This is a genomic window from Streptomyces sp. NBC_00663, from assembly GCF_036226885.1.
GTDB lineage: Bacteria > Actinomycetota > Actinomycetes > Streptomycetales > Streptomycetaceae > Streptomyces.
In genome coordinates, this window is the sequence record NZ_CP109027.1 from 8161468 (window position 1) to 8218128 (window position 56661).

Here is a 56661-nt window from a genome sequence, read left to right on the forward strand (position 1 = left end):
ACGAGGCCGACTGCACGGCCATCGCGCTGCGCTGCTGGCGGCTGCCCGAGCGCGAGTACCAGTACTTCGCCGTCGACTATCTGCGCCGCCACGCGCGCGTGCTCTCGTCCGGCTTCCTGCCGGTGACCCGGCACCTGGTCTCCACCGTGCCCTGGTGGGACACCGTGGACCTGCTGGCCGCGCACGTCGTCGGCACCCTCGTCGCGGCCGACCCGGCGCTCAGGGCGGACATGGACGCCTGGATCGTGGACGACGACCTGTGGATCGCCCGCACCGCGCTGCTCCACCAGCTCCGCTTCAAGGAACGCACCGACACCAACCGCCTCTTCACCTACTGCCTGCACCAGTCCGGACACCCCGAATTCTTCATCCGCAAGGCGATCGGCTGGGCGCTGCGCGAGTACGCCAAGACCGACCCGGAGGCCGTACGGAGCTTCCTCGCGCGCGAGGAGGGCCGCTTCGCGCCGCTGTCGGTGCGGGAGGCGCTGAAGAACATCGGGGCGTGAACCTCCCCGCCCTGAAAAATCGTTCGACGTCGGGCAAACCGTCGGCAATGATCGGCACCATGTTCCGGCACGCCTTCGTCCTCGCAGCATCCGCAGTCGCGGATGCGCCGAAGGCTGCCGTCGAGATCTTCCTGGCCGCCGTCGACGGCGCCCGAAGCTGACCCTCTCCGGATCGTCCGGCGGACCCCGCAGGGGGAGGGTCGGCGAGTCCCCGGGGTCCCCACTCTCACCACGAAGAGGCTTCGAGGAATCGCCATGCCCAAGACGGCATACGTGCGCACCAAACCGCATCTCAACATCGGCACCATGGGTCATGTCGACCATGGCAAGACCACCCTGACCGCCGCCATCACCAAGGTCCTCGCCGACCGCGGCGCCGGCACCTTCGTCCCGTTCGACCGCATCGACCGGGCCCCGGAGGAGGCGGCGCGCGGCATCACCATCAACATCGCGCACGTCGAGTACGAGACCGACACCCGGCACTACGCGCACGTGGACATGCCGGGCCACGCCGACTACGTCAAGAACATGGTCACCGGGGCCGCGCAGCTCGACGGGGCGATCCTCGTCGTCTCCGCGCTCGACGGGATCATGCCGCAGACCGCCGAACACGTGCTGCTCGCCCGGCAGGTGGGCGTCGACCACATCGTCGTCGCCCTCAACAAGGCCGACGCGGGCGACGAGGAGCTCATCGACCTCGTCGAGCTGGAGGTCCGCGACCTGCTCACCTCGCAGGGCTACGGCGGGGACGCGGTCCCCGTCGTACGGGTCTCCGGGCTCAAGGCGCTGGAGGGCGACCCGCGGTGGACGGCGTCCATCGAGGCGCTGCTCGACGCGGTGGACACGTATGTGCCCATGCCGGAGCGGTACGTGGACGCGCCGTTCCTGCTGCCCGTGGAGAACGTGCTCACCATCACCGGCCGCGGGACGGTGGTCACCGGTGCCGTCGAGCGGGGGACGGTGAAGGTGGGCGACCGGGTCGAAGTGCTCGGGGCCTCCGTGGACACCGTGGTCACCGGCCTGGAGACCTTCGGCAAGCCCATGGAGGAGGCACAGGCCGGGGACAACGTGGCGCTGCTGCTGCGGGGCGTGCCACGGGACGCGGTGCGGCGGGGGCATGTGGTCGCGGCGCCGGGGTCCGTCGAGCCGCGGCGGCGGTTCACGGCTCAGGTGTATGTCCTGTCCTCGCGTGAGGGCGGGCGTACGACGCCGGTCGCGACGGGGTATCGGCCGCAGTTCTACATCCGGACCGCGGATGTGGTGGGAGACGTGGACCTTGGTGAGGTGGCGGTCGCTCGGCCCGGGGAGACGGTTTCGATGACCGTCGAGCTGGGGCGGGACGTGCCGCTTGAGCCCGGGCTCGGGTTCGCCATTCGTGAGGGTGGCCGGACTGTGGGGGCCGGGACCGTGACCGCCGTTGTGTGAGGGTGGCTGAGGTGTGCGGGGGACTGCGGGGCCGTTGTGGCTGGTCGCGCAGTTCGCCGCGCCCCTGTAGGGGCGTGCACTGAAGGCACAATGGACAAGTGACCGAAGCCATCCCCGTCGCCCGTGCCGTCGATCACGGGTTCGCCAAGCTCATGCCCGACGTCGATCGCGAACGGGCCTGGCTGCTCACCGTCGACGGGGCGCCTCAGTCGTACGTCGACCTGGACGAGCCGACGCACCTCGAGTTCGAGTACGCGCGTCGGCTCGGCCATGTCCTGGACATCGTGGCCGGGCCCGGCCAGCCGCTGGACGTGCTGCATCTCGGTGGAGGTGCGCTGACCCTGCCCCGGTACGTCGCCGCCACGCGGCCCGGCTCCCGGCAGGACGTCGTCGAGGCCGATCGGGGGCTGCTGGAGCTGGTCGTGGAGCAGTTGCCGCTCTCCGAGGGCGCCGGGATATCGCTGCACGCCGCCGACGCGCGTACCTGGCTGGAGGCGGCGCCCGCCGACTCCGCGGACGTGCTCGTCGCCGATGTCTTCGGAGGCTCGCGGGTGCCGGCGCATCTGACGTCCGAGGGGTACGTCAGGGAGGCGGGGAGGGTGCTGCGGGACGGGGGCGTCTACCTGGCCAACCTCGCCGACGCGGCGCCGTTCGCGTTCCTGCGGTCCCAACTGGCCACGCTGGGGACCGTGTTCACGGAGCTCGCGCTGATCGCCGAGCCGGGTGTGCTGCGCGGGCGGCGGTTCGGGAACGCCGTGGTCGTCGCCGCCCGGTGGCCCTTCGACACTGCCGCGCTGGCCCGGCTCACGGCCGCGGACGCCTTTCCGGCCCGGGTCGAGCACGGGGACGCCCTGCGGGCGTTCACGGGCGGTGCGCGGCCGGTGCGGGACGAGGACGCGGTGCCGTCGCCCGAGCCCCCCGACGGGGCGTTCGGCATCGGCTGAGTCCGTCCCGGCGGGCTGTGCCCGGTGCCGCCTGGTGCGGTCAGCAGCATCATCTGCCACAGCCGTGGCTCACCGGCGAGGACCAGTACGGCGAACGCGGCGGAGGTCACCGGCCGACCGCCCCGGCCTCACGGCCGACTTGCCACACCGTTCATGCCGTGGCGGGGCGACCGTCCCACGGCGTCATCCCGTGGGTTCGCCGTACAGCCGGACCGTGCCGAGGATCTTCTGGATCGTCGCCTCGGGCACCTCGTCACTGACGCCCTTCGCCCCGTAGAAGGTCCAGGACACGTAGTCGCCCGCCGAGTTCTTGAAGGCGAACGTCGTCGCCTTGCCGTCGGAGTCGCACTTGTCCTTCTTCGTCACGCCCGTCGAGTACGTCGTCGCGACGCTGCCCTCGATGCCCGAGGTGGTGGTGTACGCCTTCGGCTTGCCGATGGTGAGCAGCTTCTTGGACTTGTCGCTCTGGTCGGTGTAGCCGCCGAACACCCACCAGGCCGAGTCGTTGCGGGCTACGTCGGCGGTGTTCTTGGCGCCGTTCTGGCCCTTGGTGCCGGCCGCGGCCAGCGCGGTGTCCGTGGCGTTGCCGTCCTTGTTCGCGTCGGACGTGCACCACGACTCCTTGAGGTACGCCGGGGCGGACATGCCGATGAGGACTGAACCGTCGCCCTTCTTCTCGTCCTCGAAACCTATGAAGACACCGGGCGTCTCGACCTTCCAGTCGGCCGGTACGTCGAAGGCGGTGCCCCACTTGGGGTTCACCACGACCTTCCAGCCAGGGATCGTCGGCTGTGCTCCCTCGCCGCCGCGCGGGTCGTCGTCACCGGCGGACGTACTCGGGCTCGCCGCCCCGGACTGGGACGTCGTGGCGGTCGGACCCGGGTCGTCGCCCCCGCCCGCCTCGTCGTCCTTGTCGCCGCCCAGGACCAGGAACCCCGTCACACCGGCCGCCACGACGACGGCCAGGGCCGCCACGATCGCGGTGATCTTCGTACGGTTGTCCCCGCCACCGCCCCGCGGGGCCTGCGGAGCACCCGGCGCGTCCCACCGGGTCGGCGGCTGCTCCGGCGGCTGCTGCGTATAGGGGTTCGGCTGCGGATACCCGGCCTGTTGCGGGCCGGTCTGCTGGTAGCCGGGCTGCTGGTACGGGTTCGGCTGCTGGTACCCCGGCTGCTGGTACGGGTTGTTCGGGTCCTGCGGGTTCTGCTCGCCCCCCGGCGGCTGCTGTCCTGGCCACATGGCCGGTAACCATAGAGGCGCCGGGAGGCCGGTGCCACGGGGACCCGGAAAGGGTCCGAGGAGTGGACGACCGGCCTCGGCCAGAGGGAGTGTCAGCCGGTGGGCTCGCCGTGCAGCCGGACCGTGCCGAGGATCTTCATGATGGTGGAGTCCGGAAGCTCGTCCTTGACGCCCGTGGCGCCGTAGAGGCTGAACGCCACATAGTCGCCCGCGGAGTTCTTGAACCCGAACGTGACCGCCTTGCCGTCCGTCGCGCACTTGCCCTTGCGGGGTGTGTTCTTGGACCGGGCCCAGGCGATGCTGCCCTCGACGCCCGAGGTCGTCGTGAACTTCTCCGCCTTCTCGTCGAACGTGATGCTCTTCTTGTCCGGCTGCGTGTAGCCGCCGTACACCCACCACGGGACCTGGTTGACCGCGACCTCGTCGGTGTTCTTGGCGCCGTTCGCGCCCTTGGTGCCCGCGGTGGCCAGGGCGGTGTCCTCGGTGTCACCGTTCTCGTCGTCGTCGGACGTGCACCACGACTCCTTGAGGTAGGCCGGGGCGGACATCGTGATGATGGGCTTGTCGCCGGCCTTGGCGTCGTCCTTCTCGAAGCCGATGAGCATGCCCGGCGACTCGACCTTCCAGTCGGCCGGTACGTCGAAGGCGGTGCCCCACTTGGGGTTGATCACGACCTTCCAGCCGGGGATCGTCGCCTTCTCCGCCTCGCCGCCGCGCGGATTGTCGTCCGAGCCGGAGGCGCTCGGGTCGGTGTCCGTGGACTTCGAGGGGGCCGTCGACGTGCCGCCCTTGCCCTTGCCCGAGCCGCCGTCGGCCTCGTCGTCCTTGTCGCCGCCGAGCACCAGGAACCCGGTGACACCGGCGGCCACGACGACCGCGAGGGCCGCCACGATCGCGGTCACCTTCGTCCGGTTGCCCCCGCCGCCGCCCTGCGTCGGCTGCGGAGCACCGGGCGCGTCCCACTGCGTGGGCGGCTGCTGCGTATAGGGGTTCGGCTGCGGATACCCGGCCTGTTGCGGGCCGGTCTGCTGGTAGCCGGGCTGCTGGTACGGATTGGGTTGCTGGTACCCCGGCTGCTGGTACGGGTTGTTCGGGTCCTGCGGGTTCTGCTCGCCCCCGGGCGGCTGCTGTCCTGGCCACATGGGAGGCCACCTTAGTGGCGCCATTGCATCGGTTCGGTCACCGACCCTTGTCAGGGACGTAGCGAGTGGAACGGGCCCTCTCAGGATTCCGTCGGCGCGAACACGCGCACCGTGCTCAGCACCTTCTCGACCGTGGCCTGCGGAACCTCGTCCGCCACGCCCTGGGCGCCGACGAACGACCAGGAGGCGAAGTCGCCTGCGGAGTTCGTGAACGCGAAGGTCGTCGCCTTGCCGTCCGAGTCGCACTTGTCCCGGCGTACCACCCCGGAGGACCGCGAGGTGGCCACGCTGCCGGTCAGACCCGACGCGGTGGTGAACGAGGTGACCGGGCCGGTGCTGACCTTCTTCCTGTCCGGCTGGGTGTACAGGCCGTAGACCCAGGCCGCCGAGTCCGCGCGGGCGATGTCCTCGGTGCTCTTCGCCCCGTTGTTCCCGCGCGAGCCCGCACTGGCCAGCGCGGTGTCCTCCGTACGACCGTTCTTGTCGTCGTCCGACGAGCACCACTGCTTCTTCAGCACGGCGGGCGCCTTCATGGCGACGAGCGGTGTGTCCTCGGGGTCGTCGTCCTCCGCGACGTACGACACCCAGTCCGGGGACTCCAGCGCCCAGTCCGCCGGTACGTCGAACGCGACCCCCAGCCCCGGGTTGACCACGACCTTCCAGCCGGCCACCGTCGGCTTCTGTTCGTCCGCGCCCCGCGGGTCGGCGGACGGCGAAGGTGAGGGAGGGACCGAGGTGGGGGTCGGGTCCGGTCCCGCCCCGTCGTCGCTGCCGCCGCCGAGGAGCACGGCCCCGGTCACCGTCGCGGCGACCACGACGGCCGTGGCCACGGCGATCGCGAGGGTTCTCGTACGACGGTCCCGGCCGCCCGGCGGGGGCGGCTGCGTGGGGGCGGTGTACGGGTTGGGCTGCTGGTATCCGGGCTGCCGATAGGGGTTCGCGTGCTGCTGCGGATCCGTGCCGTCCCCCGGCGAGCGCTCTCCTGGCCACATGGGGCGCAAGGATACGACGATCTTCACACCGCTCTGGTCAGCAAACGCTACTCGTGGGTAACATGCCCGGCATGAGCGCAGACCAGATGTCCATCGGCGAGATGCTCGCCGCCACCGTGCCCATGGCCCGGACCCTGAACCTCGACTTCCAGGAGACCTCGCCGGAGAAGGCCGTGGTCGCCCTGCCGGACCAGGGTGAGTTCCACAACCACGTGGGCGGGCCGCACGCCGGGGCGATGTTCACGCTCGGCGAGTCCGCCAGTGGCGCCATCGTGCTCGCCGCGTTCGGGGACCAGCTCGCGCGCGCCGTGCCGCTCGCGGTCAGCGCCGAGATCGCCTACAAGAAGCTGGCGATGGGTGCCGTGACGGCCACGGCGACCCTCGGCCGTCCCGTCGCCGACGTCGTCGCCGAGCTGGACGCGGGGAAGCGCCCCGAGTTTCCGGTGTCGATCGAGATCCGTCGCGGCGACGGGGCGGTGACCGGTGAGATGACCGTCCTGTGGACGCTGCGTCCCAACAGCTGAGCGGGGCGGCCGATCAGGCCGCGAGGCGGCTCCGGCCGGCCGTCCCCTTCGCCTCGGCCGTCGCCACGAACTCCTTGAGCCAGGCCAGGAATTCGGGGCCCAGGTCGGGGCGGTCGCAGGCCAGCCGGACCACCGTGCGCAGATAGTCGGCCTTGTCGCCGGTGTCGTAGCGCAGCCCGTCGAAGACGACCCCGTGCACCGTGCCGTCCGCGGCGAGTTCCTGGAGGGCGTCGGTCAGCTGGATCTCGCCGCCGCGGCCGGGCGGGGTGCGCTCCAGGGTGTCGAAGACGGCGGGATCGAGGACATAGCGTCCGATGACCGCGTAGGCGCTCGGCGCGTCCCGCCGTGACGGCTTCTCCACCAGGCCGGTGACCCGGACGACGCCGTCCTCGTCGGTGGGTTCGACGGCCGCGCAGCCGTAGAGGTGGATCTGCTCCGGGGGGACCTCCATCAGGGCGACGACCGTGCCGTCGTGGCGGTCGCGGACGTCGAGCATCCGGCTGAGCAGGGTCTCGCGCGGATCGATGAGGTCGTCGCCGAGGAGCACGGCGAAGGGCTGGTCGCCGATGTGGCGGCGGGCGCACAGCACCGCGTGGCCGAGGCCGAGCGGCTCGCCCTGCCGGATGTGATGGATGTTCGCGAGGCGTGCCGGGTCGCGCACGGCGTCCAGGCGGACCGTGTCGCCCTTGGCGGCGAGCGCCTGCTCCAGCTCGAAGGCGTGGTCGAAGTGGTCCTCGATGGCCCGCTTGTGGCGACCGGTGATCATCAGTACGTCGTCGAGACCGGCGGCGGCCGCCTCCTCGACGACGTACTGGATGGCCGGCTTGTCGACGACCGGCAGCATCTCCTTCGGTGTCGCCTTGGTGGCGGGCAGGAACCGGGTGCCGAGACCGGCGGCCGGCACGACCGCCTTGCGCACGGTGCGGGCGGGGGCGGGGGAGTGGGGGGCGATCATGCGGCTCATGCTGGCCGACGGGAATGAGAGCATCCCGGGAGAAGCCTGGGAGCGGCCTGTGGGTCCGGGCGGGGCGCGTGTGCGTCCGGCGCGACGGTGGCGGGGTTGGAGATTTCGTGTGCCAACCGTCTTTGCCCGTACACAACTTGGCGCCACACCGGGTCGCGATTTCGAATGCGGGTGCGGATACCGCCGGTAACTTATCTGAATTCACAGCGTTTTGAACATCGGTCACTCGAACTTCTTGTTTCCTGTGATTCGTATGTGCGAAAGTGAGCGCCCCCTGGTGACCGCTCAGTAGCTGACGCGGCATAGGTATGCACCAATCACACACCTGCTTTTCCGACGTATGCGTTTTCCCCGCGCGTCCGCGGCTCGGAAGGAAATGGTTCAGTGCAATCCCCGTACCCCCCACGACCCCCCTACCCGCCACGGCCGGGAGAGAGCCCCGGGGAGTCCGACCGTCAACTCGTCGCCCGATTGGGCGGTACCGAGGGCGGTTCCCGTGCGATCGCCCTGCTGCTGGCCCGGCACTGGCGGGCCGCTCATGACTACGCGGTCATCTGTCTGGCCTCCTCGTCCGGTTCGGCCGAACTCGTGACCGCCGCCGCGTTCCACCGGGTGTTCGGCCGCGCGAACGGCGGTGCCGTACGTCCCCAACTCCTGGCGGCCGTAAGGGAGACGGTGAAGGAGTGGGCCGCCGAGGACCGAATTTCCGCCGCGCTGCCGGAACTGGGCAAACCGACCGGAGGGCGTGGACTGCGTGCGGCACGCGGCGTCACACCCGAAAGGCGGCAGCTCGCCGAGCGCGCTTTCCTGGCTCTTCCCGGGGCCTCCCAATGTCTGTTGTGGCACATCGAGGTCGAGGCCGAACCCATATCCGTACCGGCCGGTCTGCTGGGCGTGGACGTGGGCCGTGCCGCGGACGCGCTGCAACAGACCCGCGAGCAATTCCGGCAGGGCTGTGTCCGTGCTCACCGGGAACTCGCGCCCTCCAAGGAATGCGGCTTCTACAACCGCCTCCTCGACGTCCCGATCCGTCGCGGCGGCCCCCTGCTGCCGGACGTCCAGCGGCATCTGACGGAGTGCCGCTTCTGCCGGCACGCCGCCGAGCAGCTCAGCCATTTCGAGGGCGGCCTGGACGTCCTGCTCGCGGAGACCGTGCTCGGCTGGGGCGCCCGGCGCTATCTCGACTCCCGCCCCGGCCGCGGTGGCACCCGGCAGTCACCAGGCGCCCGCCCGCGCGGCGGCCGGCACCGCCCCGCTCCGGCCCGTCGTCTCGCCGCGCCACGGCGGAACGCGAAGGCCGTCGCCGTGGTCGGCCTGACCGCCCTCGCCCTGCTCGCGACCGTGCTCGTCGCCCGCGGGTGGTCCGGTGACAACGGTGTCCCCGAACAGGGTGCCACCTGGGGTGCCCCCAGCGGCAACCGCACCATCCCCTCGGCGCCGCCCACCCCCGTCGGCTCCCCGTCGGCCGCCTCCGCGACCGACCCGGTGGAGGTCGGACACGGCAGGTTCCGCAGTGCCACCGCGGACCTCTGCCTCGACCTCCACGGGGACACGGCCGCCGACGGTGTCGCCGCGGTCCTCGCCGCCTGCTCGACGGCCCTGTCACAGCAGTGGTCGTACCAGGACGACGGCCTGCTGCGCAGCCTCGCCGCCCCCGCGCTGTGCCTCGCCTCCGACCCTGACAAGGGCTCGGTCGTCCTGGCCGGCTGCCTGGTCCACGCCGGAGAGGTGCAGTACGACCTCACGGTCCGCGGCGAGATCCTGCTCCGCTGGCACCGGGCGCTCGCCATCGCGCCCGGCAAGGGCCCGGACGTCGTGGTCGCCGACCGGGACGGCGCCGAGGACCAGCGGTGGGTGCTGGAGACGACGGAGTCCGCGGTCACGGGGGAGCCGCGGAAGAAGAGCGGGACGGGCGAGAAGGGTGAGAAGGCGACGCCAAAGGGGGAGAAGGGCGACGGTCTCCTCCCGGCGGTGCCCTCGCCGAGGCTTCCCGTCCGACCTCCGAGCGAGGACCGGCCCCACGACGACGGTCCTGACCCCTACGAGACGCGCATGGCGCAGGTCGATCACCGGGAGGAACCGGCGGCCGAGGTGGTTCCCCGGCGGCCGGCGGAGGTGCCGGCCGCGGTGTCCGAGAAGGCGGCGGACATCGTCACGTCCCTAGGGTCCGTTCTTCGCTGAGCAGGAGGGTCGCCCCACCCGGGGCGGCCCTTGTTCAGTTCGGTTCGGTTCAGTTCATTGACACGAGTCACCGGTCGGCATAGTTTTCCCGCCGCGTCCCAGGTGTTTCTGACCCTGCGTCAAGTCCTTTTGCCGCCCCGTGCGTTCAGATACCGAAGGAGTGACGGCTCATGACCGACAGCGTCTCCGTCCCCCGGCGATCCGCCCTGTGTCTGCTGGGCGGGGCGATCGCCGTCGTCGCGGCGGCCACGGGCGGATTCGCCGCCCCCGCCCACGCCCGGACCAGACCCGGCCACGGCGCGGGACCCCGCGTCGAAGGCCTCCTCGCCCGGCTCACCGGGGAGCGCAAGCGGGTCACCGTGCGGGTCGGGGCGTCGGCCGGGGATCTGCGGCTGCGGACGCGGGCGGAGGTGGCACGGTGATACGCCGGATCGCCGTCGCGCTGACGGCACTTGCCGCGACCCTGCTGGTCCCCGCGTCGGCCCAGGCATCCTCGGGTGATCCCGTGGTGCGCACCGAGGCGGGCCTGGTGCGGGGTGAAGTCACCGCCGAGGGGCGGCAGTTCCTCGGCATCCCGTACGCCCAACCGCCGGTCGGGCGGCTCCGCTGGACCGCGCCACGGGCGGTCCGGCCCTGGCAGGGCGTGCGCGAGGCACGGGACTTCGGCAACAAGTGTGCGCAGACAGCGAGTTGGGACCCCGGATACGAACAGCCCGCGCACACCGAGGACTGTCTCGACCTCAACGTGTACGTCCCCGAGGGCGCCGGGCGACGCGCGGTCCTGGTCTGGTTCCACGGCGGCGGGCTCACCGCCGGGGCCGGCCAGGACGTCGTGCCGGACGCCTTCGCACGGCAGACCGGCACGGTGGTCGTGACCGTCAACTACCGCCTGGGCGCGCTGGGTTTCCTCGCCACGACGGGTCTCGACGACGAGGCGCGCGACGGCGTCTCCGGCAACTTCGGCATGCTCGACCAGCAGGCCGCGCTGCGCTGGGTGAGCGCCAACGTCTCCCGCTTCGGCGGCGACCCCGGCCGGGTGACCATCGCCGGCGAGTCGGCGGGCGGCCGCTCGGTCTGCACCCAGCTGGCCTCACCCACGGGCAAGGGCCTGTTCCGGGCGGGCATCATCGAGAGCGGGGCGTACGACGACTGCGCCGCCCGCCCGCACGGGACGGCCGTGACCGAGGGCGCCGACTTCGCCCGGAAGCTCGGCTGCGACACCGTCGCCTGTCTGCGCGGCAAGTCCGCCGCCGACATCCTCGCCGCCCAGGGCGACTACGACTGGGGGCCGGTGGTCGGCGGACGCTTCCTGCCGCGGCAGCCGTCCGCCGCGCTGGCCCAGGGAGCCGCGGCCGGAGTGCCGGTGATGAACGGCGCGAACCAGGACGAGGGCCGGCTGTTCGCCTTCGCCCGCTTCGACCTCGCCGGCACCCCGCTCACGGCCGAGCAGTACCCGGCGGTCATGCGGCAGGAGTTCGGCGAGGAGGTGCTCCGCAGCTATCCGCTCGCCGCCCAGCCCTCCCCGACCATCGCCTACGCCACCGCCTTCGGCGACATGCTCTTCGCCTGCCCGGCGCTCCGTCTCGACGGGGTGCTCGCCGGACGCGGTCCGGTCTACGCGTACGAGTTCGCCGACCGCACCGGCCCGCCCTTCGCCTCGCTGCGCAACGTCGGGACGGACTTCGACTTCGGGGCGACCCATGTCAATGAGGTGCAGTACCTCTTCAAGCACTTCGGCCTGGAATCCCCGCTGAACGCGGAGCAGCGGACGCTGTCCCGGCAGATGGTCCAGTACTGGGGGTCCTTCGTCCGGGGCGGAGCGCCACGGGCGGACGGGCAGCCGGCCATGCCGCCCGGCACCGGGCAGGTGCTCTCGCTGCGGACCGCCTCCGCGGGCGGTAACGCCGTGAGCACGACCGTCCACGGCGCGCATCGGTGCAACCTCTGGGACTCGGCCGCCGTCTCCTAACGGGTAGGCTTCCGGCGCACGCCCACGCGGGCGTGCGCCGGGATCACACGGGATCACAGGACACGGGAGGAACCGGCGGTGCACGTCCAGGAATGGCTCGAGACCGTACCCGCGGTCAGCATCTATCTGCTGGTGGGCCTGGTCATCGGCCTGGAGAGCCTGGGTATCCCGCTGCCGGGCGAGATCATCCTCGTCTCCGCCGCGCTGCTCGCCTCCCAGCACGGTGACATCAACCCCTTCGTCCTCGGTGCCTGCGCCAGCGTGGGTGCCGTCATCGGTGACTCGATCGGCTATGCCATCGGGCGCAAGGGCGGGCGGCCGTTGCTGGCCTGGCTGGGGAAGAAGTTCCCCCGGCACTTCAGCGAGGGGCACATCGCGACGGCCGAGCGGTCCTTCGAGAAGTGGGGCATGTGGGCCGTCTTCTTCGGCCGCTTCGTCGCGCTGCTGCGGATCTTCGCGGGGCCGCTGGCGGGTGTGCTGCACATGCCGTACTGGAAGTTCCTGATCGCCAATGTGCTGGGCGGGATCATCTGGGCGGGCGGTACGACGGCCGTCATCTACTACGTGGGTGTCGTCGCCGAGTCGTGGCTGAAGCGGTTCTCCTGGCTGGGGCTGGTGCTCGCCGTTCTCATCGGGCTGACCTCGATGTTGGTGCTGAAGCGCAAGGCGAAGAAGGCGACGTCCGGGACGCCGGCGGCCGAGCCCGAGGTCGTCCCGGCCGCCGACTGAGGTTCACGGCGTCTCGTACACCTCGTGGTGTGCCTTGGCCAGGTCCGCGTACAGCGTGCCGTTCAGCGTGACCCCCTGGCGCTCCTCCTCCGTCAGTTCGCGCCTCACCTTTGCCGGGACTCCCGCCACCAGTGAACCCGGCGGCACCTGCATCCCCTGGGGGACCAGTGCCTGCGCCGCCACCAGCGACCCCTCGCCGATCACCGCGCCGTTGAGGACCGTCGCGCCCATGCCGATCAGGCAGTCGTCGCCGATCGTGGCGCCGTGCACGACGGCGTTGTGGCCCACGGACACCCGCTCGCCGATGCTGACGGGAAAGCCCGGGTCCGCATGCAGCGTGCAGTTGTCCTGGATGTTGCTCCGGGCGCCGACGGAGATGGTCTCGACGTCGCCGCGGACGACCGCGCCGTACCAGACACTCGCCCCCGCCGAGAGCGTCACGTCGCCGATCACCGTCGCGTTGGGGGCCACGAAGGCCTCCCCGTCGATCTTCGGTTCCCTGCCGCCGATACCCGTGATCAACGCCTTGTGCGCCATTGCCTCGCTCCTCCTGGCCGTCCTCGGTTCCTCCGCACCGTACGCCACCCGGTAGGGCGAAGATCACAAGCCCCCGACCTCATACGGGGGTCGTCCTCTCAGTACCGTGAGCGGGTGCTGAAGCGCAAGAACACGTTCTCATCCTGGCGGCGCCGTGTGGTGCAGCGCGCCGTCCACGCCGGCTGGGCCTGGGTGCAGCGCACGGGCTCCGTGACCGCCGACCAACCGGGTCGCTTCCGCTTCGGCGCGATGGGAACGAGTACCAGGCTCGCCTTCCCGCTGGGCACGGTTTTCGGCGAGCCCTGGATCCATCTCGGGTCGCACTGCATCGTCGGCGAGCAGGTGACCCTGACGGCCGGGCTGATGCCCGACCTGGATCTCGGTCCCGAGCCGATCCTGCGGATCGGGGACGGGGTGGTGCTGGGGCGGGGCAGCCATGTCATCGCCGACACGACCGTCACCATCGGCAGCGACTGCTACTTCGGGCCGTATGTCTATGTCACGTCGACGAACCACTCGTACGACGATCCGCACGAACCCATCGGCAAGCAGTGGCCGCGCATGGAGCCGGTGGAGATCGGGCCGGGGTGCTGGATCGGGACCGGTGCCGTGATCCTGCCGGGGGCGCGGATCGGGCGGAACGTGGTCGTGGCCGCCGGCGCGGTGGTCCGGGGTGTCGTGCCCGACCATGCCGTGGTGGCGGGGGCGCCCGCGCGGGTCGTACGGCGATGGACTCCCGAGGAGGGGTGGCAGCCGCCGCTCAGGACGCCGGCGCCGGTGCCGATACCCGACGGGATCACCCCGGAGCAGCTGAACGCGCTCGCGGAGCTGGACGAGGAGACCGTGGCGAAGCTCGCCGAGCTGGACTGAGCCCGGGGTTCAGCCGGTCGCCAGGAGCAGCGTGCCCACCATCGCCAGGCCCGCGCCCGCCGCCTGGACCGCCCGCAGGCGTTCGCTGAGGAAGCCTCGGGCGGCCAGGGCGGTCACCACCGGGTAGAGCGAGGCGAGGACGGCGGCGACCGTGACCGGGCCGAGCCGGGCGGCCATCGCGTAGGTGCCGTTCGCCGCGACGTCGGCCAGACCGACGAAGGCCAGCGCCGGGAGCGAGAGCCAGGGGAAGCCGGTCGGGGGAAGGGCCGGGTTGCCCTGGCGCACGGAGGCGAACAGGGCCGCGCCGCCCACCGCGACGTTCGTCACCCGCTGGACGAAGAGCGCGAGGAACAGGCCGGTCACGGTCGTCGACGCCTCCGCGATCAGTGCGAACACCATGCCGAAGCCCAGCGCGGAGATCAGGGTGAGGACGATCGTCTCGCGCTGGACGGGAGCACCCTTGAGCTGCGGGCCGCCCGCGAGGACGACGCCGAGGACCGCGACCGCGATCCCCGCGAACTGGGTCGGGCCGGGACGCTCGCCGAGGAAGAGGCCGACCCCCACGGGGACCGCGACGCTGAGGGTGGCGAGCGGGGAGACGACGCCCATCGGGCCGAGCGCGAGGGCCTTGTAGAAGCAGATCATCGCGACCGGACCGACGAGACCGGCGGCGAACGCGAACCACAGGCGCGGTCCCGCCTCGCTCCAGCCACCCATGGCCACCACGATCGCGCCGAGCACGGCGGTCGCGATCGCCTGCGAGACCACGACCACCGTCAGCGCCGGGGTGCGCCGGGTCAGCAGTCCGCCGCCGAAGTCGGCCAGGCCCCACAGAAGGCTTGTGGCCAGGGCGAAGAGTGCTGTCACGGAGCGCCTCGCAGTACAGTTCGATGAACGATTCGGTGCACCCCACCGTAGTTCATCGATTTGCACTCTGTCATACAAAATATTGGACGTGATGTGTCGGACCTCGACCTGCTGACCCAGTCCCTGGCGCGCAACGTCAAGCGCTGGCGGACCGAGCGCGGCTTCACCCTGGACGTGCTCGCCGCGCGTGCCGGGGTCAGTCGCGGCATGCTCATCCAGATCGAGCAGGCCCGCACCAACCCCAGCATCGGCACGGTGGTGAAGATCGGTGACGCGCTCGGCGTCAGCGTCACCACCCTGCTCGACTACGAACAGGGCCCCAAGGTGCGGATCGTCCCACCCGAGCAGGTCGTGCGGCTCTGGCACACCGACGCCGGCAGCTACAGCCGGCTCCTCGCGGGCGCCGAGGCGCCCGGCCCGCTGGAGATGTGGGAGTGGAAGCTGATGCCCGGCGAGAGCAGCTCCTCCGACCCGCACCCGATCGGCACGGTCGAGATCGGCCATGTCACCGCCGGGGAACTGACGCTCACGGTCGACGGCGCCGAGCACCGCGTCCCGGCCGGCTCCAGCGTCACCTTCGACGCCAACGCCCCCCACACCTACGGCAATCAGGGCACCGAACCGACGGAGTTCGTCCTGGCCATCTCGGTCCCGCCCGCGACCTGAGACCCCCGGCGGGCCGCCACCGCAGGGCTGACCCCGAGTGCGCCGACACCGCCGTCTTCGTGCAGCACTACGGGCAGGAGCTGCTGGAATGGTCCGCGAACTGTGTCGTGGAGGCGGGCAGGCGCGGTGGTGAGTCCACGCTCGCCGCGTGTGTCGTGCTGTCCACCACCCGGGTCGACGTCAACGGTTTCGTACGCCGCCAACTCGGTGCCCGCAAGGCCTCGTTCGCCTCGGTGGACACGGCGACGGGGGAGACCGGCATGGAGTACGGCGGCATCCCCCCCGCCGACTGGCCGCTGTTGGTGGACTCGGCCGTCGTCGACCTGCCCTACGTCCGGGCGCGGTGGTGCTGGACGGGCCGGGCGTCTGAGCTCAGACCGCCAGGTGATGGGCGAGGGTGAGATGCGGATCGGTCTCGCCCGGGAGCGGCGCCGGGTCGGCGTGCACCAGGGCGGCGGTCAGACGCGGTACGGCGTGCAGGAGCGCGTGTTCCGCGTCCACGGCGATGGCGTGCGCCTGCCGTACCGTCGCGTCGCCGTCCACCACCACCGCGACCTCGGCACGCAGCCGGTGCCCGATCCAGCGCAGCCGCAACTCGCCCACCCCGCGCACCCCTTCGACCTCCAGCAGGGCTCCCTCGGCCCGGTCGACGAGGGCCGGGTCCACGGCGTCCATCACCCGCCGGAACACCTCGCGCGCAGCGTCCCGCAGGACCAGGGCGATGGCCGCCGTGATCGCCAACCCCACGAGCGGGTCGGCGAGTTGCCAGCCCAGCGCCGAGCCTCCGGCGCCCAGCAGCACCGCGAGTGACGTGAACCCGTCCGTGCGGGCGTGCAGTCCGTCCGCCACGAGCGCGGCCGAGCCGATGTCGCGGCCCACCCGGATGCGATAACGGGCCACCCACTCGTTGCCCGCGAACCCCACGAGCGCGGCGACCGCGACCGCCGGGACGTGCTGCACGGGCCGCGGATCGAGGAGCCGCTCGACCGCGGTCCACCCCGCGAAGGCCGCCGACGCGGCGATGGTCAGCACGATCGCGATCCCCGCGAGATCCTCGGCCCGCCCGTAGCCGTAGGTGAAGCGACGGGTCGCCGCGCGCCTGCCCAGCACGAACGCGATCCCGAGCGGTACGGCGGTCAGCGCGTCCGCCGCGTTGTGCACGGTGTCGCCGAGCAGCGCGACCGAACCCGACACGGCCACCACCACGGCCTGCGCCGCCGCCGTCACCCCGAGGGCCACCAGCGACACCCACAGGGCCCGCATCCCGCGCGCCGAGGACTCCAGGGCTGGGTCGAGCTTGTCGGCACTCTCGTGGGAGTGAGGGGTGAGGAGGTGCTTCAGACGGTGGCGAAGGGTGTGCTTGTGGGCGTGGGAGGTGTGGCTGTGCTCGTGGCCGTGGCTGTGAGAGGCGCGCGGGTGCCCGTGGCCGTCTTCGCGGTGGTGCCGGTCGCTCACGTGGGGCCCCTTCCGGTGCGTGCGGTGGACGTGCGCCGCCCACACCGCCATTATGTGCGTATGAGCGCACGCATGCACCTGTCACCTGCGCATCATGCGCACCCGCAGACGCCGGGCGACGAACAGTTCACTCTCGCCGCCGAGCTCCTCGCCCTGCTCGGCGACCGCACCCGGCTGGCGTTGCTGCACGCCCTGACCGGCGGGGAGGCGGACGTCACGACCCTCACCGAGGCGTGCGGGGCGGCCCGGCCCGCGGTCAGCCAGCATCTGGCGCGGCTGCGGCTGGCGGGTCTGGTGACCACGCGGAAGGAAGGCCGGCGGGTGATCTACACCCTCCGGGACGGGCATCTGCGGCGGCTGGTCGACGAGGCGCTCAACGTGGCGGACCACCGGCTCAGCGACCGGCCCGTGCACGACTAGAACCCGTGGCTCAGTACTCCGGGTCCTTGCCCAGGTACTGCTCCGCGAACGCGAGCGCCGCCGCGGGGGAGGAGAACAGACGGCGCAGCCGGGCTTGGGTCGTCCCCGCGAGGTACGGATCGCCGGACGAGGTGCCGTGGTAGACCTCCGACAGCCACTGGGAGAACTCCTGGTAGTCCCAGACGCGGCCCAGGCAGGCGGCCGAGTAGCCGGTCAGACCGGTGGAGTCGCCCTTGGTGAGCTGGGCCACGAGCGCGTCGCCGAGCAGGAAGGCGTCGTGCAGGGCGAGGTTCATGCCCTTCGCCGCGATGGGCGCGGTGAGATGGGCGGAGTCGCCGGCGAGGAAGAGACGGCCGAACACCATGGGTTCCACCACGTAGTTGTGCATGTCGAGGACGCGCTTCTCGATGAGGCGGCCCTCGGTGAGCGGCGGGGCGCCGTTCGCGCCGAGGCGTTGCCGCAGCTCCGACCAGACTCTGTCGTGCGACCAGTTGTCCGGGTCGTCGCCCGGCGGGCACTCCAGGTAGTAGCGGGTCACCTCGGGGCTGCGCGCCATGTGCCCGGCGAACCCGTTGGGGTGGATGCCGAAGACCACGCAGTCGTTGGACGGCGGCGCCTCCGCGAGCAGCGCCAGCCAGCCGATGCCGTAGTCGTGCCGGGAGACCAGCGCGCGGTCCGGGGTGAGCAGGGAGCGGGTCACGCCGCGCGCCCCGTCGGCGCCCACCACGAAGTCGCAGGGGATCAGCCGGTCTTCGCCGAACTCGTCGACGTACTCCACCACGGGGTGGTCCGAGTCCAGGTCGTGCAGCCGTACGTCCCGCACGCCGAACCGTATGTCGCCGCCGCGCACGTCCGCGTACTCGCGCACCAGGTCCGTCACCAGCAACGGCTGTGGATACACCCAGTGATGATGACCCGTCAGTTCCGTGTAGGCGAACCGGTAGCGTTCGCCGCCGAGCCGGAACTCGCACTCCGTGTGCCGCTGCGCCCGCTCCAGCAGGTTCGTGGCGAGGCCCCGCTGTTCGAGGCCGCGTACCGCCCACTCCTCCAATACCCCGGCGCGAGGCCGCTGTTCGACGAAGGCGCGGGTCTCCGTCTCCAGGACCACGCAGTCGACACCGACGGCCCGCAGGATGTTGCCGACCGTGAGACCGGCGGGACCGGCGCCGATGACGACGACCGGCTTGTGGAGCGGAAGCGCACCGCTGGGGAGGGGGGAGACCTCGGTCATCCGAGCATTATGTCCGCGCCCCGTGGCGCTCGGGAACCGAGTACCGTGGAAAACCGGGTGACGGGGTGGGGTGGCGGGGTGGTCGCGTGGGTACCGGCGGACTTCTACCGGGCGGTCGACGGCGGCCTTCAGTGCACCCTCTGCCCCTTCCGCTGCCGACTGCGCGACGGTGACACGGGCGCGTGCAAGGTACGCCGCAGGGAAGGCGATCGGGTTCTGACGGCGACCTGGGGTACGACCGTCGAGCACTGGTCCTCCGTGGAGCGCAAGCCCTTCTACCACTTCCGGCCCGGCCTGCCGCTGCTGACCCTGGCGCCGCCCGGCTGCTCGTTCCGCTGCGACTACTGCGTCAACCACCGTGTCTCCCAGTACGGCAGGGACCCCGACAGCCGTGTCGCCGCGCAGGACGCCGACGTCGAGAAGCTGGTCGCGGCCGCCGCCGAGCGGGGCGGCGGTCTCGCCCTCTCCTACTCCGAGCCCTCCCTCGCCGCCGAACTCACCCTCGAACTCGGCGCCAGGGCCCGTCCGTTGGGTGTGCCGCTGGTGTGGAAGAGCAACGGATTCCTCACGCCCGAAGCGGTGGAGCGCGTCGCCCCGGTCCTCGCCGCCGTCAACATCGACGTCAAGGCCGCCGCCGAGGAGGAGCACCGCCGGCTCACCGGGGCACCGCTCGCGCCCGTCCTGGAGACGCTGCGACTGCTCAAGGCCGCGGGAGTATGGGTCGAGGTGAGCACGCCGCTCATCCCCGGAACCAGCGCCGACGACCAACAGCTCGCGCACATAGCCGAGTTCGTCGCCTCGCTCGGCCAGGACACGCCCTGGCATCTGCTGCGCTTCACCCCCACGTACCGGATGCGCGATAACCGCCCCACCTCGCCGGAGCGCCTCGCGGACGCGGCGCGCATCGGTCGGGCGGCCGGACTGCGGTACGTGTACGTCGAGCGGGCCCTCGGTGCCGGGGGCCGGGCGACCCGGTGCCCGGGGTGCGGGGTCGAAGTGGTGACCCGGGGGGTATGGGGGCAGACGGAGAGCCTTTTGCGCGACGGGAGTTGCCCGGCCTGCGGGGAGCGGATCGCCGGGATCTGGACCATGGACGAGAGGGGTGGGGCATGAGTGCCGAGTACCGCTTCGTGGAGGACCTGCCGGACCTGATCGACGCGTCCGAGTACGACGACCATCCCGACGGACGGCTCGTACGGCTGCGGATCAGCTGGGACGAGACGGGGGTCGAGGTGCTCGGCGACGCCTTCCGGCCGGACATGCTGGAGGAGTTGCTGGAGCGGATGGGGCCCGACGCAGTGGAGCAGATGCTCTGCGGCTGACTCAGAGCCGCCCGAGGATCCGCACGAGCACCCGCCGCAGGTCGTCCCCGTCCGGCTCCGGTGCCAGCACCCAGGTGTCCGGCCCGTCCGGCGGGACCGGGTGCCGTGGATAGTGGACGCGGAGGGTGAGCGCGCCCGGCACGGGCAGCGGCGGCTCGTGGACGTGCGTGAGCAGCAGGGTGCGGGGCTCGCCCGAGTCGACCGCGGCCAGCCCGCGCGCCGCCTCACGGGCCAGCGCCGCCGCACGCGCCGGGTCGGCGGGCTCCGGCAGGACCGGCGTCCACAGCCGGCGCAGATCCGACGCGCACGTCAGCCGGGCGGGCGCCCCACGGCCGTCGAGGTGCACCAGCGCCACCGCACGGTCGGCCTCCAGCAGCGCCGCCGCCAGCAGATGCGCGCACAGACGCAGACAGCTGCCCACCTGCCCCTGCGCCGCGGCCCCCGTGTCGAGGACGAGCACCGCGTCCCGCTCGGTCCACGGCAGCCGCCCACGCCGGGTGCGGTACAGCAGCGCGTCCTGCGCCCACAGGGCGTTCAACAAGGGTGCGGGCAACGCCATTTGACTCGGCACGAGCCGGTCGGGCGGCCCGTGCCGGGCCCACTGCGCGGGGGCGCCCGCCGTGGTGGGGCCGGGTACGTCGTCACCGAGAAGGACGGGCAGGCGCGAGGGCAGGTCGGGGATCCGGGCGGCGGCCTCCGCGGCCGACGCCCACGGCCCCCGCGCGAGCCGCAACGGCAGCGCCGGGTCCTCCCGGACCGCGTCCGGGCCCAACAGGGCCAGCAGCGGCAGGAGTTCGTCCCCGACCCGGTCCAGGGCGGCGGCCAGTTCGGAGGCCGTGACCGAGGGGCGCTCCGGCGGCTCGCCGCTGCCGCGCAGGCCCCACTCCAGCGTGGTGCGCAGCTCCTGGAGGGACACGCCCGGCGGTGGGACGTACCGCGCGTCTCCCGGCAGCCGCGACGCCACCAGTGCGCCGAGCGCCGGATGCGCGGAGCGCGGCCAGCCCAGGTTCCGCAGGGCGCGGGCGGCCGGGCTCTGATGGAGGAGCCGCCGTCCCGGGGAGGGCGCCGGGCGCAGCAGCCCCGCGATGTCCGCGAGCGCGTCCAGCGGTACGGCCGCGTCGACCGCGGCGGCCATCGTGCCCAACTCGGCCAGGTACGCGGGGGATTCGGGCAACGGCGGGCCGGGCTCCGTCGCCTCCGGCGAGGTCCGCACCTCCCACAGGAGGGTAAGGCCGCCGCTGTACGTCACGGCCAGTCGGCGGCCGTCGGAGGACCAGCGCACCGACCACACCGGGCCGCGCTCGGGGCCCTCGTCCAGGGTCATCGCCACCGTGCCCCGGGTCACGTCCCACACCTCGACCACCGTGGTGTCCGCACCGGGGCCCGGCGCGGCGAGCAGCGAGCCGTCCGGTGACCAGGCCAGCGCCGGTGCCCAGCCGCGCCCGCCCGGCGCGCCGAACTCGCGCTGCACCCGCCAGGTCAGCGTCGACCACACCACCGACGGCCCCTGCCCGGCGGGCGGCGTCGCGGCCAGCCGGCTGCCGTCCGGCGACCAGGCGACGCGGGTGACGAACGCGCCGGAGGGCAGGGGCAGTCGCCGGGCCCGCTCCCTGCGCGGCATGTGCCAGAGCATCACCGCACCCAGGGTCCCGGCCGCGAGGACCGTCCCGTCCGGTGACCAGGTAGGGCGGCCCGTGCCCTGCGGGAGATGCAGACTGCCGCGCTGCTGGGCCGGGACGCCGCGAGCATCCAGGACGTGCACGAACAGGTGTGTGGGTGCGGGCCCCGGTTCGGGCACGACCAGCGTCGCCGATCCCTCGGCCGGTGCCGGGCACCACGCGGGACCCTGACCGCCCTCCAGTACCGCCCGGGCCTCCCCGCTGCCCAGGTCGAGAACGGTCAGCCCGGCCTGACCCTCGCGTGACGCGCAGGCCAGCAACTCGCCGCCCCCGGGAGAGAGTTCGAGGTCATGGGCGCCGCCCGGGCCCGTGGCCACGGCCACGCTCCGGCGCCCGTCGTCCGGACCGGGCGCCTTCAGCGGGGCGAGCGAACCCGGCGCGGTCTCCAGTACCCAACGGCCGTCCCGCGAGGGGGCGATCGCCGGAGCCCACAGGGCGTCACCGGCGTCGTACAGCAGCGTCTGTCCGGTGATCCGGGGCGCCCGGTCCCGCAGGGCCGGCAGTGCCCGTCCCACCGAGCGGCACATCGCCGCCGCCCAGCTGCGCAGCAGCACACCGACCCGGCGCTCCGCGCGGTACGGTGCCGCGTCCGGCAGCTCCCACAGCTCCGGGCCCGCCCCGGCGGTGAACAGCAGCCGCCCGGTCGCCGACACGCTCAGGTCCCGCGGTGACGTGATCCGCGCGGGCAGCTGCGCGACCCGCTCCAGCGCACGGTCGAGGACGAGCAGGGCGTCCCGATCGGTGGCGGCCACGAGGAACCGTCCGGTCCGGCTGAAGCCCAGTGCCACGACGGCACCGGAGAGCGGTGCGTCGGCGAGGCTCCGGCCGGTGGTGCGGTCGACCAGGTGCAGCCCCGCCGCGTCGGCGAAGGCGAGCGTGTCGCGCTCCGGCGACCAGGCGAGGGCGGTGATGCCGGTGCGGCCCGTGCACGGGGCGAAGTCCATCCGGACCGGGGAGACGCTCCACAGCTGGAGCGCGGTGGCGGTGGCCAGGCAGAGCTGGCGGCCCTGCGGATCCCAGGCCAGGGCGACCACCGGGTCCACCGTCGGCAGCGGGGACGACACGAGGGTGCCCCGATGGTGGACGAGCACGCCGTCACCGGCGCAGGCCACCCACAGTCCGTCGGGCGACACCGTGAGCGTGTCCGCGCCGGCCGGCACCGGGAACCCGTCGTCGGCCGGCGCCCCGCTGTCCCCGTCGTACACCTCGACCCGCCCCGCGCGCAGCACGAACACCTCACCGCCGTCCGGCCCCCAGGCCACGGCCGCCGGCCGCCCCTCCCCGGGCGCCGACCACAGCACCCGCCCGGTGTCGTCACGACAGCTCAGGGCACGCTCGGTGAGATGCAGAAACGCGGTGCCGTCCCGGGAGAGACCGGTGCAGGGGTCGGTACCGGTGAGCGAGAGGAGCCGCCGGGGGCCGGGAGGAACGGCGGCCTCGGGGCGGGCCGTCATGGGAGCCCCGGGGAATCGGCGACGCCGCGGCCTGACTCTGTGCGACAGGTCGGTGGCGCGTGGTCGGTCGCCGCTGTGCCACCGCTCACCGTCTCGCCGCCGCCGCTCGCTGTCTCGCCCTGCTCCGTCCCGCCTCCGGTCGCTGTCTCGCCCCGCTCGGTCCCGCCGTCACTCGTCGTCTCGCCTCTCTCCGTCCCGCCGCCGCTCGCCGTCACCGTTCCTCTGTCCCCTCCAGTGCCGCCCGTTCGAACAGGCGGGCCGCCTCCAGAGGGTCGCCCGCGGAGCGGAAGGCCTCGGCGGCGCCCTCGTGGTCGCCCGTGGCGCGTAGGCGTGCGGCCCGTTCGAGCGCCTCGCCGGGGCTGTGGTGGGGTGTCGGAGCCGGCCCTTGCGGGGTGCCGCTCGCCGTGGCCAGCGCGTCCAGGGCGTCGAGGAGTTCGCGGCCCGCCTTCGACAGACCGGTGGAGACCTCGACCGGCTCCGGTGGGGCCCACAGGGTCCACAGGGGCACCATCGGGGCGAGCGGGAAGCGGTGCCGGCCGCCGTGCCAGCAGACCACCGCCGAGGTGCCGTCGAGGCCGAAAAGGTGAGCGCGGGCCGCGGGCGGCAGCGGGGGCGTGAGTGTGTGCCCGGCTTCCAGGAACAGGCTGCCGGGACCGATGCGGTGCAGGGGAACGCCGAACGGGAGGTCGCGGGCCAGGCCCGCCGGTTCGAGGAGCAGATGGTGACCGGGGCCCGGCAGCAGGAACCCGGCCTCCCCGAGGGGCCGGCCCGGCAAGTACCGGCGCAGAAGGGGGAGTTCGTCGTCGTGCAGCAGGACCGCGTCGACCGCCGTGTCCGCGTGGGCGTCGGACACGACCCGCACCCGCGTCGACGGCACTCGCGCGGCGTCCGGCAACGCGCAAGCGGTGAGCGGGGGTTCGGCCGCCACCCCGACCAGCTCGGTCGGTACCGGCGAAGGTGCTCCCAGTGGCTCAAGACGCAGCGGAGGCCACTCCTCGCGGTCGCCGACCAGCCACAACTCCCCTTCGGGCACCGGGGAGTACAGCAGGGCGTCGTCGAGGGGAGGAGACAGACGTACGTCCAGCAGCAGCCGTTCGCAGCCGGTCACCGCACGGCACACCGCCGTCCGGGGCAGCGCCGAAAGGGCCACGACCAGGGCGTGCGGGATCGCGTCCGGTGACGTCAACGCGAAGGCCGTCAACTCGTGTGGGGGGAGGTCCGGGCTGTCCCAGGGGCGGGCCCGTACGGCGAGCGACGACACCTCGACACCGAAGGCCAGCGCCTGGCGGACGACGGACGACAGGAGTTGCGGTGCCGTCAGCACCAGCACGGTGCGGTGGCCGGCCCGGGCGGGCGGGGTCAGGGGGAGACGGGAGACCAGGTCCACCAGGTCGAGCGCGGGCCAGGACAGCACCTCGCTCAACTGATCGGGTCCGCCGCCGGGTTGGCCCGCGAGCGCCCCGTGTCCGAGGACCGGTCGAGGTGCGCCGCCGTGCAGGCTCAGCAGCTCGGTGCCGACCGTCGGGCCGATCACACTGAGCAGCCAGACCGCCCCGCCGCCCGGCTCCCCGTGACAGCTCCACTCCGCCGCCCCCGCCCGGTGCAGCGCCTCCAACGCGCCGAGGACCCGGTGCGGGGAGGTGAAACGGGCGGCGACGCGCCAGTCGACGGTGGGGGAGGAGGTGTACGAGACCGGCGGCGCCGGTGTCGGAGGGTCCTCCTCCGGCGGGCGCGCCGGGCGCACGCTGAAGCGGACGCCGTGGTCGTGAGCGCCGCTCGCCTGGCGGGGTGGCCGTGGCGGGGGCTGGACCGGAGGGGGCTGCGGGGTCGGCGGCGGAGCCCCGCGCGGCGCCGGGCGCGCCACGATCGGGGTCGGCGGGGTGCCGGCGGAGGGGGGTGTCTCCGGCGTGATGCGGTTCAGGAAACGCCGCAGGGGGCTTTCGCCGCGTTCCATGGATCAGCGCCCCTCGGCCCGGCCGACGTCCGCGTCGACGCCCGTCCCGACGTTCGCGTCGACGCCTGTCTCGCCGCCCGTCCCGACGTCCGCCTCGACGGGCGGCCCGGACGGCAGCCAGGCGGTGGAGCCGAGCCGTTCGCCGGCCCACTCCCGCCAGCGGTCCAGTACGTCTCCGCCGCCCTGGGCGTCGTAGGCCGCTCGGAACAGCCGTGCCCCCCAGTCGAAGCGCTCGATCCGGTCCGCCGCCTCGACGCCCCAGTCCAGCGTCAGCCGGCGCTCGGTGCGGGCGGCCAGGGACGGCAGCCGGGCCTCGACGCGGGGGAGGAGGGCGAGGAGGGGGCCGGCCGGGCCGCCGCCGAGGCGGTCGGCGAGGGCGCGGGCGAGTTCGAGGCGGAGCAGCTGGGGTCCCTTGCCGACGGTGTCGGCGGCGGCCAGGAGCCGGCGGGCGGGGGTGATGTCACCGGCCAGGAGCAGCTCCCAGGCCGCCTCCAGTCTGCGGCCCCGCTCCTGCCAGCAGCGGGCGGCGAGTTCGGGTCGGCCGAGCAGCCGGTAGCAGCGGGCCGCCTGTTCCGGGTGGCCGGCCTGCCGGTAGGTGCGCGCGGCGTGCTCCAAGTCGCCGGCCCGCTGGTAGGCGTCGGCCGCCGACCACTGCCAGCCGAGCAGGTCGTAGCAGCGGGCGGCCTCGGTGTGCGCCTGGGCCTCGGAGTAGCAGCGCGCGGCCTTGAGCAGCAGCCGGGTGCGCCGGCTCATGCGGTCTCCCGCTCACCCGGCTCGGGACCCTCGCTCTCGACGGCCTCCTCCCGCGTGCGCCGCGGGGTCTGCGGCGTCGGATCGTGCCGTTGCAGGGGCCGCTCCTCGAACGGCGAGATCTCCTCGACGTCCGGCCGGCGCGCCAGGACCTGCCCCAGCTCGGCGCTGATCCGGTCGTGCTCGGCGTCGTGCTCGGGGCCGGAACCGGCGCCGATGTCGTCCACCTGGAACAGTTCGACCTCTCCGGTGTCCGGGTTGAACCGGAACCGCACCCGCACCCGCATCGATCAGTTCTCCATCCCGGATCAGTTCCCCACGGCGTCGAAGCCCCCAGCCGGCCCCGAGTCAGTTCTCCGTCCTGTCGAAGTCGATCTCGAACTCGATGTCGATGCCGCCGTCGGACTCCTCCTGCCGGATGCCGGTGGCGCCGTGCTGCCGGGCGAAGTCGAGCAGCGCCCGCTGATAGGCCGTGGCCAGCACGCCGTTCACGGCCCGCAGCCCGTCCTGCCCGAGCCGGGTGATGCGCTCGCGGTTGCGGGTCTCCAGGTCGGCGCGGACCCGCTCACGCTCCTCGGCCAGCCGGGCCCGTGCGTCGTCGTCCGCCGCCCGCTGGAGCCGGGCCTCGGCCGCGGCGGCCGCGGTGGTCGACTCCTGGTCCGCCTGCGCCCGCAGCCGTCCCGCCAGTTCGCGCGCCCGGCGCACGGCGTCGGCCTCGGCGACCACCTGCGCCTCGCGCTCGGCCACTTCACGGGTGCGTCCGGCGAATCCGTCGGCGTAGTACCGCCCTTCGCCGCTGCCGGTGGCCTGCTCGCGGACCGCGCCGCGCAGGGTCTCGGCCGCGTGGCCCTCGACGGTGACCTGGTCCTCCAGGCGGGCGGTCACCACGAGTTCGCCGGTGGCGGGGTCGTAGCGGACCTGACCGTCCGTCAAGGTGAGTACATGGCCGCCGCCTTCGGCCAGCCAGCCGTCGGCCGTGGCGAGCGTGTGCTCGAAGACCTGCCGGGTGGCCTGCCCCAGCGTGCCGCCGAACGGATGGCGCACCTCCAACTCGCTGACCACGGAGTCGCTGGCGCTGGCGCGGCGCTCCAGGGCGAGTTCCCACGCCTCGACGACTTCTCTGGTGGCCTCGACACGGACCCTGCGCGGATTGCACATAGAGCTGGTGTCCCCCTGATTCCGCAGCCGGGCGCGGGCGCCCGTAGCTGTGCGTCAGCCCTGGTCCAGCAAGGCCAGAGTGTGGTCGATGATACTCGCGAGCTCCCTCTCGCCTTCCCTGTTGCCCGGAACAGCACGCCTCAACTCCAGTCTCAGGGTATTGAGTTGACGCAGGACGCGCTCCACGGACGCGGGCGGCGACCCGGCCCCGACCTGACGGCCGAGGACCCGCGCGTCGGAGACCAGGCGTTGTACGGTCCGGGCGGGTTCGTCGGGGTCCTCGGAGAGGCCGCCGGTGCGGCGGCGTACCGCCTCCTGTACCACCGGCGCGTGCGCCGGGTCGGACCAGAAGTGTTCCAGCGGCCACAGGTCGGCGGCCTCGGCCCGTACCCGCTCCTCCCGCAGCGCCGCCGCGGCCACCAGCCGGAGCCCGCGGATGATCCGCCGGTCGGACAACGTCACGCCCTGGCCGAGGAGTTCATGGATCAGCTCCGCGTACTCCGGGGTGACCACGCTCAGATCGGCGTGCGCCAGCTGCCGGTGCAGCCGGTCCAGGGTGGCCGCGTCGATCCACGCGTGCTCGTCACCGGCGGAGGTGGCGCGGCCGAGCGCGGAACCCTTCGCCAGGAGTTCGTCCAGCCGGTTGCCTGCCACCGGCGGGATCGTCAGGCGCAGCAGGAACCGGTCGGCGAAGGCGAGCAACGAGGGGTCCTGCGGCAGGGAGTTGGCGGCGCCGACGAGGGTGATGAGCGGGACGGCCTCGACGCCCTGGCCGTTGTGGAAGACGCGCTCGTTCATCACGGTCAGCAGGGTGTTGAGGATCGGACTGCCGCTCTGGAAGATCTCGTCGAGGAAGGCGACCTGCGCCTGGGGCAGCATGCCGTCGGTGCGGAACCGGTACTCGTGGCCGCTCTGGAAGGCGGGCACGTCCACCGGCCCGAACAGCTCGGCCGGTTCGGTGAACCGGGTCAGCAGCCGTACGAAGGGGCGGCTGCCGAGCCCTGCCGCGAACCGGCTGACGAGGTCCGTCTTGCCGGTGCCCGGCGGCCCGAGCAGCAGCACGTGCTCGTGCGCGAGGACCGCGACCTCCAGCAGGTCCAGGGCGAGCCGCCGCCCCACGAAGTGCTGGTCGATGCTGCGGCCGAGCGCCTTGAGACGTCGTACGGCGTTGAGGTCGTCGCCACTCCAGGTGGCCGTCGCGGTTGTCATCGGCGCTCCGAGATCATTTCCAGGCGGCCCTGCTGGAGGCGCCCCACCAGCCAGCCCAGCCGGCGTGCGTCGGGTTCGATGCCGTGCATGTGTCTGCCGACGAACGCGTCCCGCATCAGGGAGCGCAGCTCGTCGCCGTTGCGGCCCGCGGTGGCCTCGGCGATCAGTTCGAGCACCTCGTCGTCCAGGGAGATGTGATAGCGGCCCGCGTGGTGGCGCAGGATGGCCCGGCGGGCGGTGACGTCGGGCAGCGAGATGGCGATGGAACGGAACCGGCTCGGCCGCAGCAGCGCCTTGTCGATGATGTCGATGCGGTTCGTCGTGCCGATCACCAGCATCGGCACCTCGGGCCGGAAGCCGTCCATCTCGGTGAGGATCTGCGCGACCACGCTGTTGCCGGCCCGGCTGCCGCCGTCGGGACGGTTGCTGCGCTCCATCGTGATCGCGTCGATCTCGTCGAAGACGATGACGGAGGGCGCGCTGCGCCGCGCGGACGCGAAGATCTCCCGCACCTTGCGCTCGCTCTCACCGACGTACATGTCGGTGACCTCGGGCCCGGACACCACCTGGATGGTGGCGTTCATGCCGTTGGCGATGGCCTTGGCGAACAGTGTCTTACCGGTGCCGGGCGGGCCGTAGAAGATGATGCCGCGCGGGACGAGTTCGGAGCGCACCTCCTCCATGTCGTCGGGCAGGCTCTGCGCGCCGCTGATGATGGCGAGCGTCTGCCGGATCTCGTCCTTGACCTCGTCGTAGCCGCCGATGTCGCCCAGCGTGACGTTGGGGACCTCGAAGTGCGAGGACTGCTGCGCCTTGAACGTCAACAGCGTCTCCCGCAGGTCCTGTTGGGTGGCCCGCTTCGGCTGCGTCCGGTGCTTCTCGTGCGCGTACCGCATGGCCTGCCGCAGGCGTACGGGGTTCATGCCGGCGACGTGCTTGTAGAACTCGCGCGGCTGGAACCCCTCGAAGGTCTCGGCCTCCTCCCGCGTCACCAGGGCGGCCCCCAGGAGGGCCTCCTCGGTCTCCGGCGTCTTCACCTTCGGCGGCAGACCGCTGAGGGTGACCCGGGCGCTGAACCGCTCGGCCAGCACGTCCGGCAGCGGCAGGGTGGGGTCGGCGAAGGCGAGGACCAGCTGATCGGGGAAGGCGTAGAGCAGCTCGACCAGTTCACGCGCCTCGGCGTGCCGGCCGATGTCGGCGCTGCCGGCCAGCAGGTCGAGATGGGTGAGGACGATGACGTCGCCCTCCTTCAACTCCTCCAGCTGGGCGCGGAGTCGGGCGAGGCGGCGCTGCCGGGTGCTCAGCTGCGCGCCGTTCATGTCGGCGACGGGGTCGCCGGACCCACGGCCACCGCCGCCCTCGTCGTCCGTCGAGTCGTCGTCGAGCCGGATGCCGCGGCACTCGGCGAGCGTGACCATCTCCTCCCACAGATGGGTGACGATCAGCTTCTCGCTGATGACGAGGACGGGCAGCCGGCTGCGCAGCAGGGAGGCGACGCGTTCGATGTGCGGGTAGTAGGCGAGCCGGACGGCCTGGGCGTCGGTGATGCGGTCCGGGTGGTCGGCCGGTTCGGTGTCGGGTGCCGCTTCCACACCGCCGGCGTTCCCGTCGAGGGGCTTGGCGAGGGACGTGGGGGCGGGCGAGGTCGGTGACGTCTGCACCGGCGGGGCCGTGATCCCGGGCGGCGCGAACAGCGGTGTACCGGGGTAGATCTCGGACCGCAGCAGGATGTCGGCGGCGAAGTCCGACCAGGGCCGGTCCAGCAGCTCCTCGTCCAGCGGGTCCAGCAGCCACACCTCGCAGGAGGCCAGCACCTCCCGCAGTGGGCGGTCGCCCGCCGTGCCGAGCAGGTCCATCCGGTCGCCGTGGTCCGCGGTGGCCAGGCGCAGTGCTCTCGTCATCGGTCCAGCACCTCGCGCAATGCCTCGAACTCCCGGACCCGGCCGTAGATGCGGTGGAGTTCCGTGCCCCGGCGGTAGCCGCTGAGCAGTGGACGGCGGCGCAGCTCCTCGGGATGGCGACGGGCCAGCACCGACAGGGGCTGCCACCAGTCGAGGGTGGCCCGCGCCCACTGGCCGGCCTCGTCGTCGTCGAGCAGCCGGGCCGGGGTGTCCCGCGCCAACTTCCGGACGTCGTCGGTGAGTCCGCGGTAGTGGCCGCCGTAGTGCAGCAGCGCTGTCTCGTACACCTCGTACACGACTGTTCTCTCCCCCGGGGTGAAGCGGAACCGGCGCAGCAGCGCCGCGCGGTGACGGGCGGTGGCGGGCGAGGACGGCGGTGCGGCGAGGCCCGCCACCGCCACGCGTCTGCCCTCGGTGTGGTCCAGGAACCGGTCGAGAAGCTGCCCGCAGCGCTCCTCCGTGCCCGGCGGAGGAGCGTCGAAGAGGGCGGTGAGCGGGGAGGCGCGCAGCAGTGCCGTGCGCAGCTCGGCGTCGACCGGAGTCGCCGACAGGGCACGCCCGACCAGGCCATGACGGGCCATCAGATCGCGGACGGTACCCGAGCCGCCCACGCCCTCGGCCATCAGACGCGCCGTCGGCGGGGCGTCCCGCAGTGCCAGTGCGGCCGCGACCATCAGCGGCTCCAGGCCCGTCGGCCCACGGTCACCGAGGGGCGGGTCGGACAGGTGCAGCCGGGCCGCGGTGACGCGGGCCAGCCGTTCGAGGAGGACGACCGGGTCGTCGTCGCTCTCGCGCGGCGCGGCGGAGGTCGTCGGAGGCGGCAACGGGGTGCCGTCGGGGGCCGGTTCAGTGATGGCCCAGTGAAGGATGCGTACTACGGTGGCTGTCAGGGTCGTCATCGAGGTTCCGGATCGGACAGGGCGCCATCCAGTCGTCGGAGGAGGCGTAGCAGGTCAGCACCCGCCGCCGCGAGGTGAGGTTGATCAGGGCGGCCACCTGCCAGGGGCGCCGGAAGGTGTCCCGGTGCAGGTCGATGTCGGTGCGGGACAGACCGATGGTGCGCTCGGTCTGGAACAGATGGGTGTGGTACCAGCCGACGAGCTGACGGTCGCCGAGCGTCCGGCTCATCGCGCGGAACGAGTCGCCGGTGAACGTGAAGTGCATCAGTGAGGCCCCCGAGTGCTCGGCGGGGAGCACCTCGTCGACGATCACCGCGTGCAGGGCGGGGTCGTCGGCCCGGCGGAAGGCCCGGCCGACCAGGAAGCCGCCCTCCTCGATCTCGGTCGACAGCTCCATCTCCATCAGGCTGCGCTGCACCCCGGTGCCGAGCAGCACGGTCACCGGCGCCCCGGTGTCGCTGAGCGTCACGCCGTACCCGGCCAGGTCGAGCAGCGGGATCTCGGGCTCGGCGGCCGGGCGGATACCGAACGGCAGCCGGGTGGAGCGCGAGACGTCGATGTCGTCCGTGCCGTCCACCACCGGGGGCAGCCGCTGCGCCGACTCCCCGTCCTCGGGTGAGGGCAGCCCGGCGATCCGGAACGCCCAGCGACGCTCCTCGGGTGCGATCTCCCGGGCGAGCCGGGCGAGTACGGGGCCGACGAGAGAGTTGACGGAGTAGGGCTTCTGGTAGACCACGCGTCCCTCCATATGGATCGCGACATGGATGTACCCGAAGTCGGCGCGGAGATTGGTGAGGTGGAGATCCCCCTCATAGGTGTCGGTCTCGGACGGTACTGAGGTCGCGGGGGTCTCGGGCTCGTAGGTGTCGGGGCCGGGGTCGTTGCGCAGCATCAGCACGAAACGGGGGCGGCCCTTGAAGGGGGCCGTCTCCGCCGCGAACGCCGGCTTGAGCAGCGCGATCAGCGGTTCGGTGCGCACCAGTTGGCGCGCTTCGCCCTGGAAGAGCTCGATGTCAAGTGCCATCGGCCACCCCGTCCGTCCGCCGTATCCGCAGCGCGCCGACGCGCAGCGCGCCGTCGTCGGGGGGTGGGACAGGCACCGGCGGCTTGCCCCCGATGGCCTCGATCATGGCCGCACCGTCCTCCGTCTGAGCCCAATATGCCGCGATTGGGTTGAAACTGTCCGAGATCTCGTAATTACGATACCCAGCCATGTCCACGAGCATCTGGCACAGTTGGCCGAAGTCCAGGGCGGGGCGCCAGGAGTGCGCCAGCACCCCCAGGCACACGGCCCCCTCGGCCTCGGGGTACTGCGGATCGGGTCCCTTGATGTTGGGGTGGAAGATCGGGCTCAGCCAGAAGACGGCCGGGGCGACCAGCGGGAAGTCCGGGCCCAGCAGGATCAGCAGATTGTGCTTGTCCTGCGCCTCCGGGCGCGGTAGCGCGCTCGCGCTTTGCTGGTCCGGGAGGCGCAGCCCCGGCCCCTTGAAGCGGATCTCGTAGTCGGTGGGGAACTCCGGGTCGTCGGTGTCGACGATCTCGAAGTCCTCGTGCTGGTCCGCGTAGCGGTGCATCTCCTCGCGCACCCGGATGATCGCCTGCATCCGCAACTCGGCGTGCCCGGCGGTCGCTTCGGGATACACGTTGAGCGTGTCGCCCTCGCGCACGCCCGCGTCGTGCAGGGACTGCGCCGGGTCCAGGCGGCGGAAGCTGCCGTCCGGCTGCTGATGGTCGACGACGGTCCGCGGGCGCCGCCCCATCCGGCCCTCGTAGTGCGCCAGCACGGCGGCGGCGATGTCCCGCACCGGGGTGATCGACGGCACGCCCGCCAGGTCGTAGGGCTGCTGGTCGGGGCCGTTGACCCGAAGCGCCTCCAGCAGATAAGGGCGGTGGTCGTACACCTCCTGGAGGATCTCCAGGTCCGCCGGGGCGCCCGCCGCGATCAACTCGCCGCGTACATCGTCGATCTGACCGTAGGTCAGTTCCCGCGTCAGCGACATCGCGATCTGCCCGACCTGGGCCTCCTCGCCCTGGCTGACGAAGAACAGCTCGGCGCGGGGATCGAGGCGGCGCACCTCCTCGATGAACGCCGCGTGGTGCGTGCTGCACACGAAGACCAGGGTCGGATAGGTCTCCGGCTCCGTCGGCGGTGCGGACGCCGGCGTCGGACCGGAGGGCGGCGGGCCGTGGTACTCGGAGCGGGGCGGCTGCGGCGGCTCGGTGACCGGCTCCAGCGCCTCGACGGAGGCCCGGAACACCGCGTTGCCCGGGTACTCGTTGTGCGCGGCACGGGCCAGCAGCGCCTCGCCGTCCACCAGCACACCCGCGTCGATCAGACGGCGCACCTCCGACCAGTAGAACCGGGGGGACAGTTCCGTGGACGGCAGGCGGGCCTCGCGGAACCCGATCGACCGCAGGATGATCTCGCCCTCCTGGGGGTTGATCACCCGCTCCAGCTCGTTGTACAGCTCGTCCCTCACAGGACACCCTCCGTCGTCGCGCGCCGTGCCTCGGTCAAGTCGCCCTGTATTCCCTGCCGTTCCGTCCCGGCGGCGGCCAACTCGACGTACCGCAGCCCCGATCCGTCGCGCCGGGCCACGGGCAGTACTTCACGCGGCGCCACCCCCAGTGCGCTCAGCCGCGCCGAGGCGGGCGCGGACCGCAGCCGGGAGGTGATGGCGCGCACCGCCGCCCGCCGCCGCACCGGCCTGCTGAATCCTGCCCAGGCGAGCGGCTCTTCGTGCATGTCCAGGTGGTCCAGCAGCTCGCCCACCGTGGCCCGGTGGTCCAGCGGCAGCACCGGGACCTCCCCGGGCAGCCGCTCGTGCAGCGGACAGTCCGGGTCGGGATGCTCACGCGGCGGAGTGCCGGACAGCGGTACGGCGAGCCCGGCGGCGTCCACCCGCAACGGCGCGTCCGGCACCGACAGCCCCAGCAGCAGCCGTACGGCGAAATCGGCGAGCCACGCGCCGACCAGCGCGGACACCGGAGCCGAGGCGCCCACCTCGGCGGCCGGATCGGGCGCGGCGCACGACCACGGGTCGTCCTGCACCGCACGCTCGGCCGGACCGAGACCACAGGCCCGGCAGCGCCCGCCGGGCGGGAACCAGGTGACCTCGCCGCCCCACGCGTGCGTGCCGCCGTCGAGCATGCCGGTCCCGGCGAGTGTGCACCGCCCGGCCAGGGAGATCCGGGCGGCCCGGCTGTCCAGCGCGCTCACCACCAGGTCGGCCTCACGGAGTTCGGCCAGCCCGGCCCCGGAGACATGCGGCGCCTCGCGGGCATCCACGGTCGTGCCGGGCGCCAGGTCCGTCAGTGCCCCGGCCAGCACCCGCGCCTTGGGCCGGCCCACGTCCGCCGCGCGGAACAGCGGGCAGCGGCTGAGGTTGCTCACCGCGACCGTGTCCGGATCGCACACCACCAGTCGGCCGAGCCCCGCCAACGCCAGTGTCTGGGCGACCGTGTTGCCGAGCGCGCCGGCGCCCGCGAGGACGACCGTCGCACCGGCCAGCCGCCGCTGGTCCCAGCCGGGGATCAGCGCGTGCCGCGCGAACCGGTCCCCGGTCACCGGGGGTCCCGCAGGGAGTTGAGCATCAGACACGGCACCCCGGGATGCTGGGCCTTCCAGTCGTCGTAACAGACCAGGCCGTGGTCCGGGTCGCGGTGGACGGCGCTCGCGCAGGTCGGCGCGTCCGGCGCACAGGTGCAGTGGATGACCACCTCGTCCGGCCGGAAGGTGTGCCCGCACACCCAGCAGCGGTGCCGGGTCGGGGCCCCGTCGCCCGGCCCCGGATGGAGCCGCAGCAGCGGATGACCCCGGTGCAGCCGGACCGTGTTCAGCTCCGGCGGGGGCGGATTCGCCTCGTCCACGCCCTGGTGGAACAGCTCGGCCGCGACGGAGGACTGGCCGCCCGCCTCGGGGTTCAGACAGTCCAGACGGCGGCTGCGGTGCTTGAGGACGACGCCGGGGCCGGTGTCCGCGCGCTCGATGGAGATCTGCTCGCCCAGCCGGAAGGAGTGATGGCAGACCGGGCAGGTGGTCCCGGCCGAGCCGAGCTTGCGCAGCAGCTGCGAGGTGACGACGGTGACCTCCTCACCGGGCTCGCCGTCCGGCTGGGGCACGTCGACCGCCTCGCGGCGCCCGCCCGCCTGCCCGAGCAGGAAGTCGTACGCCGCCGGGCTCGGCCCGCCCCCGGCCGCCTCCCGCGCCTGCGCCTCCGCCTGCTCCCGGGCCTGGCTGCGCCGCCGCCGCTCGGCCACGTTCACCCCGGCCGGGACATGAACGCTCACGGTGCGGGGCCGCTGCTCGCTCATAGGCCGCCGCCCTTCCGGCCCCCCAGCTCGCGCCGCAGGTCAGGCGGTCCGAGCGGGCCGAGGCCCACCCCTGCCCGGGCCTGTTTGAAGGCCTGCTCCCCGGACTCGCCGAGAGCCAGCGCCGTGTAGTACTCCCGGCAGAAGTCCAGTGCGGCGTCGTCGTTCAGCTTCGCCGGGGCGCCGATGACCTCGCCCACGAAAGGTCTGACGACATCCAGATACCGGCCCAGATGGCAGGCGTTGAGGACGGCGACCGTCACTCCGCCCACCGCGTCGAGGACCGTGCCGAGCGCCTTCGCGCTCACCGGGGCGACCGTGCCGTCGTCCTCCTCCAGCAGCAGTTCGCCGTCGGTGGAGCCGTGCCCGCCGAAGTGCAGGATGTCCGGCTTGTGTTCGGTGAACGCCGGGATCAGATCGCGGCGCCGGGTCGCCGCCGACAGCCTGAGGTCCAGGACGCGGCGACGGCCCCGGCGGGCGGCCTCCTCGATGGTGCGGTACTCGTGCCGCAGCTGGAGCCTGGACGCCTCTCGGGGGCCCGCCAGCAGACACAGCACCGTCAGCCGCTCGTCCGGCGACCCGCCCGAGGTCGGAGGGTTCACCGACCGGCCCAGCACGTCGTTGGTCGGGAAGTCCCGGTGCGCCGCCCGGACGAGGTCCTCCAGCGTGAAGCCGAACGCCCCGTGCTCGATCGTCAGACAGATCCGGAACCAGTGGCCGAGCGGCGCCTGGGAACCCCCGAAGGGCGGCAGCCGGGTCAGATCGGCGCCCAGCCCCCGCAGCAGCAGCTCCGCGCTGAGCGGGTCCGCGTACAACTCCGCCAGTACGCGCAGCACCCCGTCCCGTTGCAGCTGCCCCGCCGTCAGTGCCGCCATGCGCGCTCCCCCCAGCCTCAGGTGCTCCGACTGTACCGGGCCAGGTCATACCCCTGACTGGCCTTTGCCCAACAGGAGTTGATCATCCGTCAGGAACTGGTGAACGCCGAGTGCACTCATTTCGGTGCTCTGCCTGAAGCACCGCTCGCGTGGGCAGCGTTCTGTGATAGTTGGTGTCCGGCAGGGCTACGGGGAGGAGACACGGGGGTGGCGGAGTTCCGGGGCCGAAGGCCCGGGTCGGGGGACGGGGTGGAGGCGGTCTTCAGCCTTGAGGAGGACACCGGGGAGCAGGGCCGCCTGGAGCTGCCACCCTTCCGGGTACGGCGGTACCGCAGGCTGCCCGGCCGGCATCCGGTGATGATGCAGGAGGCCGTCGGGCCCGAGGCCGAGCTGCGTATGCGACGGCACTTCGAACTCTTCGGCAGCCTCACCGACTTCCACGGCCCGCACCTGCCCCGCCAGCTCACCCACGTCCTCGCCTACGACGACTCCACCCGCCCGCACCGACTGCTGCTCGACGGCCGCGGCGTCCCCCTGTCCGGCTTCGAGACCCCGGACGTGCTGCACGGACCACGGCTGCGCGGTGTCGTGCAGGACCTCTTCGAGGCCGTCGCCGGACTGCACGAACCCCGTCTGGTGCACGGCCGGATCAGCCCCGAGCACCTGTGGTGGGACCCGGCCGAAGGGCTGCAACTCGGCGGACTGGACGGGGCCGTGTACGCCACCGAGCCGCTGCCCGACCGACCGGCGACCGCATGGGACGCGCCCGGATTCCGGCCCGGACTCCCCGCCTCCGCCGACCAGGACGTGCTCAGCGCCGCCCTCGTCGCGTTCTGGATGGCCACCGGCGAGACCCTGCCGCGCGGCTCCTCCCGCGAACACATCCACGCTGTCCTCGACCAGGGCCACGAGGAATGGCTCCAGGAACTCCTGCGCGCCGCCTTCCCGTTGGGCTCCGCCGTCTCCCCGCCCGCGCGCGAACTGGTCCGCCGCCTCGTCGACGGCGCCACGCCGAGCGGCCTGTTCGAGCGACCCCTCGCGGAACAGGCCAAACGCCGCGAGACCCTCGCCCGCGAGGAGTTCCGCGCCCTGCGCGCCCGCCAGCGCACCGGCGCCGGCCGCCTGCGGGCCAACGGCTACGCCCCGCCCGCCGTACGGCCCCCCGGCCGGTGGCGACGACTGGGGCGACGGCTGCGGATCGTCACCGACCGGCCGCTGCCCACCCTCGGCCCCGTCGAGTGCCCCATGTGCCTGCGGGCCCTGAACTGGGACACGGCCGAGCGGGTCGTCCTCGACGCCTCCGGCGGCATGCTGCCCGAGGCCGACCTGCCCACCCACTCCGCCGCCGAGCGGGACGCCCAGCTCGCCCGCACCTATGTGGTCTGCCCCGGCAACGACGACGTGCCCCAGCACGAACTCCCCTACCGCTACCCGCTGTTCGGCACCGAACCGGTCCGTATCGGGCTGGTCGGCGCCTCCAGCACCGGCAAGTCCCATCTGCTGGCCGCGATGATCGACCAGGCCCGCAAGTCCACCGTCATGGCCCGCTACGGCCTGCGCGTGGAGGCCCTGGACCCCCAGCGCTACCACCTCTACCTCAACGAGGTCGTCGCCCCCTTCATCGACGGCCGCGAGGAACTCGTCGCCACCGCCGACCGCCCCGAACTGCGCTACTCCACCGGCCTGGTCGTCACCGACGAGCACTCCGGCCGCTCGCACAGCGTCGTCTTCTTCGACGTGGCCGGCGGCCGGCTGGAACGCCCCGGCCGCGAGTCCGACTTCCTCAACCGGCTCAGCGCCCTGCTCTGCGTCGTCGACCCGACCCGCGTGTACGGCCTGACCTCCCAGGGCGGTACGACCGGACGCGACCCGGCGTTCGAGCACGTCCGCCAGCGGCTGCGCCAGCAACAGGCCAACCCCGCCCTGCCGTTCCTGCCGGTCCCGTGCGCCCTCGTCGTCACCAAGAGCGACCTGCTGCGCTTCCGCGGGTACCGCGAGATCGACGGCTGGCTGCACGAAAAGCCGGACGCCGAAGGCGACCTGAGCACCGTGGAGCGGGAGAGCGAGGACGTGTACGCCTTCCTCGGCGCCCGCGGCGGCGGCGACTGGCTCCAGCTCGCCGGCGAGTGCCAGGGCTCCACCCTGCACCTTGCCTCCGCCACCGGAACCGGCCCCCGAGCCCAGGCCGACCAGGCCGCGGCCCGCCGCTTCGACGAGACACTGTTCCGGCAACACCGCGTACTGCGCCCGCTGTTGGCGCTGCTCGCCATGAAGGGCGTCATGACGGGTCCGGCCGCCGACGCCCTGCTGTTGGGACGGGGGCCCGGCACATGAGCCTGCCCGCGCGCGGCGGCCCCCGCGCCGACATCACCGTCTACCAGTGGTCCGAACGCTCCCTCACCGGCCGCGGCGACGTCGGCCCGGTCGCCACCTCCCTCGACCGCGAGGCGCTGCTGCGCTGGAACAGCCGGATCGAGCACATGGTGTGGGCCACCCAGGAACATCCAGGCGACACCGCGCCCGGGTTCGTCTACCTCCGGCACGACCACGAGGCCGCCGTCCTGCGCAAACTCCCGGTCCGCGACCCGCACGGCCGGGCCGGCTCCACCCTCACCTACGTCCTGACCGGCCCGGCCGCCGGCATCGACCTGCACCTCGCGCTCGCCGCCTGCCGCAGCGACTGGGACGACTGGCTGCCGCCGCCGGTCCGGCAGAGTGCCCTCCTCGACGGCCAGGCGACCCGGGGGAGCGGCGCCGAGCGCCTGGAGCGGGTCCCGCTGGACCTCGTACGGCAGTTGCTGATCGACGAGCAACATCTCCTCGACGTCCTCGACACGGCGGCCGAGGACGTGCCCGACGACCTGCTGGTGCGACTCGTCGAGGCGGTCATGGACGAGCCCGGGGCGCCGCTCACGGTGGTCGGTTCACCGGTCGACGGCGAGGTCGTCGTGCACGCCCTGGCCGGGCTGCTGGGCCGGGTGGTGCTGGGCAGCTGGGGCTTCGCCACCCGGGAGGAGAACGACGGGGCGAAGGACCTGCCCCAGTTCGTCTTCGTACGCGGCGACGGCACCGGGGCCCGGCACTCCGCCCGGCGCCGCATCGACGTCAAGGCCGACCCCGGCCCGCCCGGCCCCCTGCACGACCAGGCCGCACGCCTCGTCGCCTTCCAGCGGCGTCGCGGTGCCGACGCCCTCACCCGGCTGCTGCCGGACCAGCCCATGGCCAGCGCCTCGAAGATCAGGGAGTGGGCGTCCGGCCACCAGGTGGCGCCCGGACTCATGACCGATGTGATGAGCCTGCTGGAGGCGGCCCCGAGCGGCGACCTCTCGGACCGCGAGGACGCCTATCTGCGCAGCGCCACCGCGATCCCCCGGATACAGCTGGAACTCGACCGCGCCACCGAGGGACAGCTGGCCCGGCTCATGGCCCTCTGGCGTCCCGACACGGTCGAACTCCAGCCCTACCGGCGGCTGCGGGACGAGATCCACACCTGGGCCCTGCACCGCTGCTTCGACGGCGGCGGCCCGGACCTGCTGCGCGAACTCACCGTGGCGCCGCCGGGCGGGCAGGTGGTGTTCCGGGTGATGGAGCAGCGGCTGGAGAGCGCCGCGCGCAGACACGCGAGCTTCGACGTACTGCCGCTGCTGCGGATCGCCCTGCGGATCGGCGTCGCCGACAGCGTGCTGAACGACATGGTGCGCGTGCTCGTGGGGCGCTTCAGCATGGCGTTCCTGCTGGGTGAGGTGGACCGGATCAGCCGGATCGCCCCGGCCCAGGCCCGTGTCCTGCTGGAGAGCTGCACCGGGCACCGCGGCGGCAAGGAGCGCCTCAACCCCTTCGACGTCCTGCGCCGCACCCAGTTCCACGCCGAGGCGGTGGACCGGATGGCGCCGCAGAACCCCTGGCAGGCGGTGCATCTGTACCGGCTGCTGCTGCTCTGCACCATGGGGGCGCAACTGGGGCAGCGCGAGGTGCTGGACGTCCTGGAGGCGGCGGGGCGCTCCCCGTCGCCCGCTCTGCTCCAGGCGCTTCTCGACAGCTGCCGACGCGGGAAGGCGCAGGACACCGTCCAGGGCGTCGTCGTCCAGCAGTACTTCCAGCAGCATCTGCCCGGCCGGCCGCACGACGGAGACCACGGCCCCGACCGCCGTGGCCCCCGGTACTGAGGGAGAGGTCTTGTCCAGCAGGAAACCCGACACACACCAGCCCGCGCCCCCGGCGCCCGAACCCTCCGAGGCACTCCGGGCCGCCGCCGACCGGCTGACCGAGCTGGCCGAGGAGTGCCCCGAGGAGAGCACCGGGCGCTCCGTCCTGACCTGGATCGCCGATGACGCCCGGGCCGGCGGCCGGGCTCTGTCGGGCGTCAACCTGCTGCACGCCTATCCGCCCGAGGTGCTGGTGCCGGACGAGGAGCCGCGCAACAGCGGGCTGATCGCCGTGGTGTCGACCGCGCGGGACGTGTCCGTGTTCCTGCCGATCGTGCTGACATGGCTCTCCCTGTGGTTCGCCTTCCAGGACTTCCAGGACTCGGCGAAGGGCACCAACTTCCTGAAACTGTGGGCCTCCGGCTTCGGCGGCACCGCGGTCCTGCTCGTGGTGCTGCTCATCGGCGGAGTGGTCCTCGCGACGACGTGGCTGCAACGCCTGGAATGGTCCGCCGAGCACGACGCGTCCCGCACCCGGCTGCGCACCCGGGTCGGCGGCCAGCTGACCCTCCTCACCATGGAGCTCTCCAAGCACGCGGTCCTGGAGGCCCAGGTCGTGCCGGCAGGCCAACTCGTCGGCATCGCACGGGACATCACCCGCAGCACGGCCGAACTCTCCCGCACCCTCTCCGACAGTGCCGACCGCATGGAGCGGATCTTCGCGCCAGGACCCGAGGGGCGCTTCGTCACCGCCCTCGACCAATGGACCCGCTCCGCAGGCGAGTTGGGCGAGATGGGCCGCTCCCTGACCGTGCCGCACCAACTCCTGCGCGACTTCGCCAAGATGCGCGACGACCTGCGCGGCGACGAACAGGCCACCCGCGAGTCCCTCACCCGCCTCCTCGCCGAACTGCGCCGCGCGGCCGGCAGCTCCCAGGAGGCCAACCGGGTGCACGCCACCGTCGCCGACGAGGTCACCGAGACCACCCGCAGGGTCGGCGAGGCCATGGGCGTGCTCAACGACAACAGCGAGCGGATGTACGCCTACATGGACGCCCTGGAGCGGGTGCTCGCCCTGTTGCAGAACGGAGGCGGGAGCGGGACCGGCGGTTACGGTTCCGCCCCTGGCCCGATGTCGAACTCCGGCGGCCCGTCCACGGGCCCCTACGGCGGTCCCTCCAACGGCCCCTACGGCGGCCCCTTCAACGGCAACGGGCATCCCGGCGGCGGCTCCCACGGGCCCGCCGCGGCGCCGCCTCCGCCGCCCGCGCCGCCCCGCCCCGACACCGGTGGCTCCGACACCACGGCCCCCGACACCACGGGCCCCGACACCGGAGCAGCGACGCCGCCGCCCCGCCGGCCCGGTGACGACTGGTACAGCGGGGAAGAGCGGTGAGGCGACGCCCCCCGGGCGCCGGTATCGCCCCGCGCCATCTCGCGGGCTGGCTCTTCGCGGACCTGTTCCTGGTGCTGTTCCTGGTCGTGCTCGGCATGGTCGCCTCGGACGGCACCGGTGCGGCAGGGGCGAAGAAGTCCCCGAAGCCCTCGTCCTCGTCCTCGCCGTCGTCCGCCGCCTCGCCGTCCCCGTCGCGCACGGCGAAGGGGCCGACCGGCCTCGACCCGAAACGGCACACCATCGCGGTGTCCCTGTCCTCGGGCGCGACGGGACGCGCCGCCGGTAAGGGAAACCTCAACGCCGCCGACCGCAAGAAGATCGTCGCGGCCCTCGACAAGGAGATGCGCGCGAGCGGTGACGGGCGCCGTATCGGCATGGTCATCACCTTCGGCGTCGCCCCGCAGTCGATGCTCGGCGCGGCGACCGACCTCGCGGAGGACGTCAACGCCACCCTCAAGTCCCGCCGCCCCCAGGCCTTCTGCGGCGGGAACGTGGGCACGCGCCCGTTCTGGTCCGGGGGATCGGCGGACCGGGTGGAGATAGAGCTGTACTACATCAACGCGTGCGAGGGACAGGGTTGAGGCGCGGGCCGAACTGTGGGCGTTCCACAAGGAGTTCGCCGTACGGCGGCGGCCCATCGGCCGTGCACCACGTGCGTCAGGCCCGCAGACGGGGGATCTCGATCGCCGGGCAGCGGTCCATCACGATGTCGAGGCCCGCCGCACGCGCACGGTCGTACGCCGCCTCGTCGATCACGTCGAGCTGGAACCAGACCGCCTTGGCGCCCTTGGCGATCGCCTCGTCGACGACCGGGCCCGCGAGGTCGCTGTTGACGAAGACGTCGACCACGTCCACGTCGAAGGGGATGTCGGCGAGTGAGGCGTAGCCCTGTTCGCCGTGCACGGTCTCCGCCTTCGGATGCACGGGCACGATCCGCTTCCCGTAGCGCTGGAGCACCTCGGCCACGCCGTACGCCGCGCGCCGCCGGTTCGAGGACAGGCCGACCACGGCCCAGGTGTCGCCGCTCTCGGTGAGTATCTTGCGGACCGTCGCTTCGTCTCCGTACACCGTGGGTCTCCTGGAGGGTCTCCGTTGCTGGGGCGCTCCGCACAACAGCGCACCGCTCCCGCTGATTCCCCCGGTACGACGTCCCGCGCGCACCCCTGCCCCACCGGCCCACGCACCTCGCCGCGCCCCGCCACCCTGACCGGAATCTGCGCCACCTGCCTGCGGACGGCCTCCGTCCCGCCTACGCTCACCACGTGCTGCGCATCATCGACGCCCGAACCGGCGACCCCATCGAGGCCGCCCCCGCCCGCCGTGGCCTGACCCGTGTCGAGGTGCATGTGCCAGGCCTCGACGGCACCGCCCTGCGGGTGCTGCTCGTCGCCGACACCCTCGTACGCGCCCTCGAACTCGGCGGCACGCCGGTGTGGGCGCTGCTCGACAGCGCGGAGCAGCGGCCCGAGGTACGGGCGGCCGCCGCGGCGCTCGGCGTCCGGCCCTTCGAGGACGGCCGGGAGGTGGGCAGGGGGCTCGGCGGGGCACAGGCCGTCCATGTGGTGGCGGAGGACAGCACCGCACCCGACCCGGAAGGGATCCGGGTCGCCGTCGCCGCCGTAGCCGCCGTCGACGGGCCGGCGGAGGGAGCGGGGGGTGCGGTCGGGGCCGTCGGGCTGTCGGCGGAGGGCGCCGAGCCCGACGTACTGCGGTTCGCCCTGCTGTCGAGGCGCCGGGACCGGACCGCACGGCTCGACGCGACCGCCCTCCAGGACGCCCACGACACCCTCGTACGGTGGCGCCGCGCCGTCGCCGCATGGGCGCGCGAGCCGTCCCGGCCGGTCCCCGACGAGGTGCGCGGAGAACTGCGCGCGGCATGGGAGGACGACCTCGACGTACCCGGCGTCCTACGGGTTCTGAGGGAGGTCGAGAGCTCCGACCTCCCGGCGGGTGCCCGCTTCGAGACGTACGCCTACGCGGACCGGCTCCTCGGCCTCGAACTCACCCGCGACCTGGGAGCGCCCGCATGATCGCGCGCGCCGGGGCGGGTCCGCTGCGCCGTCTGGTCGTGCTGCGGCACGCGAAGTCGGCCTGGCCCGAGGGCGTGCCGGACCATCGGCGTCCGCTCGCCCCGCGGGGCCGCCGGGACGCCCCGGCCGCGGGCCGCGCGCTCGCCGAGGCCGACGTCCTGCCCGATCTCGCCCTGTGCTCCACCGCCGTACGCGCCCGTCAGACCTGGGAGCTGGCCGCCGCCCAGTGGGGCACCCCGCCCCCGGTCCGCCATGACGCCCGGCTCTACGGGGCCGACGTGCCCGAACTCCTGGAGGTCGTGCACGAGGTGTCCGCCGAGGTCGAGACGCTGGTGCTGATCGGCCACAACCCCGGCCTTGAGGACCTCGTCCTCCGACTCGCGGGCGACGGCCTCGACGACACCCTCGACAGGGTCCGGGTGAAGTTCCCGACAGCGGCGATCGCGGTCCTGGCCTGGCGCGGGGCGGCTTGGGAGGACCTGGCCCCGGGGACGGCGCTGCTGACGGCGGTGACGGTGCCACGGGGGAAGAAGGCGCACTGAGCGGGCGGTACGTGTTCCCGGCCCCGGTGAGACACATCACCCGTGCGGGCGACCCGAGCCGATGCGCATAGGCTGGCCCGATGCAGGACGAGTACCGCACAGTCGCCCACGCGGGCGTGCACGAGACCGAGGTCAACCGCTCCCGCTTCCTGTGCGCCCTCGCCCCCGCGGCCACCGAGCAGGAGGCCCAGGCATTCGTCGCGGCCGTCCGCAAGGAGCACGCCGACGCCACCCACAACTGCTTCGCCTACGTCATCGGCGCCGACGGTGCGATCCAGAAGGCGAGCGACGACGGCGAACCGGGCGGCACCGCCGGCGTCCCCATGCTCCAGATGCTGCTGCGCCGTGACATGCGCTACGTCGTCGCCGTCGTCACCCGGTACTACGGCGGCGTCAAACTCGGCGCCGGCGGTCTCATCCGCGCCTACGGAGGCGCGGTCGGCGAGGCCCTCGACGCCCTCGGCACGATCACCCGCCGCCGCTTCCGCCTGGCCACCGTCACGGTCGACCACCACCGCGCGGGCAAGGTCCAGAACGACCTCCGCGCCACCGGCCGCGAGGTCCGCGACGTCCGCTACGCCGAGGCGGTCACCATCGAGATCGGCCTCCCGGACGCGGACGTCCCCGCCTTCGAGGCGTGGCTCGCGGACGCGACCGCCGGGACGGCTGGGTTCGAACTGGGCGGAGAGGCCTACGGAGATGCCTGAAATGCAGGTAACCACCCGCGTGCGTAGACCGGGTTCCAGGTGGTGTTGATCGTCCAGTGCTGGTTCTGGGGCACCGCCACCGGGCGCCATCTCAGCCGATGCCGTGCGGTCACCGCGTGCCGTCGGCGGCTGCCCGTTCCTGGATGAGCCGCACGGTCCGTTCGGGGTGTTCCTCGTGCAAGTAGTGCCCGACGCCGGGCCAGTGGTCCACACGCGAGCCGGGCACGTGCAGGGTGCTTCTCTCCCAGTCGGCGGCTTCGGCCGAGGTCCATACCGTCAGGGCGGGCTGGGTGCGTCGGCGCAGGTACGCCTCGCTGTGCGGGCGGATGCCCACGGCGTCGCGGTCGGTGTACATGCCGGCGTATGCCTGGGCGATGACGTGGTTCGGGGTGCCGAGCATGGTGCGGATGTGCGCGGTGCGCAGCCCGGCTGGGGCCTGCGGGGAGAACGCGCCTGCCACGAAGTCGGCCGCCGCCCGTGTCCCCTGCTCCCGGTACTCCGCCAAGCGTCCCGGGATGCCGTCCACTTCGGTGCCGTGCGCTCCGTGGGCCGGGTCGAGGGCGACGACCGACCGGACCAGCTCCGGACGCCGGACGGCGAGCAGGTTGACCACCTGGCCGCCCATGGAGTGGCCGACGGCCACCACCGGGCCGCAGCCCAGGACCTCTACCAGGGCGGCCAGGTCGTACGCCATCTCCAGCGGCGTGTTGCCCTGGTCCGGCACCTCGGAGCGCCCATGGCCGCGCAGGTCGGGGACGATCACCCGGAAGCGGTCGGCCAGGGCGTCGGCGTGCGCCGACCACTCTCTCCCGTCGCCGCCCCAGCCGTGCACCAGCAGCAGGGCAGGGGCGTCGGCGTCGGACCCCAGGCTCGTGCAGAACAGGCGGATGTGGCCAACGTCGATCACGTGTTCTTCTCCTGGTGGGCGGCGTACGCGAAGTCCCCGTACACGCCGGCGCCGTCGAGGTCCTGCACCCACAGACCGAGCATCGCGCCGGTGAAGCCGAGGACTCTGAGCTGTCCTTCGTGGAATTCGTCCGCGTGCTCGTCCGAGAGGACCGTGGCGTCGAGGTCCAGGGGGAGGGTGCGAAGACCGGCGCCCTCGATGCCGTACGAGAAACGCAGCACCGGGCCGTCGAGTTCGGCGCGCAGGACCACGGGCCGTTCCGCTTCGAGCGGTACGGCGACGGGGTGCGCGGTGAGCTGTCCCGCCGCGCAGCTCAGGGCGGTCAGCAGCGGGGCGCCGCCGTCGTCCGCGGTCACGTACAGGTAGTGCCAGTTGCGGGTGTTGTAGTAGCCGGTCAGCCCGGCCAGGTGGTCCGGGGTGCGGGGTGTGAACGTCAGCCGGGTCTCGAAGGAGCAGCGGGATGTGGTGACTCGGCGGGCGACCAGGCTGGGGGTACGGCGGCCTGCCGGGGACTGGCCACCATGGATCCGCAGCCGTCCGGGCAGGGGCCGGATCCAGTCGGGGGTGGCCGGACGGCGCAGGGTGGACCAGTGCGGGCCGAGCCGCTCGAAGCGGTCGGTGACGGGCTCGGCCGGTACCGGTGCGGCGGGCAGCGCCGGAGCCGGCACGGTCACCGCCGGCACGCCGCCCGCGATGCGCGGCCATCCGTCGTCGGTCCAGGTGACCGGTTGCAGCGCGGTCTCCCGGCCGAGCACGCACCGGCCTCGTTCTGTGTCGGGGCGGGCGGCGATGTGGGCGGCGTACCACTGCCCCGTCGCCGTCCGGACGAACGAACAGTGGCCGGCCTTCTGTAGTTCCAGGGACGGGTCGTGCCGGGCGGTCATCAGCGGGCCGTCCGGGTCGGGCTCGTACGGGCCGAACAGGTCGCGGCTGCGGGCCACCGCCGCGCCATGCTCGTAGCCGGTGCCGCCCTCGGCGTGGACGAGGTAGTACCAGCCGTCCTTCTTGTACAGGTGCGGGCCCTCGGCGACTCCGGCCGCCGTCCCGACGGAGATCATCCGGGGTTCGCCGACCAGGAGCTGCCTCTCGCGGTCGTACTCCTGGATCTCGATCCCCGCGAAGGACTCGCGCTCCGGCCGCCAGTCGAACCGCATGTTCAGCAGCCAGCTGCGGCCGTCGCCGTCGTCGTCGTCGCCGTCATCGTCGTCGTGGAAGAGGGAGACGTCGAAGCCCCGGCCGTGCAGCGGCACCGGGTCGGACCACGGGCCCTCGATCGAGGGCGCGGTCGTCACGTAGTTGGGGAGGTCCTTCCAGCCCTCGGCGTAGGTGTCGACGACGGTGAAGACGAGGTGGAACAGGCCGTCCGCGTACGACAGTCCGGGCGCCCAGATGCCTCCCGAGTCCGGCACGCCGGTCAGGTCGAGCAGCCGTCGGCTGTCCAACACCCCGCCCAGCGCCCGCCAGTTCACCAGGTCCCGGGAGTGGTGGATGCGTACGCCCGGGTACCACTCGAAGGTCGAGGTGGCGATGTAGTGGTCGTCGCCGACGCGCAGGATCACCGGGTCGGGTTCGAAGCCGCGCAGGACGGGGTTGTGGATCACGTGGTGTCCGATCAGAACTCAGAGTGAGAACAGGAGGGTTCCGAAGCCTGGATGGTCGCACTGGAACGGGGCGCCCTCCGGCCGAAGCCCGGCCGCGACCTGGGTGGTGTACGGCGCGGATCTTCCCGCCCGCTTCACGTAGTGGTTGTACGCCATCTCGTAGATGGGCCGGAACGTGCCGCGCCCGGTGGTGGAGACGGCGGACCAGTGCCAGTTGCAGCGGCCGAAGCCGGCGTCGTACGGGACGGTGTTGCCGAGGTTGTACTTCGCCGTGTACTCGAAGCCGGACAGCAGCAGGGAGTCGGACGCTCCGTACAGGTCGAGGCCCTGGATCCAGGCGGTCTGGCAGATCTCGGCGAGCGAGCCCAGGATCAGCTGGGTGTGCGCCTGGTCGCGGCCGGACTCGCAGCACTGGCCGGTGCCGGGCTGGATCAGCTTGGTCAGCCCGCAGCAGCTGTGGGTCTGGAAGGCGTTGTACGCGTCGTTGAACAGGGTGAGGTTGTTGCACGCGACCGCGATCTGGAACATGCCCTTGAGGCCCATGAGTCCGTAGCCGCCGTCGCCGTAGATGTTGATGAGCGGCACGAAGATGTTCTCGAACATCGCGACCGTGTCGGCGAGTTCGGTGGGCGACCAGCTTCCCGCCGGACCGGTGTAGTGCATGATCTCGACGGCCGCGGCCAGTTTGGCGCCGTAGATGCCGGCGGCGAGTTCGGCGTCCTTGCCGTTGATCTCCCGCAGGGCGTTCGTCCAGGACTTGATGATGTCCAGGGCCTTGGTGGCGTGGGCGGTGTCGCGGGTGATGTACCACATGAGGGCGTTCTGGTAGGCGGCGTTGCAGTCGTACCAGAGTTCCGCGTTGCCGTCCTCGGGGCTGGTGCCCCTGGTGACGGTGGCCCGGCCGCCGGCGACGGTGTACGTGGATCGGGAGAAGAAGTCGGCGGCGAAGACGTCGTAGCCGTCGGTCCAGGGTGACGTGCCGGCCGCGACCTTGCTGCGGATGCGGTCGAGGTCGGTGCGGCTGTGCAGGACGCCGGGGTGGGTCAGCGCGGTCAGGCCGGAGGTGACGGCGGCGGCCTGACCAGCGCCGGCCAGGGCTCCGGTGCCCGCGATTCCGGCCGCGCCGGCGCCGACGGCGGTCAGTTTGAGGAAGCGGCGGCGGTTGGGAGGGACGGGTTGCGGCTCGTTCAAGGGAGGGTCCACTTTCACTCGGTGTTGAGTGGGCGGGAGGGGGTGGGCCGGTGCGGTCCCCCGTACCGCACCGGCCCGGTCATGGAGCGTCAGCCCCGGTACAGCACCAGGGTGCTGAGCGGGCCGAGCTTCGGCCGGTGCCCGGCTCCGACGTTCTTGCCCGTGGCCAGGTCCCGCGCGGGGCCGAAGTCGGGGCGGGCGGGGAGGGTGAAGGTCTTGTCGGTGGTGGTGTTCATGGCGATGAGGTAGTCGCCGTACTCGCAGAGATAGAAGGGCGCGCGGCCGACGAGCATGGTCTCGACGCCGTCGAAGTGGACGCCGAGGGCGGGGTCGGGGATGTCGTCGGGGACGGGGGCGAGGTGGTAGACGTCGCCTTCGAGGGCCTGGTGGAGGGTGTCGCCGGGCGGGGGGAATCCGCCGGGTGGGATGTGGGAGGCGCCGGGGTCGTTGATGGCGTAGTCCCACAGGACCCAGTCGCGGGCGGTGAAGGTGGCGTCGGTGGTGCCCGCGCTGCGCTCGCGGATGGTGGCGGAGCGCTGGTCGACGGGGGTGACGTGGTGGATGCGGGCGTAGTTGTTGACGCCCTGGCGGGAGCGGAAGTAGAGGGAGGCGAAGAGGAGTTCGTCGCCGTTCTTGACGGCTGCACAGCCGTTCTCCTCGTCGGTGAGGACGAAGTCGGGCTGGTCCGCGCCGGTCGGGATCCGGCCGGGCCGGGCCGCGAGGGACTGGAAGTCGTCCCAGTCGCGGGAGAGGAACCGCAGGGCGTTCAGGCCCACCCGGGTCCAGGTGTGGTGGGCCTGGAGGCTGAGCTGCGGGTAGAGCTGGCCGTCGGCGATCATCTCCTGGGTCCAGCCGACGATCTCGGGGTCCTTGAACACGGCGGCCGACATGACCGGGTTGGAGTCCCAGGCGGTGCGGGAGGCGTAGGCGGTCTCGCCGGGGTAGACCTCGTTGCGCCAGCCGATGACCGACTCGATGCGGGAGACCCGGTGGTGGTCCTTGTCCACGTCGACCACCCGGAACTTCCCGCGTGCCTTGGTCATCATGACCATGTGGTCGCGCAGTTCGGGCGCCTGCTGGCCCTGGTATCCGCGGGTGACCGACTCGTACATCATGACCAGCCAGTCGATGACCTCGCCGTAGCTGCCCACGTAGCCGAGTTCGCGGGTCAGGCCCGCCTTGGTGACCTGGTAGTAGCTGTCTCCGAGCGGCTTGGTGGGGTTGCCGTCGGCGTCCTCGGGGCCAAAGTAGGGGACCATGCCGATCGACTGGTACAGGTAGTCGCGCGCCTTGTCCTCGGACAGGGCCAGGTCAGGGGCGAGGAGCTTCAGACCGCGGTTGGTCTGGTAGAGGCCGATGGCGCAGATCTGGGCCTGGTTGCTGTAGTGCGGGAAGTGCTGTCGCCAGTAGTCGCGGCTGGACCTGAGCATGTCGACGTACGCGTCCTTGCGCACCGGCGGCACGGGGGTGGTCGTGTCGGCGGGGGTGACGAGGGTGACGTCGTCGAACCAGGCGGTGCCGGGGCCGGACAGGCGCAGATGCATCTCGACCTGCGTGGCGCCGGCCGGGGTGGCGAAGACGAACTCGACGTACTCCCAGTCGTGCGTGCCCTTGCTCGCGTAGACCTTGTGGTCGCTGCCCACCAGCTTGTTGCTCGCGTCGTAGAACAGCGGGTCGATGTGCGCGCCGGCGCCCGTGACACCGTCGGTCTTGATCCAGGCGCCGTATTTGTACGTGCCCTGGGCTATACGGGTCCTGGTGGCGGAGTTGACGTAGCTGTAGCCGTTGGCCGTGGTGACTTGCAGCTTGAGGGAGGCGGAGCCGGAACGGGAGACGGTGGTGTCGCGGGCCCAGGTGCCGCCGCCGGCTGTGGCCCAGCCGGGCATCGACCAGGAGGCGGGCGTGGCACCGCCGGACTCGAAGCCGGGGTTGGCGATGGCGTACGGCGAGCCGGTCACCTGCGTGTCGAGGCGGTCGCCGAGGTGCTCCCACAGCAGGGCCAGCACCAGGCCGACCCGGCCGAAGCCCTGCCACTGCTGGTCGGAGCCCGTGAGGACGGTGGCGTCGGCCTTCCATGCCATGTACCGGCCGTCGATCGCCTGGAGCACCCGGTCGACCGCCTCCGGCTTGCCGTAGGCGGGGCTGCCGGACCACAGGTAGCCCTCGGCCAGCGACTGCATGGCCCAGCCGTCCATGGCGGCCGGGGTCGCGGTGGTGAGGAGGTTGTTCTGGTCCTTGAGGACCCGCGCCTTGATGTCGTCCAGGACCTCCTCGCCACCCGTGCGGGCGGTCGCCGTGGGCGCGGTGCCCTGGACCTCGCCCTTGGGTGGCACGAAGTACGGCTCGGTGTGGGTGTAGAGGCGGTAGATGCCGCGCGACGGCGTGGTCATGGTCCGGTACAACTGGCTCGCGTCCTGCCCGTAGGACCAGATGCGGCCCATCGACCGGATCTCCAGCGTCACCTTGTCCTTGCCGGCGGTCATCTTCTCCGGCAGCGGCAGCGTGTGGAAGAAGAAGCGGCCCGGCCTACGCGGGGCGGTGTCGAGGATGTCGAGGCTGTCGACGGCACCTTGGTCCTCGTAGCCGACCTGCTTGCCCTCGCAGAACAGCTGGAGCCGCCACATGTTGGTGCCGGAGGCGGCTTCCTCGGAGGTGTTGTCGTAGTCGTCGCCCCACAGTCGCACGGTGACATACGTGGTGCCGGTCGGGCATACGGCGACGTCGAACTTCAGGGTGCCGCCCCAGAACGTCGCGGGGCTGGTCGGGTTGAGGACACGGGCGCTCTGGCCCAGGCCGCCGGTGACCGTGTCGGAGAGGGTGGCGGTCAGCTCGTGCGCGGTCTCGGAGTCCGCGTCGCCGAAGACGACGACATCGAGCGGAGCACGGCCACGCGCGCGGGACGCGTCCGGTTCGGCCGCGACAGCGGTCGGGGCCATCGGCAGTCCGATCGCCGCCGCGGCGACGCCGGTCGCTCCGGCGTACTTGAGGACGTCACGTCTTCTGGGTGTGTTGGGCACGGTGGTTCCCTTGTTACTTGAGGCTGCCCATGAGGATTCCGCTGCGCCAGTACTTCTGGAGCGCGAACATGAAGACCGCCAGCGGAATGATCGACAGCAGCGACCCGGTGAGGACGAGTGTGTTCATGTCGCGGGAGGTTTGCGCCTGTTGCACCCAGGAGAAGAGGCCCAGGGTGACGGGGAAGCTGCGCTCGCCGTTGAGCATGAACAGGGGAAGGAAGAAGTTGTTCCAGATGTTGACGAAGTCGAGCATGAAGATGGTGATGCCGCCGGTGCGCATCAGCCTGAGCGCGACCGAGAAGAAGATCCGCGTCTCGCTCGCGCCGTCGATGCGGGCGGCCTCCATCAGCTCGGTGGGCACCGAGGTGTCGGCGTAGACCTTGCCGAGGTAGACGCCGAAGGGGTTGATGAAGTACGGGATCAGCACCGCCCACACGGTGTTGGTGAGGTGGATGTCGGCGAAGACGAGGTAGAGCGGGAACGCGAGCAGGGTGCTCGGCAGCAGGGAGGCGCCGACGATGACGCCGAACAGGGCACCCCGGCCGCGGAAGTCGAACTTCGCCAGGCCGTACCCGGCGGCGAGCGAGAAGAGCGTCGAACCGGCGGCACCGACGGTGGAGTACAGGACCGAGTTGAGGATCCAGCGGCCGAAGACCCCGTCGTGGTAGTCCCAGATCGCCTGGAAGTTGTCGGCCAGGTGGTTGGAGGAGAACCAAAGGCCGAAGGTGGAGTACAGGTCCGTCTGGTTCTTCGTCGAGGCGACCAGGAGGAACCAGGTGGGGGCGAGCGAGTAGAGCAGGAAGACGATCAGCAGGCCGGTGGTCAGCGCCACCGCTCGGCGGGTCGGTCGCACTCCTCCGCCGGAGGCGGGCGCGGCGTTCGTGGCGCTGCTCATGACACCTTCCTGTTCGTGACGCGGTAGAAGACGAAGGCGAGAATGCCGGTGACGACCGCCAGGACGAGCGACTCGGCGGCGGCGTACTGGTAGTTGCCGGTCTTGAACGCGCGGTCGAAGATCTCCAGCATCGGCGTGAAGTCGGTACTGATGGACTCCGGCGCCACGTACCGCAGGAACAGCGGCTCGGTGAACAGCTGGAGCCGGCCGATGAGGGAGAACATGCCGGTCAGCACCAGGATGCCGGTGATGTTCGGCACCTTGATCGACCAGGCGATCCGCCACTCCTTCGCCCCGTCGAGCCGGGCCGCCTCGTACAGCTCGCGCGGCAGTGCCTGAAGTGAGGCGGAGATCAGGATCATGTTGAAGCCGATGCCCTGCCAGGTCAGCAGGTTGCCCAGCGACAGGTAGGTGTTCAGGCCGCCGAAGAAGGTGACCGTCGTGCCTGCCGTGTCGGCGATGTCGACGATCGGGCTGGCCGTCGGGCTGTAGAGGAACAGCCAGATCAGGGTCGAGACGACGCCCGGGACGACGTACGGGATGAGCAGTCCGGAGCGGAAGAAGCGCACCGCGCGAGCGGCGACGCCGTCGAGCAGGAGGGCCAGCAGGAGGGAGATGCCCAGCATCACCGTGATCTGCGCGGCCCCGAAGAGGAGGGTGCGCAGCATGCCGGCCCAGAAGGTGCCGTCGGAGAGGATCGCCGCGAAGTTGGCGAAGCCCGCGAAGACGGTCCTCGTCGGGCCGAAGCCGATGCCGCTGCTCTTCTTCTCGTGCAGGCTCTGGTTGAGGGCGTAGCCGATCGGCACGACGTAGGTGAGGAGGAAGCCGATCAGGAAGGGCAGCATGAACAGCAGGCCCTTGTAGGCTCCCCGCCTCCCGGTCCGGCGGGGGGAGGTCCGCCGGACCGGGGAGTCGGTGGCGACCTTCGCCGGTCGTATGAGGGTGGACAAGGCAGTCTCCAGATCAGGTGGTTCAGCCGGCCGCGACGGCCTTGACGCCCTTGTTCTTCAGGTCCGCGAGCACCCAGTCCTGAAGGTGCGTCAGCATGTCCTTCACGCTGAGCTCCTTCTTCATGACCTTGCCCCACTGCTTCTGCATCTCGGAGTACATGGCGGCGTAGTCGGGCCCGTACTGCCACTGTCCGCCGACCCGGGAGGCCGCGGTGGTGATGATCTGGGCGCTGTCCGACTTCCCGTTGAACATGTCGGTCGGGATGATCTTGTCGACGTACGGGGAGACGTCCTTGACCGCCGGGAAGAGCCCGGACTTGGACTCGGGGTCGGTGAGCGCGGTCAGCGACTCCTTGCTGCTGGAGAGCCAGGTGGCGAACTGGGCGGCCCGGTCGGGGTACTTGCAGCCCTTGAGGACGGCCGTGACGTCGAAGTTGCTGGACGTCTGCGGCTTGGCCGGGTCGAAGACGGGCGCGTCGGCGAGCTGCCACTTGCCCTTGGACTTGGGGAAGTTGGTGTCGTAGATCGGCAGCTGCCAGGTGGACGTGGTCATCGCGATCGTCTTGCCGAGGTCCCAGGTCTTGAAGACGCCCGGGTCGGCGTAGGAGGCGTTGGAGGCCAGGTTGTTGTCGACCAACTGCTGGACGACGTCACCGGCCTTGAGCGCCTCGGGCGAGGTGAAGCCGATCTCCCAGTGGTCACCGGCGATCTTGTACCACTGTGCGTTCGCCTGCCAGGAGAGGTCGACGAGTGTGCTCGGGTCCTCGCCCGCCATGTTGTAGATCTTGACGTTCTTGTTCTTCTTCCGCACCGCCTTGCCCGCCGCGATCAGGTCGTCCCAGGTGGTGGGGGCCTTGATGCCGTACTTCTGGAACAGGTCCGCCCGGTAGGCGGTGAACAGCGGGGAGGAGCCGGTGGGGATGCCATAGGTGGCACCGCCGGGGCTGACCGCGTTCCAGGCGGGGGTCGTGTAGCGGGACTTGTACGCAGCGGCGACCTTGGTGATGTCGGTGAGCAGGCCGTCGGCGGCGAAGTTCGCGAGGTTCATCCCGTCCATCTTCGACAGGCAGGGCGCGTTGCCGGAGGTCACCGCGGCGCGCAGCTTCTGGTAGACGGTGTCGCCGGCCGCGTTGACGTACTTCACCTGGGTCTCGGGGTGCGCCTTGTTCCACACCGCGACCTGCTGCTGGATGCCCTCCGTCCAGCTCCAGAACTCCAGCTGCACATCGCCCTTGGTGGTCTTCGCCGCCGAGTCGGTGTCATCACCGCCACCACAGGCGCTCAGGACGAGGGACAGCGAGAGGGCGGCGGCCGCGCCGGCGAAGGCTCTCGTACGGGTGGTGCTCATCGGTCCTCCGGGGAAGGCGGACAGCGCCTGCGGCGGGGGGAGGGCGCGGGCGGCTGAAGGCGGGGCAGGGGAGAAAAGAGGCGGTGTAGAAACCGTTTCCCATGGACCGTAGAACCACAATGGGCCGACCCACAAGAGGCGGGTGGTCAAATGTTTCGGCAGGCTTACGCATCGGTTACCCGCAGTACGCCACTGAGCTGGCACGTTGCCTGCCCGCTCGAATTCGGGATCCCGCGCTGCCGGGGTTCCGCACCGTTCCGCACTCCGGGAGGGCGTTGACCGGCGGGCTCCAAGCGCTCTAGCGTGGAATACGGTTACTACACCGTTCCCTCTCTTCCTCGCCTCCTTGCAGATGCGGAGCCCCATGCCCTCGCCACAGCCGTCGCAGCCGCCGCACGCCGTGTTCGCCATGGACCCGGTGCACCTTCCCGAACTCTTCCCGCCCTGGCTGATGGCACGGTTGACCTCGCTGACCCGGCTCGAACCCGCGCTGGTCGTACGGGACTTCGCCGACCCGGCGGTCGCCGGGGCCCTGGCCGAGGCCGAGGTGTTGATCACCGGCTGGGGCTGCCCTCGTGTCGACGAGCACGTCCTGTCCGCGGCGCCCCGGCTGCGGGCCGTGCTGCACGCGGCGGGCAGTGTGCGCAGCCTGGTGGCACCCGCCGTCTGGGACCGGGGCATCGCGGTGTCCAGCGCGGTGCACGCCAACGCGCTTCCGGTGGCCGAGTACACGCTCGCCGCGATCCTGCTGGCCGGCAAGGACGTCTTCGGACTGCGGGAGCGGTTCCGTACCGAGCACGTGTTCCCGCCGCCCGGCGACTACGCGAAGGTCGGCAACCTCGGCAAGCGCGTCGGGATCATCGGGGCCTCGCGGGTGGGACGACGCCTGCTCGAACTGCTGCGACCCTTCGACTTCTCGGTGTCGTTGTACGACCCGTACGTCGACGCCGCCGAGGCCACCGCGCTGGGCGCCGCGCTCGTGCCGCTGGACGAGTTGCTGAGCACCAGCGACATCGTCACTCTGCATGCGCCCGACACCCCTCAGACCTATCGGATGCTCGACCGCCGGCGGCTGTCGCTGATGCCGGACGGCTCGGTGTTCGTGAACACCTCCCGGGGTGCACTCGTCGATCCCCACGCGCTCACCGACGAACTGGTCGCCGGGAGGATCACCGCCGTGCTGGACGTGACCGAACCCGAGCCGCTGCCCGCGGACTCGCCCCTGTACAAGCTGCCCAACGTCTTCCTCACCCCGCACATCGCCGGCTCGCTCGGCAACGAGCTGGAGCGACTCGGCCGCACCGTCGTGGACGAGCTGGCGCTGCTCACCGCGGGAGCACCACTCGCGCACCGCGTGCGCCAGGCCGATCTGGCCAACAGTGCCTGACCCGATACCGGGACAGGGCCGTCCTCATCCGGCGAAGCGAGGGTCGGCGGGTCGTCGGCCGGGAGCGTCGGTACCACTGGCCAAGGAGGCGGCGCCATGGCTGGCAGCGGGCGGTGAGCTGCGGGATCCTGCCTACAGGAATCGTTTGCCATGTAGCGCCGAGCGGCTTGTTGCCGCCCGACCGAGATCGATCCCGGATGCAGTAACGTCGGCGTCGTGACGGACAACGGAAAGAGCGCCCGCAAGGGCCCCGGGCGTACTAGGACCAGGAGTAAGCGGCCCGGATCGGACGGTCCGAGCACGATCCGCGACGTCGCCGCCAAGGCAGGCGTTTCCGTAGCAACCGTTTCCCGCACTCTGGCCGGCAACTAC

Annotated in this window: 52 protein-coding genes and 1 pseudogene (2 of these 53 cut by a window edge); 24 read left to right on the top strand and 29 right to left on the bottom strand. The window is 72.1% G+C overall.

The genetic code is table 11. The annotated features are described in order from the left end of the window. The 4 genes from OG866_RS37045 to OG866_RS37060 form a co-directional block, all read left to right on the top strand. Positions 1-506: the 3' portion of a DNA alkylation repair protein gene (locus OG866_RS37045; RefSeq protein WP_329341612.1), read on the top strand. The gene continues 217 nt to the left of window position 1, outside the view; 506 of the gene's 723 nt are visible here — the last part of the coding sequence; its start codon lies off the left edge, out of view; the stop codon is at positions 504-506. After that, positions 503-667, top strand: coding sequence for a hypothetical protein (locus tag OG866_RS37050; protein ID WP_329344605.1), 165 nt, complete (start codon positions 503-505; stop codon positions 665-667). The genes OG866_RS37045 and OG866_RS37050 overlap by 4 nt, the downstream gene beginning before the upstream one ends. 94 nt (positions 668-761) lie before the next feature. Then, positions 762-1931, top strand: a complete 1170-nt coding sequence (gene tuf, locus OG866_RS37055; RefSeq protein ID WP_329341613.1) for an elongation factor Tu — start codon at positions 762-764, stop codon at positions 1929-1931. Positions 1932-2029: 98 nt separating this feature from the next. Continuing rightward, positions 2030-2875 carry a spermidine synthase gene (locus OG866_RS37060; protein ID WP_329341615.1) on the top strand — a complete coding sequence of 282 codons (846 nt, stop codon included), beginning with the start codon at positions 2030-2032 and terminating at the stop codon, positions 2873-2875. A 183-nt stretch (positions 2876-3058) separates the two neighbouring features. Here OG866_RS37060 and OG866_RS37065 read toward each other — a convergent pair whose 3' ends face one another. From OG866_RS37065 to OG866_RS37075, 3 genes are all read right to left on the bottom strand, one after another. Beyond that, entirely contained in the window at positions 3059-4114 is a 1056-nt protein-coding gene (locus tag OG866_RS37065) for a hypothetical protein (RefSeq protein ID WP_329341617.1), read from the bottom strand. A gap of 92 nt (positions 4115-4206) precedes the next feature. Beyond that, positions 4207-5256: a hypothetical protein gene (locus OG866_RS37070; protein WP_329341618.1), complete on the bottom strand. Its 1050-nt coding sequence runs from the start codon at positions 5254-5256 to the stop codon at positions 4207-4209. A gap of 80 nt (positions 5257-5336) precedes the next feature. Further along, positions 5337-6248 (bottom strand): hypothetical protein, encoded by a 912-nt coding sequence (locus OG866_RS37075; RefSeq protein ID WP_329341620.1) that lies wholly within the window; start codon positions 6246-6248, stop codon positions 5337-5339. A gap of 86 nt (positions 6249-6334) precedes the next feature. Between OG866_RS37075 and OG866_RS37080 the strand changes: the two genes are divergently transcribed. Then, positions 6335-6772, top strand: coding sequence for a DUF4442 domain-containing protein (locus OG866_RS37080; protein ID WP_329344464.1), 438 nt, complete (start codon positions 6335-6337; stop codon positions 6770-6772). A gap of 13 nt (positions 6773-6785) precedes the next feature. On the opposite strand, the gene galU is transcribed toward OG866_RS37080, so the two are convergent. Continuing rightward, on the bottom strand, positions 6786-7727 hold the full coding sequence (galU, locus tag OG866_RS37085; protein WP_329341621.1) for a UTP--glucose-1-phosphate uridylyltransferase GalU: 942 nt from the start codon (positions 7725-7727) through the stop codon (positions 6786-6788). A 393-nt stretch (positions 7728-8120) separates the two neighbouring features. Between galU and OG866_RS37090 the strand changes: the two genes are divergently transcribed. The 4 genes from OG866_RS37090 to OG866_RS37105 all read left to right on the top strand — a co-directional run bounded on the left by OG866_RS37090 (position 8121) and on the right by OG866_RS37105 (position 12615). Continuing rightward, the gene (locus OG866_RS37090; RefSeq protein ID WP_329341622.1) at positions 8121-9917 is read left to right on the top strand and encodes an RICIN domain-containing protein; all 1797 of its coding nucleotides are present in this window, start codon (positions 8121-8123) and stop codon (positions 9915-9917) included. Positions 9918-10087: 170 nt separating this feature from the next. Then, a complete protein-coding gene (locus OG866_RS37095; protein ID WP_329341623.1) occupies positions 10088-10339 on the top strand; it encodes a hypothetical protein in 252 nt (83 codons plus the stop codon). Then, entirely contained in the window at positions 10336-11886 is a 1551-nt protein-coding gene (locus OG866_RS37100) for a carboxylesterase/lipase family protein (protein WP_329341624.1), read from the top strand. The genes OG866_RS37095 and OG866_RS37100 overlap by 4 nt, the downstream gene beginning before the upstream one ends. Positions 11887-11964: 78 nt before the next feature. Continuing rightward, on the top strand, positions 11965-12615 hold the full coding sequence (locus OG866_RS37105; protein WP_329341625.1) for a DedA family protein: 651 nt from the start codon (positions 11965-11967) through the stop codon (positions 12613-12615). A 3-nt stretch (positions 12616-12618) separates the two neighbouring features. Here the strand turns inward: OG866_RS37105 and OG866_RS37110 are convergent, their stop codons facing one another. Then, the gene (locus OG866_RS37110; RefSeq protein ID WP_329341626.1) at positions 12619-13152 is read right to left on the bottom strand and encodes a gamma carbonic anhydrase family protein; all 534 of its coding nucleotides are present in this window, start codon (positions 13150-13152) and stop codon (positions 12619-12621) included. Between the two features lie 114 nt (positions 13153-13266). On the opposite strand from OG866_RS37110, the gene OG866_RS37115 reads away from it, so the two are divergent. Continuing rightward, positions 13267-14022, top strand: coding sequence for an acyltransferase (locus tag OG866_RS37115; protein ID WP_329341627.1), 756 nt, complete (start codon positions 13267-13269; stop codon positions 14020-14022). A 9-nt stretch (positions 14023-14031) separates the two neighbouring features. On the opposite strand, the gene OG866_RS37120 is transcribed toward OG866_RS37115, so the two are convergent. Continuing rightward, on the bottom strand, positions 14032-14889 hold the full coding sequence (locus OG866_RS37120) for a DMT family transporter (protein ID WP_329341628.1): 858 nt from the start codon (positions 14887-14889) through the stop codon (positions 14032-14034). Positions 14890-14982: 93 nt separating this feature from the next. On the opposite strand from OG866_RS37120, the gene OG866_RS37125 reads away from it, so the two are divergent. Next, entirely contained in the window at positions 14983-15555 is a 573-nt protein-coding gene (locus tag OG866_RS37125; RefSeq protein WP_329341629.1) for a helix-turn-helix domain-containing protein, read from the top strand. Positions 15556-15584: 29 nt separating this feature from the next. After that, a pseudogene (locus tag OG866_RS37130) lies at positions 15585-15890 on the top strand (YbaK/EbsC family protein); the annotation flags it as partial. Positions 15891-15927: 37 nt separating this feature from the next. On the opposite strand, the gene OG866_RS37135 reads toward OG866_RS37130, so the two are convergent. Next, entirely contained in the window at positions 15928-17010 is a 1083-nt protein-coding gene (locus tag OG866_RS37135; protein ID WP_329341630.1) for a cation diffusion facilitator family transporter, read from the bottom strand. A gap of 60 nt (positions 17011-17070) precedes the next feature. Here OG866_RS37135 and OG866_RS37140 point away from each other — a divergent pair, with 60 nt between their 5' ends. Continuing rightward, entirely contained in the window at positions 17071-17430 is a 360-nt protein-coding gene (locus OG866_RS37140) for an ArsR/SmtB family transcription factor (protein ID WP_329341631.1), read from the top strand. A gap of 10 nt (positions 17431-17440) precedes the next feature. On the opposite strand, the gene OG866_RS37145 is transcribed toward OG866_RS37140, so the two are convergent. Beyond that, positions 17441-18661 carry a 4-hydroxybenzoate 3-monooxygenase gene (locus OG866_RS37145; protein WP_329341632.1) on the bottom strand — a complete coding sequence of 407 codons (1221 nt, stop codon included), beginning with the start codon at positions 18659-18661 and terminating at the stop codon, positions 17441-17443. Between the two features lie 57 nt (positions 18662-18718). Between OG866_RS37145 and amrS the strand changes: the two genes are divergently transcribed. Then, positions 18719-19774 (top strand): AmmeMemoRadiSam system radical SAM enzyme, encoded by a 1056-nt coding sequence (gene amrS, locus OG866_RS37150; RefSeq protein ID WP_329341634.1) that lies wholly within the window; start codon positions 18719-18721, stop codon positions 19772-19774. Beyond that, the gene (locus OG866_RS37155) at positions 19771-19983 is read left to right on the top strand and encodes a radical SAM-modified peptide, FtsH ternary system-associated (protein WP_329341636.1); all 213 of its coding nucleotides are present in this window, start codon (positions 19771-19773) and stop codon (positions 19981-19983) included. The genes amrS and OG866_RS37155 overlap by 4 nt, the downstream gene beginning before the upstream one ends. Before the next feature lies 1 nt (position 19984). On the opposite strand, the gene OG866_RS37160 is transcribed toward OG866_RS37155, so the two are convergent. The 13 genes from OG866_RS37160 to OG866_RS37220 form a co-directional block, all read right to left on the bottom strand. Continuing rightward, on the bottom strand, positions 19985-23116 hold the full coding sequence (locus tag OG866_RS37160) for a hypothetical protein (RefSeq protein ID WP_329341638.1): 3132 nt from the start codon (positions 23114-23116) through the stop codon (positions 19985-19987). 211 nt (positions 23117-23327) lie between these two features. Next, positions 23328-25070, bottom strand: a complete 1743-nt coding sequence (locus OG866_RS37165; RefSeq protein WP_329341640.1) for a hypothetical protein — start codon at positions 25068-25070, stop codon at positions 23328-23330. A 3-nt stretch (positions 25071-25073) separates the two neighbouring features. Then, entirely contained in the window at positions 25074-25823 is a 750-nt protein-coding gene (locus OG866_RS37170) for a hypothetical protein (RefSeq protein WP_329341642.1), read from the bottom strand. After that, a complete protein-coding gene (locus OG866_RS37175; protein ID WP_329341644.1) occupies positions 25820-26107 on the bottom strand; it encodes a hypothetical protein in 288 nt (95 codons plus the stop codon). Before OG866_RS37175 ends, OG866_RS37170 begins: the two co-directional genes overlap by 4 nt. 61 nt (positions 26108-26168) lie before the next feature. Beyond that, positions 26169-26978 (bottom strand): hypothetical protein, encoded by an 810-nt coding sequence (locus OG866_RS37180; RefSeq protein ID WP_329341646.1) that lies wholly within the window; start codon positions 26976-26978, stop codon positions 26169-26171. A 54-nt stretch (positions 26979-27032) separates the two neighbouring features. Next, on the bottom strand, positions 27033-28187 hold the full coding sequence (locus OG866_RS37185; RefSeq protein ID WP_329341647.1) for an AAA family ATPase: 1155 nt from the start codon (positions 28185-28187) through the stop codon (positions 27033-27035). Continuing rightward, the gene (locus tag OG866_RS37190) at positions 28184-30088 is read right to left on the bottom strand and encodes an ATP-binding protein (protein WP_329341648.1); all 1905 of its coding nucleotides are present in this window, start codon (positions 30086-30088) and stop codon (positions 28184-28186) included. The genes OG866_RS37185 and OG866_RS37190 overlap by 4 nt, the downstream gene beginning before the upstream one ends. Further along, the gene (locus OG866_RS37195) at positions 30085-30987 is read right to left on the bottom strand and encodes a hypothetical protein (RefSeq protein ID WP_329341649.1); all 903 of its coding nucleotides are present in this window, start codon (positions 30985-30987) and stop codon (positions 30085-30087) included. The genes OG866_RS37190 and OG866_RS37195 overlap by 4 nt, the downstream gene beginning before the upstream one ends. Then, positions 30935-32011: a JAB N-terminal domain-containing protein gene (locus OG866_RS37200; protein WP_329341650.1), complete on the bottom strand. Its 1077-nt coding sequence runs from the start codon at positions 32009-32011 to the stop codon at positions 30935-30937. Before OG866_RS37200 ends, OG866_RS37195 begins: the two co-directional genes overlap by 53 nt. Continuing rightward, on the bottom strand, positions 32001-33467 hold the full coding sequence (locus OG866_RS37205) for a ubiquitin-conjugating enzyme E2 (RefSeq protein WP_329341652.1): 1467 nt from the start codon (positions 33465-33467) through the stop codon (positions 32001-32003). The genes OG866_RS37200 and OG866_RS37205 overlap by 11 nt, the downstream gene beginning before the upstream one ends. Beyond that, positions 33464-34555, bottom strand: coding sequence for a HesA/MoeB/ThiF family protein (locus OG866_RS37210; protein WP_329341654.1), 1092 nt, complete (start codon positions 34553-34555; stop codon positions 33464-33466). Before OG866_RS37210 ends, OG866_RS37205 begins: the two co-directional genes overlap by 4 nt. After that, positions 34552-35301 carry a hypothetical protein gene (locus tag OG866_RS37215; protein ID WP_329341656.1) on the bottom strand — a complete coding sequence of 250 codons (750 nt, stop codon included), beginning with the start codon at positions 35299-35301 and terminating at the stop codon, positions 34552-34554. The genes OG866_RS37210 and OG866_RS37215 overlap by 4 nt, the downstream gene beginning before the upstream one ends. Then, positions 35298-36173: an effector-associated domain EAD1-containing protein gene (locus OG866_RS37220; protein WP_329341657.1), complete on the bottom strand. Its 876-nt coding sequence runs from the start codon at positions 36171-36173 to the stop codon at positions 35298-35300. Before OG866_RS37220 ends, OG866_RS37215 begins: the two co-directional genes overlap by 4 nt. A 207-nt stretch (positions 36174-36380) precedes the next feature. Here OG866_RS37220 and OG866_RS37225 point away from each other — a divergent pair, with 207 nt between their 5' ends. The 4 genes from OG866_RS37225 to OG866_RS37240 are packed head-to-tail and all read left to right on the top strand — an operon-like array spanning position 36381 to position 42295. Next, positions 36381-38507, top strand: coding sequence for a hypothetical protein (locus OG866_RS37225; RefSeq protein WP_329341659.1), 2127 nt, complete (start codon positions 36381-36383; stop codon positions 38505-38507). Next, complete coding sequence (locus OG866_RS37230; RefSeq protein ID WP_329341661.1) at positions 38504-40339, top strand: hypothetical protein; 1836 nt, start codon at positions 38504-38506, stop codon at positions 40337-40339. The genes OG866_RS37225 and OG866_RS37230 overlap by 4 nt, the downstream gene beginning before the upstream one ends. Before the next feature lie 10 nt (positions 40340-40349). Then, a complete protein-coding gene (locus OG866_RS37235; RefSeq protein ID WP_329341662.1) occupies positions 40350-41714 on the top strand; it encodes a hypothetical protein in 1365 nt (454 codons plus the stop codon). Beyond that, positions 41711-42295 (top strand): hypothetical protein, encoded by a 585-nt coding sequence (locus OG866_RS37240; protein ID WP_329341664.1) that lies wholly within the window; start codon positions 41711-41713, stop codon positions 42293-42295. The genes OG866_RS37235 and OG866_RS37240 overlap by 4 nt, the downstream gene beginning before the upstream one ends. A gap of 76 nt (positions 42296-42371) precedes the next feature. Here the strand turns inward: OG866_RS37240 and OG866_RS37245 are convergent, their stop codons facing one another. After that, entirely contained in the window at positions 42372-42782 is a 411-nt protein-coding gene (locus tag OG866_RS37245) for a CoA-binding protein (protein ID WP_329341665.1), read from the bottom strand. A 194-nt stretch (positions 42783-42976) separates the two neighbouring features. Between OG866_RS37245 and OG866_RS37250 the strand changes: the two genes are divergently transcribed. The 3 genes from OG866_RS37250 (at position 42977) to OG866_RS37260 (ending at position 44993) form a co-directional block, all read left to right on the top strand. After that, a complete protein-coding gene (locus OG866_RS37250; protein ID WP_329341667.1) occupies positions 42977-43744 on the top strand; it encodes a hypothetical protein in 768 nt (255 codons plus the stop codon). Continuing rightward, positions 43741-44286 (top strand): SixA phosphatase family protein, encoded by a 546-nt coding sequence (locus tag OG866_RS37255; protein WP_329341669.1) that lies wholly within the window; start codon positions 43741-43743, stop codon positions 44284-44286. Before OG866_RS37250 ends, OG866_RS37255 begins: the two co-directional genes overlap by 4 nt. Before the next feature lie 80 nt (positions 44287-44366). After that, positions 44367-44993, top strand: coding sequence for a YigZ family protein (locus tag OG866_RS37260; RefSeq protein ID WP_329341670.1), 627 nt, complete (start codon positions 44367-44369; stop codon positions 44991-44993). Between the two features lie 109 nt (positions 44994-45102). Here the strand turns inward: OG866_RS37260 and OG866_RS37265 are convergent, their stop codons facing one another. The 7 genes from OG866_RS37265 to OG866_RS37295 form a co-directional block, all read right to left on the bottom strand. Further along, positions 45103-45900, bottom strand: a complete 798-nt coding sequence (locus OG866_RS37265; protein ID WP_329341671.1) for an alpha/beta fold hydrolase — start codon at positions 45898-45900, stop codon at positions 45103-45105. Continuing rightward, entirely contained in the window at positions 45897-47501 is a 1605-nt protein-coding gene (locus OG866_RS37270; RefSeq protein WP_329341673.1) for a glycoside hydrolase family 43 protein, read from the bottom strand. The genes OG866_RS37265 and OG866_RS37270 overlap by 4 nt, the downstream gene beginning before the upstream one ends. An 18-nt stretch (positions 47502-47519) precedes the next feature. Further along, entirely contained in the window at positions 47520-48692 is a 1173-nt protein-coding gene (locus OG866_RS37275) for a hypothetical protein (protein ID WP_329341675.1), read from the bottom strand. Positions 48693-48781: 89 nt separating this feature from the next. Next, on the bottom strand, positions 48782-51709 hold the full coding sequence (locus OG866_RS37280) for a twin-arginine translocation signal domain-containing protein (RefSeq protein ID WP_329341676.1): 2928 nt from the start codon (positions 51707-51709) through the stop codon (positions 48782-48784). 13 nt (positions 51710-51722) lie between these two features. Continuing rightward, the gene (locus OG866_RS37285; protein WP_329341677.1) at positions 51723-52604 is read right to left on the bottom strand and encodes a carbohydrate ABC transporter permease; all 882 of its coding nucleotides are present in this window, start codon (positions 52602-52604) and stop codon (positions 51723-51725) included. Next, positions 52601-53554 (bottom strand): carbohydrate ABC transporter permease, encoded by a 954-nt coding sequence (locus tag OG866_RS37290; RefSeq protein ID WP_329341679.1) that lies wholly within the window; start codon positions 53552-53554, stop codon positions 52601-52603. The genes OG866_RS37285 and OG866_RS37290 overlap by 4 nt, the downstream gene beginning before the upstream one ends. A 22-nt stretch (positions 53555-53576) precedes the next feature. After that, positions 53577-54902 carry an ABC transporter substrate-binding protein gene (locus OG866_RS37295; protein ID WP_329341681.1) on the bottom strand — a complete coding sequence of 442 codons (1326 nt, stop codon included), beginning with the start codon at positions 54900-54902 and terminating at the stop codon, positions 53577-53579. 364 nt (positions 54903-55266) lie between these two features. On the opposite strand from OG866_RS37295, the gene OG866_RS37300 reads away from it, so the two are divergent. Both OG866_RS37300 and OG866_RS37305 read left to right on the top strand, forming a co-directional pair. Further along, the gene (locus OG866_RS37300) at positions 55267-56289 is read left to right on the top strand and encodes a hydroxyacid dehydrogenase (protein WP_329341683.1); all 1023 of its coding nucleotides are present in this window, start codon (positions 55267-55269) and stop codon (positions 56287-56289) included. A gap of 216 nt (positions 56290-56505) precedes the next feature. Then, positions 56506-56661, top strand: the 5' end (the start) of a protein-coding gene (locus OG866_RS37305; protein WP_443063602.1) for a LacI family DNA-binding transcriptional regulator. 951 nt of this gene lie beyond the right edge of the window; the window shows 156 of its 1107 coding nt (coding positions 1-156); the start codon lies at positions 56506-56508; the stop codon falls past the right edge of the window.

Excerpts from the sequence above, each read along its gene's own strand:
- OG866_RS37255 (WP_329341669.1), top strand. The coding sequence starts at position 43,741 with ATGATCGCGCGCGCCGGGGCGGGTCCGCTGCGCCGTCTGGTCGTGCTG.
- OG866_RS37155 (WP_329341636.1), top strand. The coding sequence starts at position 19,771 with ATGAGTGCCGAGTACCGCTTCGTGGAGGACCTGCCGGACCTGATCGAC.
- OG866_RS37230 (WP_329341661.1), top strand. The coding sequence starts at position 38,504 with ATGAGCCTGCCCGCGCGCGGCGGCCCCCGCGCCGACATCACCGTCTAC.
- OG866_RS37075 (WP_329341620.1), bottom strand. The coding sequence starts at position 6,248 with ATGTGGCCAGGAGAGCGCTCGCCGGGGGACGGCACGGATCCGCAGCAG.
- OG866_RS37145 (WP_329341632.1), bottom strand. The coding sequence starts at position 18,661 with ATGACCGAGGTCTCCCCCCTCCCCAGCGGTGCGCTTCCGCTCCACAAG.
- OG866_RS37185 (WP_329341647.1), bottom strand. The coding sequence starts at position 28,187 with ATGACAACCGCGACGGCCACCTGGAGTGGCGACGACCTCAACGCCGTA.
- OG866_RS37195 (WP_329341649.1), bottom strand. The coding sequence starts at position 30,987 with ATGACGACCCTGACAGCCACCGTAGTACGCATCCTTCACTGGGCCATC.
- tuf (WP_329341613.1), top strand. The coding sequence starts at position 762 with ATGCCCAAGACGGCATACGTGCGCACCAAACCGCATCTCAACATCGGC.
- OG866_RS37200 (WP_329341650.1), bottom strand. The coding sequence starts at position 32,011 with ATGGCACTTGACATCGAGCTCTTCCAGGGCGAAGCGCGCCAACTGGTG.
- OG866_RS37160 (WP_329341638.1), bottom strand. The coding sequence starts at position 23,116 with ATGACGGCCCGCCCCGAGGCCGCCGTTCCTCCCGGCCCCCGGCGGCTC.
- OG866_RS37070 (WP_329341618.1), bottom strand. The coding sequence starts at position 5,256 with ATGTGGCCAGGACAGCAGCCGCCCGGGGGCGAGCAGAACCCGCAGGAC.
- OG866_RS37110 (WP_329341626.1), bottom strand. The coding sequence starts at position 13,152 with ATGGCGCACAAGGCGTTGATCACGGGTATCGGCGGCAGGGAACCGAAG.
- OG866_RS37165 (WP_329341640.1), bottom strand. The coding sequence starts at position 25,070 with ATGGAACGCGGCGAAAGCCCCCTGCGGCGTTTCCTGAACCGCATCACG.
- OG866_RS37170 (WP_329341642.1), bottom strand. The coding sequence starts at position 25,823 with ATGAGCCGGCGCACCCGGCTGCTGCTCAAGGCCGCGCGCTGCTACTCC.
- OG866_RS37175 (WP_329341644.1), bottom strand. The coding sequence starts at position 26,107 with ATGCGGGTGCGGGTGCGGTTCCGGTTCAACCCGGACACCGGAGAGGTC.
- OG866_RS37220 (WP_329341657.1), bottom strand. The coding sequence starts at position 36,173 with ATGGCGGCACTGACGGCGGGGCAGCTGCAACGGGACGGGGTGCTGCGC.
- OG866_RS37180 (WP_329341646.1), bottom strand. The coding sequence starts at position 26,978 with ATGTGCAATCCGCGCAGGGTCCGTGTCGAGGCCACCAGAGAAGTCGTC.
- OG866_RS37095 (WP_329341623.1), top strand. The coding sequence starts at position 10,088 with ATGACCGACAGCGTCTCCGTCCCCCGGCGATCCGCCCTGTGTCTGCTG.
- OG866_RS37140 (WP_329341631.1), top strand. The coding sequence starts at position 17,071 with ATGAGCGCACGCATGCACCTGTCACCTGCGCATCATGCGCACCCGCAG.
- OG866_RS37215 (WP_329341656.1), bottom strand. The coding sequence starts at position 35,301 with ATGAGCGAGCAGCGGCCCCGCACCGTGAGCGTTCATGTCCCGGCCGGG.
- OG866_RS37065 (WP_329341617.1), bottom strand. The coding sequence starts at position 4,114 with ATGTGGCCAGGACAGCAGCCGCCGGGGGGCGAGCAGAACCCGCAGGAC.
- OG866_RS37190 (WP_329341648.1), bottom strand. The coding sequence starts at position 30,088 with ATGACGAGAGCACTGCGCCTGGCCACCGCGGACCACGGCGACCGGATG.
- OG866_RS37295 (WP_329341681.1), bottom strand. The coding sequence starts at position 54,902 with ATGAGCACCACCCGTACGAGAGCCTTCGCCGGCGCGGCCGCCGCCCTC.
- OG866_RS37300 (WP_329341683.1), top strand. The coding sequence starts at position 55,267 with ATGCCCTCGCCACAGCCGTCGCAGCCGCCGCACGCCGTGTTCGCCATG.
- OG866_RS37080 (WP_329344464.1), top strand. The coding sequence starts at position 6,335 with ATGTCCATCGGCGAGATGCTCGCCGCCACCGTGCCCATGGCCCGGACC.
- OG866_RS37285 (WP_329341677.1), bottom strand. The coding sequence starts at position 52,604 with ATGAGCAGCGCCACGAACGCCGCGCCCGCCTCCGGCGGAGGAGTGCGA.
- OG866_RS37260 (WP_329341670.1), top strand. The coding sequence starts at position 44,367 with ATGCAGGACGAGTACCGCACAGTCGCCCACGCGGGCGTGCACGAGACC.
- galU (WP_329341621.1), bottom strand. The coding sequence starts at position 7,727 with ATGATCGCCCCCCACTCCCCCGCCCCCGCCCGCACCGTGCGCAAGGCG.